Below are 57341 nucleotides of genomic sequence, written 5' to 3'. Positions count from 1 at the left end.
AGGGCTTGCTCCGCTTCTTCATTTAATGGGAAGTGATACAGCTTGGCCTGCTTTAGGGTTCGTAAGCGGTAATCGACGCCGCCATCGACATTTAATACTTTAGTGTGCTTATTGACTAAGTCGATCGCCGGCAAGAAACGCGCGCGCTGTAGGCCGTTCTTATACAAACCATCTGGCTCGATGTTAGACGTCGCCACCAATACCGTACCGTTCAAGAACAATTGCTCAAGGAGACCTGCCAAAATCATAGCATCGGTGATATCAGTAACAAAAAACTCATCAAAACACAGCACGCGCGCTTGGCTAGAGATTTTTTGACCAACAATCTCTAGAGGATTTTTGGTGTGCTCTAGCTGACGCAGCTCTTTGTGCACCATCTGCATAAAACGGTGAAAGTGTAGACGCAGCTTACGCTCAAACGGCAAACACTCGAAAAAGTTATCCATCAGGTAGGTTTTACCCCGACCGACACCACCCCAGAAGTACAGCCCCTGTTCGACCACAATTTCCGGTTTCTTCTTGCTTAAGAAACCTAAAAGTGGTTTTTTGGGCTTAGGCGGCTCTTCGCCTTGCGCAACGACACGATCATAAAGATCCTGCAAAGCCTTCACAGCTTCCTCTTGCGCTGGGTCATAGTTAAAATCTGGACGATCAAGGTCTTCTTGGTACTTTGATAACGGAGTCATTGTCTGCGTATACACCATTGCATGTAGAGAGGTCGCTATCTTACCAAAATGATACGAAAACCTCACTATTCGCTATATTTACAGCCATCCATTTCCGTTATAATGGCTATAGCTGTTTTTGGGAGTAAAACCATGGAACTAGAAGTATTCGATATTATCGTTTTTGTTACAGGCATCATCGTAGGCTTTGCTGGCGCACTGGTATTCCGTGCGGTGAGCAAGAAAAGTGCCTCCGATAAACATCAATCAGCTGGCGCCACGATCGACGCTCTGCAACACGAAATGGAACGTCGCCAAGTTTTGGCAGACGATCACTTTTTACAGTTGCACGGTCATTTAGCCGCAGCAGAGAAGAAGTTAGCCGATGCTCGTAAAGCTGTGTACGAAGGCGCCGCAAGCCTAAGTACCGTCGAGTTAGAAAAAGGTGAACAGGAAGCAGGCTCAGCAAACAGCGAGTCAGACCTAACAGCACCACCACGTGACTACGCCGACAAGCTAGGCAATGGTGAAGGCACCTTGAGCGAAAACTACGGCTTCAACAAGCCAACGGTAGAAGAGCCGCAACGGGTCATCTAACCAAACGCCATAAAAAAAGCCTGCTCGATGCAGGCTTTTTTGTGTCGATCGCTCGCCCTTAAGCGGGATTAGGGATATCAATAAACTCGCACTCGATGTCCCAGTTTTTGGCGATATACTCCGCCAAGGCACGCGGCCCAAAACATTCGGTCGCGTGATGACCTGCCGCACAAAAGCCAATCCCCTCTTCACGAGCCGTATGAATGGTCTGCTCAGATACCTCACCGGTGATGAAGATATCCGCACCCGCAGCAAGCGCTTTACCAATGTAGCCTTGGGCACCGCCCGTACACAGCGCTACCTCAGCAACCTGCTTATCATCAGGGCACTCAAATAACACCTCACGCCCGACGACTGCAGAGATCTTTTCACGCAGCTCACCAGCAGGCATCGGATCTTCTAATGTCCCCACCAAACCAATGCTTTCTTCCAGTGGCTTGCCACGCTCCAATGGACGTAAGGAATGCAGATTCAACGCCCGCGCTAGGTTGGTGTTATTGCCCACCACCAAATGCGCGTCCATCGGTAGATGATAACCAAATAAGTTGATGTCATTTTTAATCAAAGCCGCCACGCGACGATACTTCATACCAACGATTTCTGGTGCCTCGCCTTTCCAGAAGTAACCGTGATGCACGATAATGGCATCCGCTTGTTTTTCTAGCGCGGCATCGATCAGTGCTTGAGAAGCGGTGACGCCGGTGACAATTTTGTTGATCGTTTGCGTGCCTTCCACTTGGAGGCCATTCGGCGCATAATCTTTAAATAGGTGCGGCTGAAATAACGCCGTCAATTTCGTTTCTAGCTCTGAGATATGCATGGGTACTCCTACAACAATGAATTTTGTACGCAATCGCCACAGTCTTATTTGGGCATTACTCGGGCTATGGTTCGGTACAGTGTTTTTATTTTGGCAATATTACCAGCTGCAAGACGGCAAAGGCTTTGCTTCCGCCGCCGCCAAAACGGCCAATTCAGTAGTCAATATCTACACCCTGTCTAATCAATCCTCGCCCTTTGCTAATAATACCCAGTCGACGATTACCAATTTAGGCTCGGGCGTCATTATATCCAAAGATGGCTACCTACTGACAAACCATCATGTGATTCAAGGCGCTAGCGAAGTCATTGTCTCGTTAAACGATCAACGCCAAACTCAAGCTAAGTTCATCGGTACTGATCCCGCAACCGATTTAGCGGTATTAAAGATATCACTTGAAGGCTTAACGCCGATTAAACTGGGGAACAGTGAACAACTGAATGTTGGCGATCAAATTCTCGCCATCGGCAATCCATTTGGTATCGGCCAGACGGTTACCGCCGGCATCATCAGCGCTAAAGGCCGTGACAGTATCGGCCTGAACACCTACGAAAACTTTTTACAAACCGATGCGGCCATCAACCCGGGCAACTCAGGGGGCGCATTGGTCGACTTATCTGGACGCTTAGTCGGGATCAGCTCGGCCATCTACTCAAGCTCTGGCGGCTCGCAAGGCATAGGCTTTGCCACGCCAGTGAACGACGCCATGGAGATCATGCGCGCCATCATTAAAGACGGCAGCGTGACCCGTGGCTATTTGGGGATTCAAGTGCAGGAGAATAACGCCCAAGTGGCGAAAGCACTTGGCTTGACCACAGACGAAGGGTTACTGGTCACAGCGGTAACGCCTCATGGGCCTGCGGCCGAAGCGGATATTCGCGCGGGCGACATTCTTACCAGCATTGAGAAACAGACTAACTTGAGTGCTCATAGTGCACAACGCCTAGTATCGAACCTGACACCAGGCGAGCGTGTCACCATCACTGGCATTCGCGGTACGCAAAGCTACATCACCAAAGCCAAAGTGGAACGACTGCCGGCGATGCAGGCAGTCAGATAATCACTTGGTAAGCTTGCTAAGACTGGCTTCAATGTTGCTACCGGCAATGCGGTTAGCGACTAAAGCTAAGTAAGGGCTTAAAAAGCCCGCATCAAGCTCACCTTCAATCACCCACTGAATGGTTAAGCCTTGCGCCGAAGACAACAATTCAATCTGATTCGGTACTGGCAACGTGGTTTGACTTGGTGTCACGACAAAATTCACGCGCTCATTAGACACTTGAGTTAACTCTAGCGTACCTAACTTTTCCGTATCACCTTCATAACGAATCGTATAAGTCGTGGCATCGCTTAACGCTGGCGTTGCTTGCTGTGTTAGCTGCAACGAACCACCTTCGATGTGCATCCAATTTTGCCACTCGGATGCAGTAAATAACTGCTGCTCTACTTGCTCTCGTGCTGCATTTGGCACCGTCACCGAACGCTCAATACGGTAATCTGCAGGCAAGAAAAAACCCACAGCCACTGCGATCAAAATGATCACAGCAGCAATGCGGGTTATGTAGCGCAGCGTCAAAAGTGCTTTAGTAGGTTGCACTCTGTTAGCCTCTTAACTATTTGTCGATAATACGAAACTCAGCAGACATGGCGTGTGCTTCAAGCGACTCACCACGCGCCAAAGGCGAGGCAATTTTCGCAAGTTCACTGGCACCTTCATGAGAGCAGTAAATGATCGAGCTACGTTTTTGGAAATCATACACACCTAGAGGTGATGAGAAACGCGCGGTACCAGACGTCGGTAATACGTGGTTCGGTCCGGCACAGTAATCACCCAATGCTTCAGGCGTGTAGCGCCCCATAAAGATAGCGCCTGCATGACGAATGTCATCCACCCACTCTTCTGGGTTTTCGACTGACAACTCTAAGTGCTCAGCCGCGACGATGTTCGCCACTTCGATCGCTTCTTCTTTAGAGGATACATGGATAAACGCACCGCGACCTTCTAGCGATGTTTTGATGATCTCTTGACGGCTTTGCGTTTCGATCAAGCGCTCCATAGAGGCTTTTACTTGCGCGATAAAGTCCGCATCAGTACTGATCAAAATCGATTGCGCGTCTTCGTCGTGCTCGGCTTGCGAGAACAAATCCATGGCAATCCAGTCCGGATTTGATTGCGCATCAGCGATCACCAAAATCTCAGATGGGCCAGCAATCATGTCGATACCCACGGCACCAAATACCATGCGTTTAGCTGTCGCTACATAAATGTTACCTGGGCCAACGATCTTATCGACTTTTGGTACCGTCTCGGTACCGTAAGCTAAGGCCGCCACGGCTTGCGCACCACCCACTGTCACAACACGGTCAACACCTGCCACATAAGCAGCAGCAAGAACAATATCGTTAACATAGCTGTCTGGTGTTGGCACAACCATCACGATTTCACTGACACCCGCTACACGCGCTGGCATCACATTCATCAATACAGATGATGGGTAAGCTGCTTTACCGCCTGGCACATATACGCCGACACGATCCAGCGGAGTGATCTTTTGACCTAGCACCGTGCCATCCGCTTCTTGGTACTGCCAAGACTCTTGCTTTTGGTGTTCGTGGTAACGACGCACACGCTCTGCCGCTTGCTTAAGGGCATCAACGATGTTGGCATCCACACGCTCAACCGCTTGCGCCAACGCATCACCTTCGATAACCAGCTCAGCCGCCGATTGCACATTGCGACGGTCGAACTTATTAGTCAGTTCAACTAAGGCGGCATCACCTTCCGTGCGCACACGGTTGACGATTTCTTCAACGCTGCGCTGAACGCCCGCATCAGAAACACTTTCCCAAGATAGCAACTGATTCAATTCAGAACGGAAATTGGCATCGTTGCTGGAATATTGACGAATATTTAATTCCATACCTTACTCAACCTCTTCTGATACCGCGCCATTCAACATATCTAGGATCGGCTGAATGTGCTCGTATTTGGTTTTGTACGCCGCTTTGTTCACGACCAATCGAGTACTGATGTCGGCAATCAAGTCACGCGCCTCAAGACCATTGGCACGCAACGTATTACCAGTATCAACGATATCGACGATCAGATCGGCAAGCCCCATGATAGGAGCCAGCTCCATCGCGCCATAAAGCTTGATCACATCCGCTTGGATACCTTGCTCAGCAAAGTACGCTTTAGCGGTTTTAGTGAACTTCGATGCGACTTTAAGACGACGATTTGGCAGTTCTTGGCCTTCGATACCCGCCGTCATTAGACGACATTTCGAAATCTTCAGATCCAGCAACTCGTACAAGTTAGAAGTATCTGCTTCCATCAATACGTCTTTACCAGCCACACCAAAGTCGGCCACACCATGCTCAACGTACGTCGGTACGTCGGTCGCACGCAGAATGACCAATTTGATATTTTCATGATTGGTATCAAAAATCAGTTTACGGCTTTTACTGATGTCTTCTAATGGAAAAATATTGGCTTTTTCCAATAGCGGCAATGTCTCTTTTAAAATACGGCCTTTCGACAACGCAATCGTTAAGGTTTCACTCATGTTAATTTAGAACCCTTGAAATCTTTGCACCTAATGCACCAAGCTTCTCCTCGATGCACTCGTAACCACGGTCAATGTGGTAAATACGATCAATCCTAGTTTCACCTTCTGCCACTAACGCTGACAACACTAACGACGCTGAAGCACGCAAGTCAGTAGCCATTACCGGCGCACCGGTTAGCTGCTCACGGCCACGCACGATTGCCGTATTGCCAGACACTTCAATGTCGGCGCCCATACGCATCATTTCGTTAACGTGCATGAAGCGGTTTTCAAAGATGTTTTCAACCACTTGGCCAACACCCTCAGCAACCGCATTCAGCGCCATAAACTGCGCCTGCATATCGGTTGGGAAGGCAGGGTAAGGTGCCGTCGAGATGCTCACTGCTTTCGGACGCTGGCCTTTCATATCCAGCTCAATCCAGTCGTCACCACAGGTGATTTCAGCACCCGCTTCTTCGAGCTTAGCCAACACGGCTTCTAGACTACCTACATCGGTATCAACCACGCGCACTTTACCGCCAGTAATCGCACCAGCCACTAAGAAAGTACCGGTTTCGATACGGTCAGGCATCACTGAGTAGGTTGTGCCTTGTAGTGCTTCAACCCCTTCAATGGTGATGGTATCAGTACCATGACCTGTGATTTTAGCGCCCATCGAGATAAGGCATTCTGCCAAGTCAACGATCTCTGGCTCACGCGCTGCATTCTCCAGTACCGTGGTACCGTCCGCCAGTGTCGCGGCCATCAATAGGTTTTCAGTGCCCGTTACCGTCACTTTATCGAAGAAGATACGCGCGCCTTTTAGTCGGCCATCGACTTTGGCGATGATATCACCGTTGTCCACTTCGATCTCAGCACCCATGGCTTCAAGGCCACGCAGGTGAAGATCAACAGGACGGCTACCAATGGCACAGCCACCAGGAAGTGAAACTTTAGCTTGGCCAAAGTGCGCCATTAGCGGACCTAGCACCAAGATCGAAGCACGCATAGTTTTCACCAACTCATACGGCGCTTCACAATTATCTAGTGAGGAGACATCCAGTTCTACATTCATTCGCTCATCAACGACCACACCACAGCCCATGGAGCCAAGTAGCTCTAACATGGTGGTAATATCATGAAGGTGTGGCAGGTTACGAATTGTAATCAGCTCTTTGGTTAGCAAAGTCGCCGCAAGAATAGGCAATGCAGCATTCTTTGCCCCTGACGCACGCACAACACCATTTAAGGATGCGCCACCAGTAATAAGCAATTTATCCATTTACATCTCTCTTATAATTATAGATTTTCGAACTGGGCGGGGGTGTAGGTTTTCATGGTCACAGCATGAATCGCACCAGAAGCGATGGCGTCCTGCAGATGAGAGTAGACAAGTTGTTGTCTTTTAACAGTATTCAGACCTTCGAAGGCGTCTGCCACGATGGTGATCTGGAAGCTGCAGTCAGCACCTTGAGTCGACACTTGGCTGCCTTCAATTTTTGATTCTAATAAAGCTTTAACTTCGGAGGCGTTCACAAAAACTCCAATATTTGTTCAATGTTCTATGCGGCTATTGTACCTTACCCAGCAGACTTTTTGTCAGCTTTATAACGCAAAAACAGGAGTTTCCTCCTGTTTACGATTTCTAGGCAAAGTCAAACATGTTTTCTAAGCCATATAATTGCAGCATTTCCCTGTAATCGTCACGACAACGCGCCAGCGTTAGCGAACGACTGTGTCGCCGCAACTCCAGCAATAGCGCGATCACTGGCGCATTAATCGTCTCCAGATCCGCCACATCCAAGATCAAATCCCCTTGCTGTTTGAGACCCGTCAACTTTTGCTGAATCTTTAACAAGCTATCTTGATCGTAGCGCCCTTCTAGGCGCCACGTTGGATCAGTTCCTGTATTGTGCAGCTGCATAATTACTCTTCCTTAGCAGCTAGGGATTTCTGCCACGCTTGAATCGCTTGATCCAAGTCATTTTGGTTTTGCTGCATCATCACACCAAACTGCTTGCGGAACGTCAGACCAAAGTTGATGTTGTTGATCACTACGTTATTCAAGCGCCAGCCTTCTTCTACATCTTTAGGCACCATGTAAAACGCGATATCGATTGGGCTGCCATCGTTTAGATTAAACTTGGCGTCCACACGCACTTCATCGCCTGGCTTTTGACGTGCCAGTGGCAACACTTCAAGACGACTTGGATCAAAATCGATCACAGCCGCGCTGTAGGTATTGATCAAGGTGCCCTCGGTCACATTAACAAAGGCATCTACCTGCTCATCTGAGGCTCGACGGTAGTATTTGCCCATCACTTTTTTGGCCAAATCATCAAAGTCGACCACTGGCGCTAAGATCTCACGCATCGCTTGCTGCAATTGCGCAGGATTGCCTTGCAATTGATCGCGCTGCTCAACGATATTGGTTTTAAAGTCTTCTACCACTTGCAACACAGTGTCGCGAGCACCTTCAGGATTCACAGCTGCTTGGGCTTGGCCAAACAACACAGCACATGTAGCGAATAAGCCGATTAATACCTTACGCATTATTCTTCTCCTTGACTAAATAAGAACTGACCAATCAGATTTTCTAGCACCAATGCCGATTGCGTATCGAAGATCTCATCACCTTCTTGCAATACCTCTTCTTCGGCACCGATCGAAATACCCAAGTATTTCTCACCGATTAGGCCACTGGTTAAGATAGCGATGGAGCTATCCGTTGGAATATTGTCAACGTCGGCATAGATGGTCATATCGACCTTGGCCATGTAGTACTCTTGATCGTATTCGATACTATCTACTTGGCCGACCGTCACACCTGCAATGGTGACTTTGGCACGGTCCGTTAAACCACCGATGTCGTCAAAACGTGCGGTAATGGTGTAACCATCGCTTTTATCATCGAAGGCTAAGCCACTTACTTGCATCGCTAGGTAAACAAAGGCGGCAATGCCGAACAGCATAAAAGCGCCCACTAATAAACTCGAACGTTTATCCTTCATCTTAAAAATCTCCAAACATGGCGGCAGTTAATAGAAAATCCAGCGCCAAAATCGCCAGTGAACTCAATACAACGGTACGGGTAGTCGCGCGGCCGATGCCCTCGGATGTCGGCTGACACTCGTAACCTTGATAAACTGCGATCCATACAACCGCAACTGCAAACACCAGTGCTTTGATCAGGCCATTAATGACATCACGATCAAACTGCACAGCCTGCTGCATACTTCCCCAAAACGAACCACTGTAAACGCCAAGCCACTCGACCGACACCAACATACCCGCCCAAATACCGACGGCGGCAAAGATGATGCTCAAGATTGGCATACAGGTAATACCCGCCAATAGGCGCGGCGCAATCACACGTCGCAACGGATCAATGCCCATCATTTCATAGCTTGAAAGCTGCTCAGTGGTTTTCATTAGACCAATCTCAGCCGTCAAAGCCGAGCCCGCACGACCGGCAAATAGTAAGCCTGTTACCACGGGCGCCAATTCACGCAACAGCGTCAAGGCCAGCAATTGCCCCACAGCGGTTTCTGAACCATAGCTGGTTAAAATGCTAAAGCCCTGTAAGGCCAAGACCATGCCGATAAAAGCGCCTGAGACTACAATAATGATTAACGACATCACGCCGACGGAGTACACCTGGCGCACGTACAGACGCATCGCTTCTTTAGGTCGTACCGGCAAGCGGAACAAAGACTGAAACAGGAAGATGCCTGAATTACCCAAGCCTTTAATAAAACCCAAAAGACTGGTCACAATATAATTAATCAGTGTCATTACTCACGCTCCAGCAGTTGTTCTTGATAGCTCATAGCGGGGTAATGGAACGGCACTGGCCCATCTGATTGCCCTTGCAAAAATTGCACTACACGCTCGTCGGTTGATGCGCGGACTTCTTCTGGCGTACCCGCCAAAATCACCTTCCCCCCAGACAACAAGCACACGTGATCAGCAATGCTGAGCGATTCTTCTACATCGTGAGACACTAACACACTGGTAATGTTCGCGGCGCTGTTAAGCTGCTTAATCAAGTCCACCAGCACGCCTTTTGAAATTGGGTCTTGCCCTGCAAAAGGCTCATCGTACATTACTAAGTCTGGATCCAGTGCAATGGCACGCGCTAGCGCAGCACGGCGCGCCATCCCCCCGGACAACTCCGATGGCATCAAATCAGCGGCACCACGAAGACCGACACTTTGCAGCTTCATTAAGACAATGTCGCGAATCATAGTGGCGTCAAACGGTGTGAATTCACGTAACGGTAGCGCGACGTTTTCAAACACACTCATATCGCTAAACAAGGCCCCGCTTTGAAACAACATGCCCATTTTACGGCGTGCTTCAAATAACTGACGGCGCGATGCCTCACCAATATTGACCCCATCCACAATGACCGTGCCGGCATCTGGCAACACCTGGCCTCCGATCAAACGCAATAAGGTTGTTTTGCCCACGCCACTGGGCCCCATAACGGCGGTTATTTTACCTTTTGGTATCTGTAGTGTGACATCTTCATAGATAGCCCGCTCACCTCGGTAAAATGAAAGGTTATTCACCTCAATATACACTTCCACAGACGGCTCCCTGCTTATAAATCGATTGGATACTAGCATCCGGATTTCTTAAAAGATACGCAAAGGCGCTAACTTGGCGGGGTGAAACTCTTGAAATCCTTGAATAAACCACATTAAATGGGGCGTTTTACAGAACACTCCCAAACTTACTTAGGTACCAAGCCAATGCTCTTGTATTCCGCAGCACTCATCGCTGGTCTCATTTTACTTGTTTTAAGCTCAGACAAATTCATTGAACACGCAGCACTGGTAGCAGAGAAGCTTAACGTAAGCCCTATTATCATTGGTGTGACCTTGGTCGCTCTAGGCACCTCAGCGCCAGAAATGGTGGTCTCAGCGATCGCTGCCCTAGACAACGCACCAGGCATCGCCATAGGTAACGTGTTGGGCTCTAACATCGCCAACATCGGCCTTGTCTTTGGCGCCACCTTAGTTCTTGCAGCGGTACCAATCAGTGGTTCACTGATCAAGCGTGAAATCCCACTCGTATTAGGCATTACTGTCTTGGCCGGTGTCTTGATGGCCGACCAAGCCTTGTCTATTTTAGATGGCATACTACTGATCGCAGGCTTCTTAGTGGTTTTATTCGTACTGCTACGCAACAGCAAAAATATGGCCAGCGAACTGACTGAAGACTTACCCGAAGACGACGGCGGCTCAGTAACCCGCTCCATTATCATCGCAGTGCTTGGTTTGGCGGTACTGATCGGCAGCTCAAAACTATTGGTTTGGGGCGCAGTGGGCATTGCTTCCGCTCTAGGCGTATCCGACTTAGTCATCGGCTTAACCATTGTCGCGATCGGCACCAGCCTGCCGGAACTTGCTGCCTCGATTACCAGTGTGCGCAAAGGTCATCATGACATTGCCATTGGTAACGTACTAGGCTCCAACATCTTTAACTTAGCCACGGTTCTACCACTGCCTGCTTTGTTGGCACCAAGCGCCATCGAAGCGACCATTATGGGCCGTGACTTCTGGTGGATGTTTGGCTTCACTGCGCTGTTTGCGCTGGCGGTCGTTGGCTTCGCCAAAACCCGCAAAGCGAGCATCCCGCGTTGGTTTGCCGTGCCATTATTAGGGCTTTATACAGGCTACCTATACCTATTGGCCATGTAAGTAGGAGACATCATGAGCATTATGCGCACGTTTTTAGGACGCAAACGCCTCACCGGCCTAGCCGCTGGCGTGGTGGTCATTGCTGGCGTCTTTTGGCTGGGCAGCCAGCCCTCTCTACTGAATATTTTGGATGAACAAAAGCTCGAGCAAGTGCCTGACTTCTTTTTAGAAGGGGTTGAGTCGCGCACTTACGGCGTTGAAGGCAACTTACAAGAAATCGTCACCGCTGACACAACTACGCACTACGCTGAGCAACGCACGGAGCTAATAAATCCAAACATTGAGCGACGCAATGGTGCTATCATTACTGTCGCCGTAGGCAATGAGGGAACCTTAGTGGACGCCTCAGAGAGCTTTTCGCTGATTGAGGATGCCAGCGTGACCCGCTATCAAGACGGTAACGAAACCGCTCGTATCAACGCCCATAGCATTACCTATGATGATGCCAATCAAAATATCTTTGGCGAAGGTGACAGTGAACTGATCACCAAACAAGGCACCACACTGTCAGACAACATTAGTTTTGATCTTATCAAAGACACCGCAACCTTAAATGGAGGCGTAACAGGCCATTATGACGTTTCTCAACCTTAAACTTTCCATCGCTTCAGCGGCCTTGCTGGCATCTTTTGCCGCGCTAGCTTTGCCTAGTGACCAACGCCAACCGATCAACATTGAAGCCGATCGCGCGCAGTTTGACCAACAAAAAGGCGAAGCCAATTACAACGGCAATGTCATCGTTAAGCAGGGTACGATTACCATCGAAGCGCAAGACCTGTGGATTTACACCGACCCAGCGACCGGCGACTTCAAGTCCTTACACGCGACTGGCTCACCATCTCGCTTTTCCCAGCAAATTGACCAAACTGGGCGCATGATGAACGCCAATGGCAATACCCTTGACTACGATGTCACCTTAGGTGAGTTGGAAATCCATGATAATGGCTATCTAAAGCGCGGCGAAGACGAAATTTCCGCCGACTTCATCCATTACTTTTTGGACGACTCCACCTTTCAAGCAGAAAACCGTGGCTCTGGCCGTGTTAACATGACACTACAACCCTCGACCAGCGAATCTACAGACTAACGATATGGCTATTCTTGAAGCAAAACACTTAGCAAAGAGCTATAAAAAACGACAAGTTGTCAAAGACGTTTCGATTGAAGTGAGCTCCGGCGAAGCCGTAGGCTTACTTGGCCCTAATGGTGCCGGCAAGACCACCTGCTTTTACATGATCGTTGGCATGGTCAGCAGCGATCAAGGCGGAGTCTACATTGATGGCGAAGATGTGACCAAAGATGCCATGCACGACCGCGCCCAAAAAGGCATTGGCTACCTTCCGCAAGAAGCGTCCATCTTTCGCAAGATGTCTGTCGAAGACAACATCATGGCCATCTTAGAAACGCGCAAAGATCTTACTAAACAAGAACGTGTGGCTAAAATGGAAAGCTTGCTTGAAGAATTCCATGTCACCCACATCCGTGAAAACTTGGGCATGGCCCTTTCTGGTGGTGAGCGACGTCGCGTTGAGATCGCACGCGCGCTGGCCATGAACCCTAAATTCGTACTGTTAGACGAACCTTTTGCAGGCGTCGATCCGATCTCAGTGGGTGACATCAAAGAAATTATTAAACACCTACAAAACAGTGGCATCGGAGTGTTAATCACCGACCACAACGTACGTGAAACATTAGACATTTGTGATAAAGCCTTTATTGTAGGCAATGGCCACATCATAGCCTCTGGTGATGCCGATACTGTTATCAACAATGAGCAGGTTAAAAAAATCTACCTGGGCGACAACTTCCGACTATGAGCCCCCTTATCTTTCCAGCTAAAAGGGAGTAATATGCATAAGTCATTCCAAATTCATCAGAATATAAGAGTTGCGCCATGAAGCAGTCTTTGCAACTTAAAATTGGTCAACAACTAACGATGACCCCTCAGCTGCAGCAGGCGATTAAACTGCTTCAGCTGTCGACACTCGACCTGCAACAGGAGATCCACGATTTCCTAGAGTCGAACCCCCTACTCGAGCTGGACGAAGAAGAAAACTACACTCAAGATAACGACGCACGTCTGGCCGAAGCCGCTTCAACCACCGAAGCGCTTAGCAACGATGCCCAAGCGGCAACGACAGCCGACACACCACAAGTCGAATCTGAGTGGACCGAGAGCATTCCTAATGAGCTCTCTATCGATAGCAATTGGGATGACACTTACCAGAATTCTGCCGCAGCGGCTGACACTCCAAGCTTTGATGGCGACAGCGACCTTGATAGCCGCAATGCGCTGTCTGAGGACATGCAAGATCACTTGATCTGGCAGCTTAACCTGACGCATATTTCGGATCGTGATATTGAAATCGCTTACGCCATCATCGATAGCGTACAGCCCGATGGCTACCTATCAGCGAGCCTCGAAGAAATTCATCAAGCCCTTGCTCTAGAGCTTGAAGAGCTAGAACTGGATGAAGTCGCCGCAGTACAACATCGCCTGCAGCGCTTTGACCCTGTTGGCGTGTGCTCGCAAGATTTGCGCGAATGCTTATTGGTTCAGCTTGAAGCCTATAAAGAACACCCTTTGTATCGCAGCACCTACAATGTCGTCGACCAATACTTAGGGCTCCTAGGCAACCGTGACTACACGCAACTGAGCCGCAAAACGAAGCTGAAAGAAGAAGCCCTGAAAGACGTTATCACGCTAATTCAGCAGCTAAACCCGCGCCCAGGCTCAGCCATCGACAACAGTGAAACGGACTATGTCATTCCTGATGTGACGGTGAAAAAGCGCAATGATATTTGGCAGGTAGAGCTAAACAACGACGCCCTACCGCCAGTGAAAATTAATGAAACCTACTCGGCGATGCTTAACACCACCAAGTCGACCGACGATGTTTCTTACATTAAGAATTCCTTACAAGAAGCGAAGTGGTTTCTCAAAAGCCTACAAAGTCGCAACGAAACCCTACTCAAAGTCGCTAGCTGTATCGTCTCTCGCCAAGTAGACTTTTTTGATATTGGTGAAGAAGCCATGAAACCCATGGTGCTGCATGATGTAGCAGAAGAAGTGGGCATGCACGAATCCACTATTTCACGCGTGACCACGCAAAAATACATGCATACACCACGGGGTATTTTTGAGCTGAAATATTTCTTCTCAAGCCACGTAAATACCGCTTCCGGTGGTGAATGCTCATCGACAGCGATTCGCGCCATGATCAAAAAATTGGTCGCCGAAGAACCTGCGAAAAAACCGTTAAGTGATAATAAATTAGCGAGCATTCTGGCAGAGCAAGGCATTCAAGTAGCACGACGCACCGTCGCCAAATACCGTGAAGCCATGCATATTCCACCGTCAAATGAACGCAAACGACTGATATAAGGCTTTTGATATGTCTGTAAAAAATTTAATGAAGCCCGAGCTGGTTTTTGCAAAACAGCAAATCACTAGCAAAAAGCGCGTGTTAGAACATCTAGCCGAAGCCATTGGCAACTGCCTGCACTGCAACTCAGACGAAGTCTACGATGCTTTACTGGGGCGCGAAAAACTGGGCAGTACCGGTATCGGTAATGGCATAGCGATCCCACACTGCCGCTTGGATGATGTGAACCAAGCCAGCCTGGTACTGATGTCGTTAGAGACACCGATTGATTACGATGCCGTGGATCGTCGCCCGATTGATTTGATTTTTGCCTTGGTCGTGCCACCGCATCAATGCGATGAACACCTGGCTACCTTGGCACAAATTGCCGAACTCGCGCAGTCAGAAGATAAACTCGCCAAGTTACGCGAGCAGCAAGACAGCAGTAAGCTGCAAGAGGCTTTCGAGTCGCTAATGTAAGGACATAGCTATGCAAGAGCAATCTGTTGAAATCATAAACAAACTAGGACTGCACGCTCGAGCGGCTGGCAAATTGGTCGAAACCACCAGCCGCTTCAACAGTGACGTCACCATCGAAAAAGACGGTCGCAACGTCGATGGCAAAAGCATTATGGCTATGATGATGCTGGCCGCTGCCAAAGGCACCACTATTACCGTCAAGGTCAATGGTGACGACGAGCAAGAAGCGATGGACGCGATTATCGCCTTAATTAACGATCGTTTTGGTGAGGGCGAGTAGCCTGTATGAGTGAGCAAACCACATTAGAGCATTTGCAAACGGTTTCCGAGTCACTAGAGACCGGTGCCACTATGCAAATTCGCTACTTGCTTAATGGTGCTTTGCCTGCGCAGGACGTCGCACGTCTATTAGAATCCTCTCCCCCAAAAGAACGTAAGTTACTGTGGGAGCTGATCGATCACGACAATCAAGGTGACGTGCTGCAGTACGTTAGTGAGGAAATCTCTGTTCAGTTCATGAAATCCATGGACACCGAACGTCTTTTAGCGGTTTCTGAACACTTTGACAACGATGACTTAGCCGACATCCTACAACAACTTCCTGAAACCTTAGTGAAGGAAGTACTGGCCTCGATGACCGCACAAAACCGTGCGCGCATGGAGTCCCTATTAAGCTACTCGGAAGATTCCGCCGGTGGCTTGATGAACACGGATACCATTACTATCCGTCCCAACATTACCATAGATATCGTATTTCGCTTTTTGCGCCGTCACACTGAGCTACCCGAAATGACGGACAGCTTGTTGGTAGTAAGCCGCTCTGACCGCTTCTTAGGCATCTTGCCGCTACGCAAGCTACTGGTGGCAGACACTGACACCACGGTGCGCGATATCATGGAAACGGAATGCCATATTATTTATGCCGACCAAAGCGCCACTGATGTAGCCCAACTGTTTGAAAAAATGGACTTGGTCTCAGCGCCCGTCATTGACGCCGAGAGCAAAAAGCTACTCGGGCGTATCACCATCGATGACGTGGTCGATGTCATCCGTGACGAAGCCGAGCACTCCATGCTGTCCATGGCAGGTCTTGATGAAGACGAAGATACCTTCGCGCCGATTATGCAGACCACCCGCCGCCGCGCTGTTTGGCTGGGCATTAACCTAATCACCGCGTTTATCGCCTCTTACGTGATTGGTTTGTTTCAAAACACACTCGATAAAGTGGTCGCACTAGCGATCTTGATGCCGATTGTCGCCAGCATGGGCGGCATTGCTGGCTCACAAGTACTCACCCTTGTCATACGGGGGATCGCGCTGAACCAAATCGGCTCATCCAACGCCAAGTGGCTACTTAATCGAGAAGTGATTGTTGGCCTCATAAATGGCGTGCTGTGGGCCGCGGTGATCGCCGCACTAACCGTGGTGTGGTTTGGCGATATGCAGATTGCCTACGTCATTGCAGGCGCGATCATTATTAACTTATTGTTTGCCGCCCTCACTGGCACCCTATTACCGATGCTGCTGAAAAAGCTCGGCATCGACCCAGCATTGGCCGGAAGTGTTATACTCACGACTGTGACCGATGTGGTGGGCTTTTTGTCCTTCTTAGGACTAGCCACTCTCTTTTTACTATAGATGAATAGATTATGACCGATTTTGAACACTACGATGACAACGAAGAAGAACTGAAGAGTAAGACCCAAGTAAAAAGAGAAATGGAAGCTCTTCAGGATCTTGGCGCCAAGCTAACTAAGCTAAGCCCTGCTCAGCGCAAAAAAGTGCCAATGTCTGACACTCTACGTGAAGCCCTAGAAGAAGCCGATCGTATCAAGCACTGGGGCGCGCAACGCCGCCATTTGCAGTACATCGGCAAAGTGATGCGCACCGAAGATGCCGAAGCCATCGAAGCACGTATCGAGCTATTTGACAGTGCATCAGCGGCTAACAACAAGCGCTTTCACCAACTTGAAGCCACTCGTGATGGCCTAATCGGTGACAACAGCAAAACCATTCTGGACCAATACATTGAGTCTAATCCAGAGGTGGATATTCAGCAGCTTCGCTCATTGGTGCGTATGGCACAAAAAGAAGCCGCTCAAGACAAAGCGACCACTCATCGCAAAAAATTGTTCCGTTTCTTACGCGAAACTCAAGACGCTAAACTAGGCCTACTCTAAGTTAGCGTCCGACGCGGCGATGCTGTAAACACGGCATCGCTTGGCGTACCACCTCAAGCTCTGCGCTGTCTACCGTAAAGCTCAAATGCCCTGTTTGCTCATCATCTAACTTGCCTAAGCACTTACCCCACGGCGAGTATGCGACCGTATTACCATAGGTTTGTCGTGTCGACGTATGCCAACCAACCTGATTCACACCCGCCATATAGAGCTGATTTTCAATCGCTCGCGCCTGCAACAAACAATGCCAGTGCGCCTCGCCAGTGCGGTGGGTAAAAGCGGATGGCACAAAGCACACCTGCGCACCCTGGTCCGCCAATAGGCGGTAGAATTCTGGAAAGCGTAAATCGTAACAAATACTCAACCCTACTCGCACATCATCAATATCCACGGTCACCGCTTGCACTTCACCTGGTTCAATAAAGCGCGACTCTTGATACACCGACGCCTTGTCATCTACCGTCACATCGAAAAGGTGAACCTTATCGTAACGGGCAACGACCTCGCCCTGATCATCGATCATTAAGCTAGTTTGACGCACACGCCCCGCACTCACTGGCTCGCCATCAGGACGCGTTGCCAGTGGGTGCGAGCCAATCAATACATACACCTGATGCGCTTTGGCAAACGCCTGCATAGCGGCCATGATGTCTTGTGTGGCTTGACCTTCCGCTACCTCACGCAACTGCTTCGCATCAAATAAAAAGGCATTTTCGGGTAATACAATTAAACGCGGTGAGTCACTCAGGCAAGCCTTCATATGCTCGAGTATTTGCTTTAAATTGCGCTGCCAATCCGCTTGGCTAGTCAGTTGCAGACAGGCGATCGTTAACTTAGACATAATTAATTCCTCGAACCTGGACGGATTGGCTTAACTTGCGGATCACGAAACGGCCCAGTGATCTTGTATTGAATACTGGTGACTTTGGAGATCTGATCACCAATCAGCTTGTCGGTAATGTACAAAAGCCCAGCAATTTGCGGCGTCGCTAACAACAATCCTGCAACCGGTAAACTACTGGTGATAGGCACGGTAGCCGTTAAACGCTCGTCTAGCGTTTCTTCGATCAAATTCGCCGTACCTTCGATGGTCACTTCCGCCGTCGGCGATACCACACGCACCGGTTGCTTGGTCTTTAATATACCGTCCACTATCTCCAGCTGACTGCTAAAACGATCGAACGGCATACCAGATTCATACAAATCAGAGAAATCAAAGGTCAAACGCTTCGCTAAAGAGTCCACGTTAAAAATACCTAACACCCGCAAAAACGGCGGTATTTTATCGATCTGATTAAAGTTGCCATCTTGCATGCTAAAGCGAATGCGCCCATCCAAGGTTTCTCGAGAAAACGCCAACAGTGAATCATGCCAGCTTAACGCCACATCCATTTCGTAGCGGTTAGAGCTAATAAAAGGCACCGACGAGAATTTACGCGTCAACTGCTGGGCCTGCTCACCGGTGGCTTTGACCGTCATAACAACATTGGGATTGCTCCCTCCCTGCCAAAAGATCTCACCATCGAAGTTACCGTTGGGTAGCGCTGTGGTGATGTTATCAATACGTAAGTTGGTGCCTAAATTGATCAGATCGGCGCGCCAATCGCCATACGGACGGTCATCTACATAGACCTCATCGACCCGTAGCTTCATTGAAGGAATGATGGCTGGCTGAATGCCCTCACCTTTAGCGTCGGTTGACTCACCCGACTGATCGGTTTTCCAGTTAAGGTAGGCAATATGCAGCTCAGGCTCACCTGCTGCAGTGGTGCGCAGAATCGCGTTAAGCTCATCCGATGTCAGCGTCAACGGATGACCATCTTGGGTACGGTTGTACTGGAGTTTGACATTACTCAGCTGGTTGCTGTCATTGATAGGCAGCCGGTCGACCAAGAAATTCGCCGAACGCATCCAGCTAGGCAACTCAGTGGTTAATACAGTTGGCGGTGCAGCTGGCTGCTCTTCCGCACTGTCAGAGCGGAACACTGGCGCCCAATCATGCCAATCAAACTCGGCAAACTGGCCTCGGATCGCTATCCCCTGCTGCATTTCATTGTTGGCTTTTAGCGGCTCAAACAGTGACACATTACCACCTTCAATCGCCCCATCTTCAAACAGCAACTTAGCATAAGCAAGCTGTTGAGCAGACACATCAATCAACAGCTCATTATTGATGGCCTTGAATTTAAGGTTGACTCGCTGGGCATCTTCGGCAGCTTTGTTCAGTGGCTCAGGGAACCTACTCGTCACCCCTTTAAGACCCGAGTTAATATCAACATCCACTTGTCCGGCCTGAGAGCGGTTGATGGCCATTCTTGCTTGATAGACTAAGCGCCCTGAAACATTGTCAGACAATATCTCGGGCCATTGACGCCACGCCAACAACTGCTGGCTATCTAGGGCACCATTAATATCCCCTTCGACCACAAGACGGCCATCGTCAGCCGTGCTTGAGCGCAGATCAAGCTGACTCTCTCCACCCAAGGCAGCTAAGGTAAATTGCGAGCCCTGTAACCCAGTCTTGGGCTGGTAGTTTAACTGCCCTTGGCGTACGGTGCCTTCAAGGCTTAGTGGTGCAATATAGACCGAATTATTAGCAAACTTAACATTTAGGCCGACCTTAGGCTCAGCGTCTTGGCCAGCAATGGGCACCGACAAATCTACTGCTCCCGATACTTTACCTCCAAGACGCCAATCCACAAAAGGCGACAAAACGGACTCGGTCAAAGGCGTTTGGCGCAAGGCGTTCATAATCTTGCTCGACTCATTGGCAAAGTCAGTTTTTACGTTGACCCACTCGGCCTGATTGTTGTTAAGCGGTACGTTGACGGCAACATTTTTGAGCGGCAAACCCGCAAACTGAGCACTGGCAACGTCCACCGACACACCTTCACCATCCAACAACACCTTGGCTTTGACCTGCTCACCATTCGGCCATGCATCATCAAAATTAAAGCGATCCACTTCGGCATCAATGCCTAAGCGCACCACTGGCTGAGCACCACTACTGAGCCCAGTGCGTAACAGAAGATCAATATTAGAGGCTTCACCTTGGCCGATGGCTTTGTCTAGCCATGTTTGCAGTGACTCGGGCAACGCATTCGGCGGCACGAAGGTAAATTTATCCGCCGTCGACACATGCTGGGCGTTAAGATCCAAGCCAAGCCAAGACTCACCCACACCATTGGTCAGGGTATTTTCTAAGCGAAATTGACCTTGTACTGTGGCGCCATTACGCTCAACTTTAAGCTGCTCGCCCTCGACAACAAAGGCACGATCGCCTAACTGGCGCCAGCTAACTTCTCCGGATGCATGATCAATAGACCAAGCTTCCTCGTACACTGTAGGGAACATAACTTGCGTTTGATCGGTGGCGAACTCGATGCTGCCTTGGGTGTTATTAATCGCAAACACGCCTTGTACATCACTCACAGCAGGGATGCCGTTGAAGCCATCGACCTGAGCATTCACCATATTGCTCAAGTACTGATAACGCAGTTCCCCGTCTCTACGCCACAAACGTAGCGACGCATTACGGGCTTCACCCTGAGCATTGAGTGAGGTTAACAAGCGTGCCAAGTACCAATCACTGGGCACAAACTCCAGTGCAACCTGACTGGCGATGGCGGCATTCATCCGATCAAGCACAAAGAAACCGCGTCCAGAACGCTGCTCCCACTCCCCCTTTATATTGACTGGGGCAATGGATTGCTCGTCGCTCTCAAGCTGCAGATTGCTAAGCGCAAACACAGTACCATTGTCGTTATTGTGTTTAACACGCCAATCTCCGACCATGCGCACCGTCTTCTGATCGTTAAATTGCGCGCTCAACTCACTGCGCTGGCCTTGAGCCGTAAACCCTTTACCTGGCTGATAGGTCAACCAATACTCACCCGCTATAGTTAAACCGGCAAGCGGCTCAAGCAAAGGCCCCGAAGTCCAATCAAGCGGTACCTCAAGCTCCGGCACTTGTACATAAGCCGTCAGTTTTTGTTCAAAGAAACTGGTCAGATCGTTGTTGATGCGGCTGCGTATCTGAACTGGCTGCGCCATCTCATTAATAAACACATCGGTGCGCAGCATGGTTTGCTCACGCTGTTTGATAAGGTAGGTGGCAGGTATGAATAAATTAACGGTTTCAAAGCGTGGGCTTTCGAGCGCCACTGAAACGTTGGTCAGCAAAAATTGCTGTTGGTCCGAAAGGTAATTAAGTACTCGGGACATGGCGGTATCGCCATCTGAGGAGCGATTAGGACGTGTCGACATCCCTTTTAGGGCGACTTGGCCGTTGCCATCCTCGGCCAACAGCACATTCACATCAGACACTACTACATCTTTGAATTGCAGCGATAAGCTTAAAACACTGGCCACCAAATCCAACTCAAAGTCCAAGCGACCGATTTGTACGGCGTCGACTTGATTGGCAGTGGTCACCGCCATATCCTCGGCTTGCAATTCGACATTGACGCCATTTAGCTCAGCACGCACCGCCCCCACCGTGACCTCCATACCAGTCAACTGGCTAAGGTTACGTTCGATTTGCGGGCGATACTCAGCCACTAAGGGTAAGCCGAGTTTTGATATCAGCACAGTGCTGACCAAGAGTACACTGATCGCTACGGCCACCCACAAGGCGAGATCCAGTACTCCTTTCAAAACTCGCATAGTGAGCGCCCCTTATTAGCGTAAAACCACGTCGTATTGGTCTTGAGTGTAAACAGGATCTGTTTGAAAACGAATCGTTTTACCGATAAAGGCTTCTAATTCCGCAACTGCTGCACTTTCTTCGTCTAAAAAGCGCTCTACAACCGCACTATTTGCTAATACGGTATAAGTTTGCGAGTTGTAAGCCCGATCAGCACGCATGATTTCACGCAGCACTTCATAGCATACCGTCTCCGGCGTTTTTACTACGCCACTACCACGACAAGCACGACATGGCTCGCACAACACCTGGCCCAAACTTTCGCGGGTACGCTTGCGCGTCATTTCTACTAAGCCTAGCTCAGAGACGCCGGTAATCTTGGTTTTCGAGTGGTCTGTTTCCAGTACTTTTTCGAGCATACGCAACACTTGACGCTTATGCTCTTCATCTTCCATATCGATAAAGTCGATGATGATAATGCCACCTAGATTACGCAGACGCAGTTGACGACCGATGGCGGTGGCCGCTTCTAGATTGGTTTTATAGATGGTTTCTTCAAGGTTTCGACTGCCGACGAACGCACCGGTATTCACGTCAATAGTCGTCATCGACTCGGTTTGCTCGATCAGCAAATAGCCACCAGACTTTAATTGCACCTTGCGATCTAACGCGCGCTGTATCTCATCTTCAACACTGTAAAGATCAAAGATCGGACGCTCACCTGGGTAGTACTCGATGCGCGGTAATAAATCTGGAATAAAGTCTTCAGCAAAGTTACGCAACTTAGTGAAGTTTTCGCGCGAATCAATGCGGATTTTTTCGGTCGACAGGCTGACCAGATCACGCATGGTACGCAAATGCAGCGGCAGGTCTTCATAAATAACGGCTGGCGCTTTAGCACTGTTAATGCGCTTTTTAACGGATTGCCACAGACGGGTTAAGAAGTTGATGTCGGCTAAGATCTCTTCTTCACCTGCACGCTCAGCGGCGGTGCGTAGAATGTAACCACTGCTCTCATCGCGGTCTTCCAGCGCCTTAGACACCAGTGATTTTAGACGGTCACGTTCTTCTTCGTTCTCAATGCGCTGACTCACCCCAACATGGGATTGATCTGGCATGTAAACCAAGTAACGCGAAGGAATGGATAAATGCGTGGTCAGACGCGCGCCCTTAGTACTGATAGGATCTTTGGTAACTTGCACCACCAAGGACTGGCCTTCACGTAGGTAATCACCGATCTGATCGCTGGCGTTGACCGCATCGCGATCCGCGACTTCCGATACATGGATGAACGCTGCGCGCTCAAGACCGATATCGACAAACGCAGCCTGCATACCTGGCAGCACGCGCACTACTTTGCCTTGATAAATGTTGCCAACAATCCCCTTGCGGCTCGATCGTTCGATATACACTTCTTGCAACACACCATTTTCGACCAACGCAACGCGTATCTCCATCGGTGTGACATTGATTAACACATCTTCACTCACGACTTTTCTCCTTTAGGGGACTGACACCAAATTCGTTTAGAAGTTGCGTTACCTCATACACAGGCAACCCTACTACTGCCGAAAATGAACCCGCTATATGCTTCACAAACATACCGCCTAGCCCTTGTATGGCATAGGCACCAGCTTTATCAGCAGGCTCCCCTGTCGCCCAATACTGAGCGATCTCTACGTCTGATAATTCTCTAAAATCAACCTGTGAAATAACATTGGCTGTCGCTACTCGGTTTAAACCACCATTACAGACACAGATCGAGGTCATAACCTCGTGGCTGCGCCCCGACAAAGCGCGCAGCATTTCTTGAGCGTGGGCAAAATCTTCAGGTTTACCCAAAATACGTTCGCCAAGCACCACACTGGTATCGGAAGCAATGACAATATCGCGATGGGACAGCTGATGCTTTGCGATAGCGGCCTCGGCTTTTTCGCGTGCCATGCGTACCACATATTCTTGCGGCTGCTCTAAAGCGTATGGCGTCTCATCGATATCGGCCGGTTTGATCTCAAATTCGTTAACTAAGTTGCTTAACAACTCTTTTCGCCGCGGCGAAGCTGACGCTAATACAATCATGTTAAAAGCCTATCATTGAATGGAGTATAGACGACGCACACTACGCAATAGAATAAAGCACCAAGGCCATAGTAAAGCCGAGATCACCGCCGGCATAAAAATCATCAACGTTGGTTCGGCATCCCCCGTGTAGTGGTCGATCCAAAAGCCGATTAGCTGATTAATACTCACTAAAAGAAAAATAAAGAAACTTTGCTGCCAACGACGATACATACGCAGGCGTTTGTATAACATGATGCAGATAAAGGTAATCAGCACATACGTTAAAGAGTGCTGACCGATCACACCGCCCTGTAATAAGTCGATTAACAATCCGACAAACCAAGCAACCCCAACCCCCACCTTAAAGGGCAAGGCAAGCACCCAGTACAAAATCACCAACAATGCCCACTCAGGTTTAAACCAAACGAGATCGGCTGGAAACACCAAGCCCTCAAGCATCAAGGCAACAACAAAGGTAAACACAAAAATCACGGAGGATTTCATGAATCAGCTCCTTCTGGCTGCGCTTCTGCAGGCGTTTCGTTGCTATCTCGCTGATCTTCCGAGCGCTCAATCAACATCACATGACGACTGCGGTTTAACTGCGCCATCGGCACCACTTCGACATCCGCATATGGCTTACCTGAAACATGACGCACGTTACGTACGATGCCCACTGGATAACCAATCGGGAAACGATTTGCTAAACCACTGGTGCTCAAAATATCGCCTTTTTTGATGTCCGCCGTGTGCGGCACGCTCATCAGCTCCATATGATTCATATCGCCAGTGCCACGCAAAATACTGCGAAACCCGGTGCGCGGCAGCTGTACGGGCACAAAATGACTGGCATCAGCGATCAACAGCACGCGGCTAGTGTAGGCTGAGGTTTCGACCACCTGCCCTAACACACCGGTAGCATCCAATACTGGCTGACCTATGTAGGCACCATTGGAAAAGCCTTTATCAATCAACACCTTGTGACTGTAAGCATTTTGGTCAAAGCCAATCACTTCGGCCATTACCACACGCTCTTCGACTCGCTGTGACGCATCCAAAAGCTCGCGCAAGCGCACGTTTTCCGCACGCAAGGAGGTAAGGCGCTGCAGCTGGCCGCGCAACATCAAAAGCTCGGAGTTTAACTGTTGATTTTGCTCCACCAACGCTTCGCGGGTGTCGAGACGTACATCGGCCCAACTGATCAGCTTTTGCGGCGCACTGACAACCACCTGAATAGGTGTTACCAACCAAGTAAGATAAGGGCGAATCGGATTGAAGACACGAAACTGCAGGTCGCCAATCACCATCGCTAAAGACAAAAGCACCAGTACAAGAAAACTTGCACTGGACGCTTTGTTTGACGAGAACACGGAATTGCTAATGGGAGTAACCTCTAACGTCAGTCACTCTCAGCAGAGAACAATTCGGATGTGTGCTTATCCATCATTTCTAGGGCCATACCGCCACCACGCGCCACACATGTCAGTGGGTCGTCAGCAACGATCACAGGCAGACCTGTTTCTTCGCTGATCAAACGATCCATTTCACGTAGCAAAGCGCCGCCACCGGTTAATACCAAACCGCTTTCAGCGATGTCCGCCGCCAGCTCTGGTGGTGATTGCTCGAGCACACCTTTCACCGCTTGTACGATTTGTGACAATGGCTCTTGCATTGCTTCTAGGATTTCTGAACTGGTCAGCGTAAACGAACGTGGCACACCTTCAGCAAGGTTACGACCGCGCACGTCGATCTGTAGCTCTTCGCCAGTGTGGTACGCCATACCGATCTCAGTTTTGATGCGTTCTGCTGTCGCATCACCGATCAAGCTACCGTATTGGCGACGTACATAAGTTGTGATCGCTTCATCAAAACGGTCACCACCGATGCGAATCGATTCAGACGTTACAATACCATTTAGGGAAATGATCGCGATTTCAGTGGTACCACCACCGATGTCGATCACCATCGAACCAGACGCCTCTGCGACCGGAAGACCGGCACCGATACCTGCTGCCATTGGCTCTTCGATGATGTAAACCTCGCGCGCACCCGCACCGAGTGCAGATTCTTTGATCGCACGACGCTCTACTTGCGTTGATTTACACGGCACACAAACCAAAACACGTGGGCTTGGTTTTAAGACACTGTTTTCATGCACTTTTGAGATAAAGTATTGCAGCATTTTCTCAGTGACATGGAAGTCGGCAATGACGCCGTCTTTCATAGGACGGATTGCCGTGATGTTTCCAGGAGTACGGCCAAGCATACGCTTAGCGTCTGCGCCCACCGAAGCAACCGTTTTTTGATTCCCATTGTGACGAATCGCTACAACAGAAGGCTCATCCAAAACGATCCCTTGATCGCGCACATAAATAAGGGTATTGGCTGTCCCTAAATCGATGGATAAGTCGCTAGAGAACATTCCCCTAATTTTTTTAAACATGAATTTCTACACCCTGAAAAGATCCATTACGAATAGCCCGAAAATGTAACAACCGCTCGCCCAATGAGCAAGCCGAATGCGCATAATTATGTCATTTCTTTACGCATATATCTTTGTTTGTTGGCGTTTTTTCGTCTAGCGCCCGAATAACGGAGTTTTTTTACACGGTGACTTTCTCCCCTTTGGCAATAGCGCTACAATGTCCGCATTTTTTGAAAACCGATAAACTATTAGGTGAAACATGTCTCTAGAAAAGCAAGACGTGATCAAAATCGCTCATCTTGCTCGCCTATCGCTGGATGACAGCGATGCCGAGCAATATCAGCAGTCTCTATCAAGCGTGTTGGACTTGGTGGAACAAATGCAATCTGTCGATACGGATGGTGTCGAGCCCCTTTCCAATCCTTTAGAAGCCAAACAGCGCTTACGTGAAGACATCGTCACTGAGGAAAATCGTCGCGAAGCCTTCCTTGCTAACGCACCGCAAACCGAAGCGGGTCTGTTCTTAGTTCCTAAAGTTATCGATTAAGAGATCACCACATGATTGATCAAAGCATTGCATCGCTCGCGAAAAAACTGCGCGACAAAGAGATTTCTAGTGTCGAGCTGACTCAAGACTACCTAGCTCGCATCAAACAGTACGACGGCCAACTAAACAGCTATATCACGATCACTGAAGAGATCGCCTTGGCCCAAGCTGAAGCCGCTGACAAACAATTAGCACAAGGTGCTGCTAGCCCACTTACGGGTCTGCCGATCGCGCACAAAGACTTGTTCTGTACCGATGGTATTCTGACGACTTGTGCCTCTAAAATGCTGCACAACTTCGTACCACCGTACGAATCAACTGTAACGGGTCGCATGTTGGCATCTGGCACCGTGACGTTGGGTAAAACCAACATGGATGAGTTCGCCATGGGCTCATCAAACGAAAAAAGCTACTACGGCGCAGTGAAAAACCCTTGGAACCTAGACAAGGTACCGGGCGGTTCTTCAGGTGGTTCCGCTGCAGCGGTTGCCGCTGGCCTTTGTGTCGCAGCGACCGGCACCGATACCGGTGGTTCAATCCGTCAACCTGCTTCTTTTTGTGGCATCACGGGCCTTAAGCCAACTTACGGTCGCGTGTCACGCTTTGGCATGATCGCCTACGCTTCAAGTCTTGACCAAGCTGGCCCGATGGCACGCTCGGCAGAAGACTGTGCACACATCCTACAATCGATCGCAGGCTTTGATGCCAACGACTCGACATCAGCGGAAGTAGACACCGAAGACTACACCGCTAACTTGGATGCGCCACTGACAGGTCTAACTATCGGTCTACCAAAAGAGTACTTTGGTGACGGCCTTAACAACGATGTGGCAAGCGCTATCCAAGAGGCCGTCAAAGAGTTTGAAAAGCTTGGTGCAACCGTCAAAGACATCTCGTTGCCAAACCTAAATTTAAGCATTCCATCTTACTACGTGATCGCGCCATCTGAAGCATCGTCTAACCTGTCGCGCTTTGACGGTGTGCGTTACGGCTACCGCTGTGAAGAACCAAAAGATCTAATGGACATGTACAAACGCTCGCGTGGCGAAGCGTTCGGCAAAGAAGTCCAAAAACGTATTATGGTGGGCACTTACGCGCTTTCAGAAGGCTACTACGATGCTTACTACCTGAAAGCACAGCGTATTCGTCGTCTGATCAAAGAAGACTTCGTTAAAGCCTTCGAAGAAGTCGATGTCATCATGGGCCCTGTGGCACCAACAACTGCCTTTGGCATCGGCGCCAAAACAGACGATCCAATCGCCATGTACCTAGAAGATATTTACACCCTATCGGTTAACCTAGCTGGCATCCCTGCGATGTCTGTCCCAGCGGGCTTTGCTGATGGCATGCCAGTTGGCCTGCAAATCATGGGTAACTACTTCTCTGAAGCTAAGCTTTTGAACGTTGCGCACAAATTCCAGCAAGCAACGGACTGGCACACCAAAAACCCTAGCTTGGTAGAAGGAGCATAACTATGAATTGGGAAGTTGTTATTGGTCTTGAGATTCACGCTCAGCTATCAACGCAATCTAAATTGTTCTCCGGCGCTGCACGCAGCTTTGGTGCCGAGCCGAACACCAACACCACCCTTGTGGACCTAGGCATGCCTGGTGCATTGCCAGTGTTCAACAAAGAAGCCCTGCGCATGGCGGTTATGTTTGGTCACGCTGTGAACGCTGAAATCGGCATGACTTCTGTATTTGCCCGTAAAAACTACTTCTACCCTGACCTACCAAAAGGCTACCAAACCAGCCAAATGGATCACCCGATTGTGGGCAAAGGTCACCTAGATATTACGCTTGAAGATGGCACTGTAAAACGCGTTGGCATCACCCGTGCGCACCTTGAAGAAGATGCAGGCAAGTCTTTGCACGAAGACTTCCACGGCATGACGGGCATCGACTTGAACCGCTCCAGCACACCGCTGCTGGAAATCGTCTCTGAACCGGACATGCGCTCAGCCAAAGAAGCGGTTGCTTATGTAAAAATGATCCACTCGATCATCACTTACTTGGGCATTTCCGATGGCAACATGGCCGAAGGCAACATGCGCTGTGACATCAACATCTCGTTGCGCCCGAAAGGCCAAACAGAGTACGGCACTCGTACCGAGATCAAAAACGTAAACTCGTTCCGCTTTATCGAGCGCGCAATCTACACTGAGATCGAGCGTCAAGCCGATATCCTTGAAGATGGCGGCAAGATCGTTCAAGAAACACGTTTGTACGATCCAGACAAAGATGAAACCCGTAGCATGCGCTCGAAAGAAGACGCCAATGACTACCGTTACTTCCCATGTCCAGATCTACTGCCGATCGAGCTGACACAAGAATACGTAGATCAGATCGCGTCTAACCTACCGGAGCTGCCGACACAAAAAGCCGAGCGCTTTATGTCTGAGTACAAGCTAAGCGAATACGACGCAGGTGTTCTATCTGCTTCACGCGCGATGGCCGACTACTTCGAAGAAGTCGCAAAAGTTGCTGGCAACGCTAAACTTGCGGCCAACTGGGTAATGGGTGAGCTGAGTAAATACCTAAACACCGAAGGTAAAGACATCACCGAGTCGCCAGTTTCTGCAACGGCTTTGGGTGAGCTGCTAGTTCGCATCGAAGACAACACGATCAACGGCAAAACGGCCAAATCAGTGTTCCAAGCGATGTGGGAAGGCGAAGGTTCAGCAGATCAAATCATCGACGCCAAAGGCCTGAAACAGGTAACGGACACAGGCGCCATCGAATCTATGATTCAAGGCGTACTCGATGCCAACCCTGATCAAGTCGAGCAATTCCGCGCTTCCGATGAAGATAAGCAGAAGAAAATGATTGGCTTCTTTATGGGCCAAGTGATGAAAGCGTCACAAGGCAAAGCTAATCCAGGTGTGGTAACACCAATCTTGAATAAGCTACTTAAAGGCTAGACTTTCCAAACTTGGTAAGCTTACTAAGCAAAAGCCCACTCTTGAGTGGGCTTTTTACATTCTAAACACCGTACTCGATGCGATCACGACCACTGACTTTGGCCTTGTAAAGGTTCCTATCGGCCACTTCAATCATTTTTGACAACGTATCATCTACCGCTAAGCACACGCCAGCACTACAGGTCACGGTTAAATCCTGATCAGTAAACAAACGTTTACTCATACGGTCACGCAACAACTCCATATCGTTGCTAAAGGTTTGCTCATCGCGTAAGGAAATGATGACAAACTCCTCACCGCCATAACGACCGATCAAATCCTCCGGAAACTGTTTTTGCAGCAGCGCGGCAAATTGCTGGATCAACTGATCACCAATTTGGTGCCCATAAGTATCATTGACCGATTTAAACTTATCCAAATCCAGCATGGTGACTGAAAACGGCTGGCCAACTACGCGCTCTTGGAACAGCAGTTCGCCGTGAGCAAACAAATAACGACGATTATAAAGTCCCGTCAACGGGTCTACATTGGCCGCCTCACGAATCGTTTCCAGCATTTCACGAGCCTCAAGGTTATGAAAAATACGCCAGTAAAACTCTTCGTGATAAAACGGCTTTTTCAAAAAGTCATTGGCGCCGCTTTTAATGAAGCGCGCCGACAGCAAGCCATCCCCTTCTGACGACAAGCCAATAAACACGAGATCTTGAAAAAGCTTATCTTGGCGTAAGTGCTTAACCAAAGCACAGCCATCCATATTAGGCATGTGATAATCAGAAATGACGAGTCGCACATCCGGGTGCTGATACAAAAAGTCGAGGGCTTCTTTACCATCACTGGCCGCATGCACTTGGAATTTAAATTTCTTCAACATGGAGCATACAATGGCCGAGCAGGTGGCACTGTCGTCGACCACTAACGCTTTGGTATCTAAATTAAGGCGTAAGCGCTCAAGCAGTTTGGCCACTTGAGTATAAGCAAAGCGAGTTTCTTTGGTGATGTAGTCGAGCACACCTTTATTGAGCAAGCTTGCCCGCAAGTCGTCATCAAAGTTACCGGTCAGCACCAGTGTCGGAATATCGGCATTGAGCACATGCTCAACCACTTCGCCATTGGGAGCATCCGGCAAATTAAGATCGACCACCGCGGCAAAAAAGCGCTCTGCATCTAATGCCAGCTGTGCCTGCGCTTCAGCCAGATCTTGGCACAAAACACAGTTAAAATAAGGGTTATCGCCGATCAGCTTGTTGAGAATTTTTCTGACGACAATGCTATCCTCAACTATTAGTATGTTATACATTCCGGCCACTCGCTTTTAATGTCTTCTAATAGCATAGCAAGCTTGGCTTAAAGCAACGCGTACAGAGATGTACGAATACCGTGAAAAATTGTAAAGCACTTTATGAATTGTCGACCCCAATGTGGAGCTTGTTGTATCGCTCCCTCGATTTCTAGCCCTATTCCTGGCATGCCGGACGGCAAACCAGCGGGCACGCCCTGCATCCATTTAGCAGACGACTTACGTTGCAATCTATTTGGTCTGCCAGAGCGGCCACAGGTGTGCGCGGACTTCGATGCCGTCGAGTACGTGTGCGGCGATAATCGACAACAAGCTTTAACAACCCTTCAAGAGATGGAAAGCGCTACCCAACCACTTATTAGCATTAAGGACCTTACATGAAACAGGCAGTTAAAACGTTTGGTGCCGCAGCCGTCGCCTGCAGTTTATTAGCAGGGTGTTCGTCTACGCCGCCCACCAACAGTCAATCGCTAGTGGTCAATACACCACCCTCTGGTAGCCAAATTGAGCAAAGCGTCAAAGCTCAAGTGGCAATGATGCTCGAGGCCTTCACACCGATCGCTGGCCAAGCATTGCCCAATCAAAGCGTGCTTGAGGCCTACGAATTCCGCGGCTATGAGCCGCTGTGGGTCAACAAGGACTCGGTGGACATGTCGATCTACAAGTTTGTCGATATGCTGGAGCAATCCGCCAGCCATGGTCTGAATCCGGTGCACTATCATGTCAGCACCATCAAACAATACCTTGATCTGCGTGCCCCCAGCTCGCAGCAATTAGCCGAGCTTGACGTCATTGCCACCATTGCTCTATCAAGCTACGCTCATGACCTGTCGATCGGCCGCTATGAGCCACAATTGATTGATCCAAACTGGCGCCTAGATGCGCCTAACAAAGACTGGAAAAATCTTCTATTTCTAGATACCCCAAGCGATATGGTCAACACCCTACCCAATATCGCGCCGCGCCAACCTGAGTATCAAGTACTCCAAAACTGGCTGGTGTACTACCAAGAGCTAGCGCAAAAAGAAGGGGATATTCGTGTCAGTGCCGGCGTACCTTTGCGCTTAGGCGATGAAGGTGAGCGTGTGGCACAGCTGCGTGCCCGCCTGGTACAGCTGGGCGATATTCGCTTTTCTACGCGCAAGGTCAACGAAGACTACTTTGATAATGATTTAAAAGCGGCCTTAGTGCGCTTCCAAAAACGCCACGACCTCTATGCCGACGGCGCTGCCGGCGCTAACACCATCCGTGCTCTCAATGTTTCATTAGAGACCCGCGCTAAGCAGATCGCCTACAACCTAGAGCGTTGGCGCTGGCTGCCAGCACAGCTGGAAGATGACCGTGTATGGGTGGATTTGACCGACTACACCGCGCACATCCATTTAAACGATCAAACCGAAAGCATGAAAGTGGTGATCGGTAAGCCAGAACGCAAAACCAATGTGTTCTACGGCAGAATGACTTACATGGTGACTAATCCAACGTGGCGCGTACCGATGCGCATCGCCCGGGAAAACTTGCTACCTAAGCTGCAACGTAACCCGAACTACTTAGCGCAACACGGCTACAAGGTTTACGACAGCTGGAGCATTGGCGCCAAAGCGCTCGATCCTTCGAGTATCGACTGGAACGCCATCGAACCAGAAGAATTGAGCTACCGCTTTGAACAAGCGGCGGATGATGACAACGCCTTGGGTGCCTATAAGTTTATGTTCCCAAATAAGTTCGACATCTACTTACATGACACACCAGCCAAGCATCTGTTCCGTGAGCACCGCCGTGCCTACAGCTCAGGCTGCATTCGTTTAGAGCGCCCTGCGCACTTTGCTGACTTACTGGTCGCCAATGACAACAAGCGCCGCGCTGAGCTCAATAAAGCGCGCCAGTCGCAAGCGACCAAAGTGGTGTCCCTGTCTCAGTCGTTACCAGTGTATTTGGTTTACTTCACGGTAGTACCAAATGCCAACGGCATGCCAGAGTTTCGTGAAGACATCTATGAGCGCGATCCATTAATGGCTGAGGCCATGGATTACCTGCGCTTCAAGCCTTCAGAAAGCATTTAAGCTTTGCTTAACACCAAAAAAGCCCGCTAATAAGCGGGCTTTTTCATAACTAAGACTAAATAAATTATTTAACCATGACACACACCGTGATCTCTTCACGGTCGTGGTACAGGTGTTTGTATTGCATCTCGTAGCGCAGGCCATGCTGCTTTAGCTGGCTAGCGATCAACTCCAGACACTGCACCACCTCTTGGTAACGTTTTTTCATCGGTAGCTTCAAGTTAAAGATGGCACGCTCAGTCCAGCCTTCACACAGCCACTTCGCCATCAGCTCTGCCACCAAGATTGGGCGTTCCACCATGTCACACACCATCCAGTCCACACGCACTGGCGGCTCAAATTTAAAGCCATCTTCGGTCATATGCGACACTAACCCAGTGTCCATAAGCTCTTTTTGCATGGGACCATTATCGACCGCATAGGTATGAATACCACGCACCACAAACTGATACGTCCAACCGCCTGGGCAAGCACCCAAATCAACCGCATTCATACCCTCATACAAATCGCGCTGACGACGCTCTTCTGGGACAAACTGCAACAGCGCTTCTTCTAGCTTCAAGGTCGAGCGACTCGGGCCTTTGGCTGGGAAACGTAAACGACGAATGCCCAACGGGAACTCAGAACGACACGCCGCATAACTCACCCCCAAATACGCCTGATCACCTTCCATAAAGAACACGTGATGGCGCACGCCTACCGCCTTAGTACGTAGCAAACCGGCCTTTTTCCAGCCAGTTTTTAGTGGCTTCTCAATTTTCTTGATCAGACCAGACAGGGCTTTTGCTTCGTTGGTATCGGCTGTTTCTAGCCAAATATCTTGCGCCAAAGGCAGTTCACGAGCCGCTTCTAGTAACGCTTGTACGCGTCCACCCTTTTCAAATTCGATGACATCGTTGACCGCGATGATCTGACGGGCAAAAATCAAATGGTTAAATGACAATTGCTGAATTAAGCTCTCAGCACCATCGTCCACATTGGTGTTGTACACCACGAACCCCTGATTTTCCTTAGGCACGCCGTAGCCATAGAAACCATGCTCTGCAGCAATGTCTGTAATTTCAGCTAAGGCATCTTTTTCGAAGCCCGCGCGGCAGTAGATCAGTATATTTTTCATAGTTTCTAGGTGTTTCTGTTTGGAAGAGTGAATTTCGGCCAGGTTAGTGAGCCGTCAAAAAATAAGGTTTGATATTGTGCTTGGGCCGCTGCGCTAAAGCCATCGCCTTCCTCAGGCCAAGCCTTAAAGGCAAACGTTTCGTTATGCCATTCGAATTCTAACGAATAGGCATGCAAATAACCACGATCCGCAGCATGAGCGCCATAGCGCTCATCGCCTAAAATCGGCGCACCGAAGCTTTTTAAGGCCACCCGAATTTGATGGGTTTTGCCCGTCAGTGGGCGTATGTAAAAGTAGCGCTTGCCATCTAGAGCAAAGCTAAAAAACTGCGTTACCGCCAAGGCCTCGCCCTGCTGTGTTAGACGCCATTGGCCTCGTCGACTTGGGGTCATGGCGCCAGAAATCGTACCCTGTTTCTTTTTCGGCTTCTGGTCAGATACCGCCAGATAACGTTTCTCTAGGCGATGCTCACTAAAGAGTCGCCCAAACTCTGCCGCCGCCGTTTTGTGAGTCGCAAACAACAGCAAGCCTGAGGTCAACTTATCTAAGCGATGTACCGGAAAAAACGTCTGTTCAGGGTACTCTGCTTGTAGGCGCTGAGCAAAGCCGACACCTTGCTCGGAGTGAAAGCTTTCACCAGCAGGCTTATAGACTAACCAAAAGTCAGCGTGTTGATACAAAACATGGATGGGGGTCATAAACAGGTCAACGCAAATAAAGCTCGGCATTCTACACTAGGTCACAAATCGATCCTACGCCTAAAGCTTGACCGAACGGTTAAATTTTAGCACCACTTTAGCGCATAATAACCACTTATCTCAGCAATTATGCCCAATATTTAACAAATAATTGGCAGATAAAAAGCTGACCATACAGACAAACAAGTTAAAATTGCGTATTCTACGCGCCTTAATCACGATCTCCTCAACCATCATGATTGGCATGATAATTGTTTGCCCTAATGAAACAATACGGACGTCAGCGCAACGGACTTACACAGCACTGCTGCATCACAGCAAACCGGCAAAGCTTTGGGTCGAGACGTAATATCTATGCTGCCACAAGCAGCTTTTACTCAAATACATAGAGAATGAACGGTGTCGGAAACATTGAAATCACAGAACTCTAGCCCACGCTTAGAGTTACTGAATATCACTAAACAGTACCCCGGATGTCTAGCTAATGACCAAATTTGCATGACGTTAATGCCCGGCGAAATTCACGCTTTATTAGGTGAAAATGGCGCCGGTAAAAGTACCTTGGTCAAAACTATTTACGGTGTCGTCGCCCCTGACTCAGGCAACATTGTTTGGGACGGTGCTGATGTACAAATCAAATCCCCTGCGATCGCTCGAGACTTGGGCATCGGCATGGTGTTTCAACACTTTTCGTTGTTTGAAACACTCACCGTGGCGCAAAACATCGAGCTGTGCCTCAGCCCATCACAACTGGCTGAGATCGGCGACCTTGATGCACGCATTCGTGAGCTATCGTCACGCTATGGCCTCAATGTCGACCCAACGCGCTACGTGCACTCATTATCGATCGGTGAGCGTCAGCGTGTCGAAATCATGCGCTGCTTGGTGCAATCGGTCAAACTGCTGATCTTAGATGAGCCGACGTCAGTACTGACGCCACAAGAAGTGGCTGGTCTATTTGACGTACTGCGCCAGTTATCCGCCGAAGGTTGCAGCATTTTATTTATCTCGCACAAACTGCATGAAGTGACCGAGATCTGTGACAACGCAACTATTTTGCGTAGCGGCCAGTTGGTAGCGGACTGTGTCCCTAAAAATGAAACCCCAGCCACTATTGCGAAGCTGATGGTCGGTGATCTGGCCGAGCAAGACGCCGGCTACGAAAAAGCCCACGGCGAAGAAGTCGTGTTCAACGCACAGAAACTCACCTTAGCGGCTAAGCAGCCGTTTGGCACTTCTCTAAAAGACGTTAATTTCAGCCTGCGTAAAGGCGAAATCCTTGGCATTGCCGGCGTTGCTGGTAATGGTCAAGAAGAGCTGATGTCGATCATCAGCGGCGAAGACAAGCGCAATCTAAAAGACACCTTATTTTTGTCTGGTAAAGACATTGGCACCTTAAGCGCTGGCGCGCGCCGCAAACAAGGCTTGGCTTATGTGCCTGAAGAACGCTTAGGTCGTGGTGCGGTGCCGGACATGAGCTTGTCTGAAAACACCCTGCTGACGCACAGCGCAGGCTTTGTTAAAGCAGGCTTGGTTAACTGGAATGCTGTGAAACAGTACGCCAAATCCCTAATTAACCAATACAGCGTAAAATGCCACGGCGAATCAGCCGAGGCCAAAAGCCTGAGTGGCGGTAACCTACAAAAATTCATTATGGGTCGTGAAATTGGTCAACAACCCAAAGTACTGATTTGCGCGCACCCAACTTGGGGCGTTGATGTCGGTGCGGCGTTGGCGATTCACCAAGCATTATTAACTTTGCGAGATCAAGGCGCGTCTATTTTGCTTATTTCTGAAGACATCGATGAGCTGTTTTTATTAGCCGACCGTATGGCGGCGGTGTGTAATGGCCACCTTTCACCTGTGGTACGTGTTGAAGAAACTTCCATTGACCAGATTGGTCAATGGATGGCCGGTACCTTTATTGAAACAGACACCACTTCGGAGGCGCACGCATGATACGTGTACAAGCTCGTACTGAGCAAAGCCGCTTGATGACGTTTGCCTCGCCGCTGCTGGCGATCGTACTGACGCTGATTTTTGGTTCTATCTTGTTTACCGCGCTGGGTAAAGACCCACTGCAAGCGTTGCATGTACTTCTCATCATGCCGCTGTCTGACGCCTACAACGTCAGTGAGATGTTGGTCAAAATGGGGCCGTTGCTACTCTGTGCTGTGGGATTGTCACTGTGTTATCGCGCCAACCTTTGGAACATAGGTGCTGAGGGCCAATTGCTAGCAGGCGCTTTGGGCGGCAGTGCCGTGGCTTTGGCATTTGGTGACTCCGAATCTATGTGGGTATTACCCGTGACACTTTTAGGTGGCATTGCATCAGGTATGGCATGGTCGGCGATTCCGACCTATTTGAAGCTAAAGTTCAACTCCAATCTGATCTTAACCACCATCATGCTCAACTACATTGCTCTGTATCTACTGATCTGGGCCGTGCATGGGCCGCTGCGTGATCCGATGGGCTTTGGCTTCCCTGAGTCAGCCTTGTTTTCCGATGCCGCACTATTACCTGTACTGTCGGACTCTGGTCGCGTGCATCTAGGTGTGGTGTTTGCCGTGCTCGCGGCGCTGGTGGCCTGGTTTATTTTAAGCAAGTCACACCTAGGCTTCAAAATTCGTGTCTACGGCGCCGACGAACCCGCTGCCACCTACGCTGGTTTTAACGCCAATGGCATCAGCTGGTTTGTGATGTTGTTTGCTGGTGCTTTGGCTGGCCTTGCGGGGGTAGCAGAGGTTGCCGGCCCAATCGGCCAGCTGACACCAAATGTGTCGCCTGGCTACGGCTACTCGGCCATTATTGTTGCCTACTTAGGTCGCTTGCATCCGGCTGGCGCCATTGTTTCAGCGGTATTCCTAGCGATTCTCTACATGGGCGGCGATTTAGCACAAATCGAAATGGGCATTCCGATCGCTGTCGTCGGCATGTTCCAAGGTGTGTTGCTGTTCTTCTTATTGGCGTGTGACTTCTTCATCCGTTACCGCCTTGTGTCCTCTCGTGAAACCGTCGCTTAGGAGCCCATGATGGATATCGATTTAATCACTCAGGTACTGTTTGCGGCGATCAAGACCGGTACCCCACTGTTGTTTGTTGCCCTAGGCGAAGCCATCTGTGAAAAAACTGGCGTGCTGAACTTAGGTCAAGAAGGCATGATGCTAATGGGCGCCGTGGTTGGCTTCATGGTGGCCTACGGCACCGGTAATGCAGGGCTTGGCCTTGTCGGTGCGATGTTAATTGGCTGTGTTATGAGTTTAATTTTTGGTGTGCTGGTGTTACATCTGGGTGCCAACCAAGTCGCCACCGGTCTTGCCTTGACCATCTTTGGTACTGGCTTAAGCGCGTTTATTGGTACCAGTGTGGTCGGTAAGACACTGACTGGCTTTGAGCCGATTGCGATCCCATTGTTATCGGATTTACCAGTGATTGGCAAAGTCTTGTTTAGCCATGACCCACTGGTGTACTTAGCCATCGCGCTAGCGCTGGTGATTGCTTACGTGGCCAACAAAACACGCATCGGCCTAACCATCAAAGCCGTGGGCGAAAACCCTCACGCGGCCAATGCCATTGGTATCAAGGTGCTGCACGTGCGTTATCTAGCCGTGATGTTTGGTGGTGCTATGGCGGGTCTAGGCGGCGCCTACATGTCGCTGGTGTACACGCCGATGTGGGTGGAAAACATGACCGCAGGTCGTGGCTGGATCGCCCTAGCACTGGTGGTCTTTGCTTCATGGCGTATTGGCAACATCATGTTGGGTGCTTACCTATTTGGTTTGGCGAGCATCATGCACTTGGTACTGCAAGGCATGGGCTGGTCGATTTCACCAAACTTACTGGCCATGCTACCTTACGTAGCGACGATTGTGGTGATGGTGCTGATCAGTGCCGACAAATACAAAGAAAAGTTATTGGCTCCGCGTTCATTGGGGAAACCTTTTGATCCGCGCCAAATGGCTTAATAAGAATTTGCTTGTTTACATTATTGTTTGAAACACGCCTTCGGGCACATAAGGAGCGCTACATGAAAATGAAAAGCTTACTAGTGGGCTTAGGCCTGATTGCGGGGATGAGCGCTGCACACGCAGCAGAAGACCCGTTTAAGGTTGGTTTTGTCTACGTTGGCCCTGTGGGCGATCTTGGCTGGAGCTACGAGCACGATCGTGGGCGTCAAGAGCTTGAAGAATACTTCGGTGACAAAGTCGAAACGACGTTTGTCGAAAACGTACCAGAAGGTGCCGACGCCCAGCGTGTCATCACTCAGCTGGCAAAATCCGGCAATGACCTGATCTTCTCAACCTCGTTTGGTTTTATGAACCCAACATTGAAAGTCGCCAAGCGCTTCCCAGATGTAACTTTTGAGCATGCGACAGGCTACAAGCGTGCGAAAAACATGGGCACTTATGCCCTACGCACCTACGAAGGTCGTTATGTGTCTGGCGTGGCCGCGGGCATGCTGACTGAGAGCAACACCATCGGTTACATCGGCTCTTTCCCTATTCCAGAAGTTATTCGTGACATCAACTCAGCGTTTATGGCGGCTAAAAGCGTCAACCCTGACGTGACTATGAAAATCGTCTGGGTGAACTCTTGGTATGATCCAGGTAAAGAAACGGACGCAGCAAACGCATTAATGGACCAAGGTGTCGACGTGCTACTACAGCACACGGATAGCCCAGCACCATTGATCGCAGCTGAGAAGCGCGGTGTGCGTGCCATCGGCCAAGCATCCGACCAAAGCAGCTTTGCCCCTGAAGCACATGTCTTCTCTGTGCGTGATGACTGGGCACCTTACTACATCAAGGTCGCGCAAGCGGTCATGGACGGCACTTATCAGCCACAAGATTTCTGGGGCGGTTTCCAAGATGACATGCTTAGCCTAGCGTCGATCAACGACAACTTACCAGAAGATGTGCGCGCCAAAATCGATGCTACGTACGACAAATTGGCATCCGGTGAATTCCACCCATTCACTGGGCCAATCACTGACAATAAGGGTAACGTCGTGGTACCTGAAGGCCACACCCTAACTGACCAAGAGCTGGCACAAGTGAATTGGTACGTGGAAGGCATCAACGACCAAATTCCACGCTAATTTACAAAAGACAGATAAGTCGAGTAGTATCAAAAAGTGGTTGCCAGATGATTGGCAGCCACTTTTTTTATGGCTATCAGATTCAGCTTGATATGCTATCATCACAGCTAAACCCTTGAGTGAATACTATTTATGTCTATTGATACTTCTACGTTTTTTCGTCAAACCAGCCAAGCTCGCTATGACGCATTTGTGAAGCATATTAAATCGGGCGGTACTTGTTATACTCTTGCGGACACGGAAGGCTGCTTAACCCTTTCAGTAGCGGATCAGCAAGTGCTTCCTGTATGGCCCACTGCTGAAATGGCGAACGAATGGGCACAAACAGAACATGAAGGTTTCAGTGCGCTGGATATTACCAACGATGCCTTCTGCAATACTTGGTTGCCAGGTATGGGAGAAGACGGCGTGAGCGTCGGCGTCGCACCGAACATGGCCGGAGAAGGCATTGTGGTGCACGCGCAAGAATTGCACAACGAGATCCAAGGATAATCCAACAAAATCAGGAGAGGTTTATGTCTTCATCGCTTTTACGCCATTTGGCAATCGGCCTTGTCAGCGTGTCCTTGGTGGCATGTAGCACATCGCCCACAGGGCGCAGCCAGCTGACGTTGCTACCAGACAGTCAACTTAATGAAATGGGCGTCGCATCGTTTACTGAGATGAAGTCAAACCTGCCGACTACCAGCAGCACTAATGTTACGCAAAACGTGCAATGTGTTGCGGATCGCATTATCTCAGTGTTACCGGATCAATACCGCGATCAAGCATGGGAAGTGGTGGTGTTTGATGACGAGCAGGTCAACGCCTTTGCTCTACCGGGCAACAAAATTGGGGTTTACACGGGCTTATTAGAGGTAGCCGAAAACCAATCCCAGCTAGCGGCTGTGGTCGGCCACGAAGTGGGCCACGTCATGGCGCGTCATGGTAATGAGCGTGTTTCTACTCAGTTAGCCACAAGCCAAGCTCTAGCACTTGGTTATCAGCTCTCTGGCGAGGACTCAGCCACCAAAGCGGCTATTTTCCAAGGCCTTGGCATTGGCGCGCAGGTGGGCATTATCTTACCGTTTAGCCGTACCCACGAGTCCGAAGCCGACCAAATCGGCTTGGAGTTGATGGCCAAAGCGGGCTTCAACCCAGAAGAAAGCGTCACCCTATGGCAGAATATGAGCAAAGTGGGCTCAAGCGATACACCAGAGTTTTTATCGACGCACCCGTCGCACAATTCTCGTATCGCAGGTTTGAAAGAGCACATGGCTGAGCCGAAGCAGATTTACGCATCGCTAAAAGCTCGCAACCAGACAGCTAACTGCTACTAATCTGCGCGATACCACACATTAGACACAAAAAAGGCGCTTAAACCTTCCACAGTTTAAGCGCCTTTTTTTGAACCAAAGCTTACGCTTTTTTCACCCACGCCTGACACCAACCTTCTGGCTCTACGGCATGACCACCAAACAGCGGACAAGCGCCTGTAGACGCATTAAATAGCTGGCAATTGGCACAATTGCTACCAGCTTTAAAAGCAGCATGAGATGCAGCGGTCGATGCATCTGGCGTATACGCCAAGGCTTTAGCATTAGGCGCCGAAGGATCTAGCATCGGCAGCGCGGCAAAGGCCGACTGTGTCAATGCGCCCATACCAAATGGCAATACCGCCAACCCGAACATTCCTTTTTTCAACATACTGCGACGTGTTGTATCAATCATTGCTCTCTCCTAGCCTTTGATGTCTGTGCCCTGCCACCTAAGAGCGGCCTTATACGTGCTTAAAGACTAAGGGTGGAACCATTCTCAGGGCCTGACTTATATCACATAAAAATAATATTAGTGTTTAGCGAGGCTTGAGATTGCCTGGATACACTCTGTTAAACGCATGCCATCTAGTCCGAAAGTGGCCCAATCGGTTAAATCAGCCATTTTTTGCTATATTTTCATTAAAAAAGGAAGCATTATGGATGATCTGTATAAAACTCAACCACTCTAGGACGGACCGTGGACATTCAGTTACCTAACTTGCGCCATCTGCGTATTTTTTTAGCTGTGTGCTATCTCAAAAGCACAGTGCGCGCGGCCGAGCACACGCAAGTATCCCAGCCAGCCATCACCCAAGCCATTGCCAAACTGGAAAAGCAACTGGGCATTGCCTTATTTGAACGTCACGCCGAGGGCATGAATCTATCGACCTTGGGCGTGCGCTTTCAACGTCGTATCGAGCGCACCTTAGCTTGGCTGGATGACACCCTGATTAAACTGTCGCCACAGCTCGCTCAAGCCCCTGAACAACTGCGCAAGATCAGCACCACCCAACTGATCGCTTTGATCGCGGTACACGATTGGCAGAGCTTCAGCGCCGCCAGCCGCGCCCTAAATGTCGCGCAATCATCGATTTATCGCTCGGCCAAAGAGCTTGAAAAGCTGCTGCAAGTGAGTCTTTTTTGTAAGCAAGTCAGCAATACTTCCCTGACCAGCCACGGCCAAGCTCTGACTCAGAGTGCTAAGTTGGCCTTTAACGAAGTGCGCCAAGGTATGCTCGACGTAGGCGCTGTACCAAGCCTACATATCCCAGAAATCCGCATCGGCTGCGACACCGTTTTGCAGGATGCGCTGTTAAGTCATGCGATCCTCGATTTTGAGGCCCAGCACGCACCTGCCAAACTGAGTTTTGAGGAACAAGCACCACATCATTTATGGCAAAAACTGGCCTCTGGCCAACTCGACATCGTCCTCGATGATAGTTATCAAAACGTGCCGGAAGATACGTTTGCCATTGAACATGTCACCTTACCGGCGCTCACGTTTGCCTGCCAAACAGACCACCCATTACTATCGCGCCCCACCCTTGAGCTAGACGATCTTAACCACTTCGAATGGGTCGTTCCGAGCCATCTTGAACGTTTTCATCAAACGCTTTCGGAGCTTCAGAGCAACGGCCTGATTGCACCACGGCATATTCTGCACGCCCAGTCTGCGTATTTGACGCGCACCTTAGTGCTTAACAGTGACCGTGTGACCTGCTTATATACTTCACAATTAGCTCAAGACCCTGCCCTACAACCTTTATTAAATGTGCCAACATCAATGCGCTCTCAACCCACCAGCGCTCGCTTGTTGACACGAAAGGCTTGGCTTCCGACTGATACTCAGTCACACTTCCTCGATACGCTAAGAGCGACTGCTGCACTGCACGCCCCGGTGTAACGCACCATTTGAGTCGCGATGTTTCACTTTTGTTCGAGGTAACTTGATGTCCCGTCACGAACACCTACTGACGCCCAAGATAGGCTTGGGCTGTATGAACCTGTCACATGCTTATGGCGCCCCAGTCGCTGAAGCCGATGCCGTACGTGCGCTACAAAAAGCGTTTGAAATGGGCTATCGCCATTTTGATACTGCGACTTTATATGGCGCCGGCGCCAATGAACGCCTCGTCGGCCAAGCCCTGCGTGGCATTCGTGAAGAAGTCATGCTGGCGAGCAAGTGTGGCATGGCCAATATTCATGGCAACAAACAGATTAATGGCCGCCCTGAAACACTGAGACGCCAATGTGAAGAAAGCTTAAAGCGCCTGCAAACCGAGCATATTGACCTGTATTACCTGCACCGCAAAGACCCTGATGTGCCGATCGAAGAAAGTGTCGGCGCCCTGCAAGACTTAGTACAGGAAGGTAAGATCGGCGCGATAGGCTTATCTGAAGTGAGTGCCGAGACACTTCACAAAGCTCATAAAGAAGCGCCGATCACCGCATTGCAATCCGAATACTCGCTTTGGACACGTAACCCTGAGATCGCCACACTGGAAGCGACCAAAGCGCTTGGTGTTACCTTTGTTGCCTTTAGTCCTCTAGGACGCGGCTTTCTAAGTAATACCGTGAGTGACCCCGAAGCTCTTGAAGACGGCGATATCCGTATCAGTATGCCACGCTTCACAGAGGCCCATTGGCCACAAAACCAACGCCTATTGCAAGATTACTTAGCCACCGCCAAACGCCTCAACGCCACACCAGCGCAATTGGCCCTGAGTTGGCTAGCACATCAAAGTGAACATATCGTCACCATCCCAGGCACACGCTCTGTGGCGCACATGCAGGAGAACTTTGAAGCCCAGCACTTAGTACTGAGCCATGACGATCTGAGCGAACTTAGCGAGCTGTTTGCGCCGACGCGCATCAGTGGTCCGCGCTATGGCGAAGCTCTACAACAGGAAATCGATACCGAAACCTTCGACTTCGAATAAGCCATACGGCTAGGCTCAAAAACGCAAAAGCCCCAAGACACCTATCAGTGCCTTGGGGCTTTTTAAACTGCTTCAGCTATTTGCTAACTCGATAACGACTAGCGTAAGTTAAATAACTCACTGCGGATATCGTACTGCTCACAAAAGGCCGACCAGACCGGTGTCACATCGTCGACTTTCACTGAGGTAAAAATCTCAAACGCATCCAAACCTTGGTAAAAGAACAAATCAAAGCCTGATACCAGCTTAAGCCCCGCACCATGAGCGCATTGTAAAAACTCTGTATCAAGCGGCGTGTAGACCGCATCAAAGGCCCATTGCTGACCACCAAAAGCAGACGTAGCCAAGGGATTACCCGGCGTTTTGTAATGGCCAACTGGCGTGCAGTTGACCAAACCATCCATCGTTAACGCGACCTCGGCCACGTCAGATGTGGGCACCCAATTGGCGGCGTAACCGGCGTCGACTAACGCCTGCACGAGCGCGCGTCCGCCCGCTTCATTAAGGTCAGTGATAAAAAGCTCGGTTGCTCCCACCTCAAATAAGCCAAACGCTACCGCGCGCCCAACACCGCCTGCGCCAAGCATCAGCACCTTGCCCGCTGGCATCTCGCCTAATCGAGTACGATAGCCGCGGATAAAGCCCGAATAATCGGTATTGTAGGCCTGCACTTTGCCATGCTTGAGCACCAAGGTATTGGTCGAGCCCACTTTGCTCACCGATTCATCCACCTCGTCGGCACTTGCCACGGCAACTTGCTTAAATGGGAACGTTACATTGGTGCCGATAAAATTCTGCTCACGCAGCCAAGCCAAGCGCTCTGTAAAGGCCTCATCTGTGCTGCGGTCTAGCTCTTGTAACTGGTAATGAACGGGTAAGTCTTTGAGCTCACCCAGCTTATTGTGAAGTGCGGGCGCACGCGAAGCGGAAATATTCTGACCGATCAAACCAATGGATTGCATAGGGGGTGCCTTTAAAAACGAACTGCGGAGTAAATATTGCAAGCCAGCATTCTAGCATGGTCAAGCAACGCCACCTAGCGCTAGCGCTGAGTTCCTTTCGCGCATCAACAACATACACTTACTAAATGCTTACATTCTGTACAAAAAAGCTCTAGAGAACTATGTTTGTAATAAGTAAGATATGCACAATTGCTATTTTAGTAGCATCTCATATTTATGGACATGTCATTATGCCAGCTCAAAATTTAACTCGCTTTATGGCGCTTGCATTATGTACGGCCACCTTTGCCGGCACAAACAGTAGCTTTGCGGCGTCTTTGGAAGACAGCGTCAGCGTGTCCGGCTTTGGCCGTGTTGTGGGTGGCTATCTTAATACAGACCAAGCTGAATTTCGCGGCTACTCTGATCACATTAATCTAGACCCTAAATCGCTTATTGGCTTACAAGTCCATGCTCAAGCAAATGACTATCTTAGCGTGACGGCTCAAGGCGTGTTGCGCGCCAATGACACCCAGGATTCCGAGCTTGATTGGCTCTATGCCACCATCCAACCAGAAGACAACTTATCAATAAAAGTCGGTAAACTGCGTACACCCTTTTTTATGCTCAGCGACGTGATTGACGTAGGCTATGCTTACCATTGGATTTCCCCGCCAGAGCAAATGTACAGCGCCTACCTGTTCCCGACCTTTGAAGGGATTGACGCAACGTGGGGCTATTTTAGCAACGGCTTTGATACCAGCTTTGAAGCCTATATCGGCCAGCACGAAGGCGACATCACCCTTAATAACCGTACTACCGACTACGATGTCGATACCCTCGGCGGCCTGATTGCCAGTACTCGCTACGGCAATGTGCAATTACGCGCCTCGTTTCACCAAGGCGATGTCGACATTGCGTTATCAGAACTTGATCTACTGGCTGGTTCAGTCAGTCGCTTCAACAGCTTCCCTAAGACCGTAGATGCACTGTCTACGCAAAGTGTGATCAATGTTACCCAGCTTGGCATCCGCTACGATGATCTCAATTATTTTGCGGCGGCTGAATGGGTCAATATCAATCCAGACGTGCAGACGTTTATCCCCGAAATCGATACTTACTACCTGACCGGTGGTTATATTTTTGATGACATAACCCTGCACCTTACCTACGCCGAAAGTGATCTAAGCTATGACGATTTTCCCAATGAAGTCGCCAGCGCTTTGGCCAATATGAATCCGTTAGACCCACGCTATCAAGGCTTAGCAGGCATTAATTACGGCCTCAACCAGATCGAATCATCACGTAGCTCTGATAGCCTCAAATCGTGGACGCTGGGAGTACGCTGGGATGTACAACCCAAGCTTGCCGTAAAAGGCGAAGTCACCTGGTTACGTGGCGATCGTAATGAATCCGCCATGTTTAACTCCATCGATGATGACTTTGATCGGACGACAGAGTTGTACCAAGTAGGTGTGGAGTGGATTTTCTAATGAAAGGATTCAATCGCAACTTCATCAAACACATCACTGCGGCAAGCTTAGTCAGTGTCGCTTGCTTCGTCAGCGCCGATAGCCATGCCGATTTATGGATTATCGCCAATGCTGAAGCCAAAGTTGACGACTTGTCACGCAGCGAAGTGCGCCAAATTTTTATGGGCGGCACCCTTAGCCGTAAATTTACCGCCATCGCCTTACCCGCTGGCAGCGACGTACGCAATCAGTTTAACGTCGATATTATTGGCCTTACGGAGAGCCGTATTCAGGCCTACTGGTCACAATTATTATTCACTGGACGAAGTACGCCACCAATGGAAATGGCTTCTGTAAACGATGCGGTCCGTCACGTCAGTGAACACGACAATACCATTGCCTATGTGCCAGAGCAGACTCAACTGCCAGACAATGTTGTCGTCGTTTACGAGCGCTAACGCCCAGCACTAGCCAAACGAGACGTCTAGATGCGCCTGAGTATTAGAGCGAAAATTATTGCTGTAGCTCTGATTTCGATTTTGAGCTCAGCGCTAAGCGTGTTCATTATATCGTTGAAAGAGCATCAGTCGATCTATTCGGATTCGGTGGCGGACACTCTAATGGCACTGACGGCCAATACCGCCGATGATCTGCTGTTGGTATTAGCCGAACAGGATCCGTTTCTGATGCGTAGCGCTTTGCTACGCTTCGAGCGCTACAGCCATCTAAAATACGCCTTAGTACTCGACAAAAAGTGGCGCACTCAAGAAGCCTATATCCATCCGAATTATTTCGACCGCTTCAATGAGCGCAACGAGACTTTACCGCAGATCAGCGTACGCACCTTACCCTTTGCTATCACCCAAATGCAGGACTCTTTGTATGCGCTAAGCCCGATTGGTGAACCGAGCAATGCCGAGGGCTACCTGTTAGTGGTACACGATTACAATGGCCCGTTACAGCAAAGCCGCAAAGTATTAGTACAACAATCGATCCCCATCATTATCTTTATCTTGATCATCGCCTTGCTCGCCATGTGGCTGATTATTCGTCAACAATTACACCCACTGATTAATCTATCGGCGTTTACCCGCCGCATCAGTGCCTCGAAGCATTATCACGAGCGCTTTCCGATCAAAGGGAATGACGAGGTCTACACGTTGGCGCAAGATATCAACAGCCTGCTGGAAGAAATCAATGCCGAAACACAGGATAATATCCAAAAAAACCGCCAACTGACTGAGCAGCGCGAGTCAATGTTTCATCTTGCCAACTATGATCAGCTGACTGGACTACCTAATCGACGCCATATTATTACTTGGCTGACGGCGTTTCTTAAACAAGCGGAAGCCCGTACCAGTAAAACTGCACTACTGTATTTTGATATCGATGGCTTCAAAGGGGTGAATGACCGCTTAGGCCATGAGACAGGAGATAAACTATTGGTCGAGATTGGCCAATTGATCTCCACACTGCTAAAACCTGGACAAGTATTGGCACGCCTAGCCGGAGATGAATTTTTAATTGTCTTACCAGAGCTCAAGCATCGCAGTGACGCAATGGAGGTCGCGCGTTCGATTACCGAGCTGTTTCATACGCCTTTGTACATTGATCGCTGGAATATTCATACCGGCGTCAGTATTGGCATCGCTTACGCGGACGAAGCCGACTACGAACTGGAACGTTTGATCAGTTACGCCGATGTGGCCATGTATCATTCCAAGCACCACAGTAAAGGCCAAGCGACCTTGTTTGAGCCCAAAATGTTGCTTGAGAGCCGTCGTCGCGCCTTAATCGTCAGCTCGATTGAAGAAGCGCTACTGACCAACCAGTTTAAGCTTTACTACCAGCCAAAAGTATCTGACCAAGGTGAAGTCAATGGCTTAGAAGCACTCCTACGCTGGGTCCACCCGTCACTCGGCAACATCAGCCCAAGTGAATTTATCAGCATCGCCGAGTCCTGCGCGAAAATCAGCGACATTACCCGCTGGGTCATTCGTCAGACCTTAAAGGACTTGCCGCAGCTTAAACAGGACTGCTCTGAGGATGTGATTGTGTCCTTTAATGTGTCGTCTTCAGACCTAAGTGGTAACTGGCTGGAATCGTTTATTCGAGACAAGGCAGAAAGCGCTCAGCTCATGCATCACTTACAATTTGAAGTCACCGAATCAAGCTATTTAAACGACTTTCAAAATGCCAACAAGTTCTTTGAGTATGTCCATAATGCGGGCGCATCGATCGCCCTAGATGACTTTGGCACGGGCTTTTCGTCATTAAGCTATCTCACACGCATCAATATCGACAGCATCAAGATCGATCGCGAATTTGTAGTGAACTCCAGTAAAGATCACCGTGACCAAGTCATCCTGAAAACCATCCTAGACTTGTCTAAAGAGATTGGTCTCGACACCTGTGCCGAAGGCATAGAGTCCGCCAGCCAAGCCAAATATTTGATCCTCAATGGCTGTCATCACCTACAAGGGTTCTATTTCTCGGAGCCAGTCCCCATTTCACAGCTGGCCAATGCCGTCAAACGCTGTCGTCGACAGTATCAGTCGATCGATTTATAAACCTGCGCAACCGGTACAAATACAGGGCGCTGATTCACTTCTGTCACCGCCAACGACTGGCGATATAAAGGCTCTAAATACTCCTGGGTTAACAAGGTTTCAGCACGCCCCCAAATAGGCGCACGATCAGGATAGAGTAACAACACATGCGAGCACCATTGGGCCGCCAGATTGACATCATGAAGGCTCATGATCACGGTTTTTTGACGCAGCGCCTGCTCTTTAAGCAGCGCCATCACCGCTACCTGATGATGCAAGTCCAAATGATTGGTGGGCTCATCCACTAGCCAAATTTCTGGCTGTTGCGTCAGCAAAGTCGCCAACGCCGCCCGCTGACGCTCGCCACCGGATAAGGTGCTTAACGAGCGCTGTACCAACGAAGTGAGATCTAATTGTGCCAAGGCCTGCTCAGCCAGTGCCAAATCTTGCTCAGACTCCATATCCCAAGGCGACAAGTGCGGAAAGCGCCCTAATAAAGCCGTTTCAAATACCGTCGCCGGAAAACCGTCTTGATGCGCCTGAAACATCACCCCGACTTGCTGCGCAATGTGGGTTCGATGCAAATCTTTAAGTGGCGTGTCATCTAGCATTACCTGCCCCATGGCGGGTGTCGTAAGAGACGCCAAGGTATGCAACAAGGTCGTCTTGCCAACGCCATTAGGGCCGAGCACGCCCCACACCTCGCCAGGTTTAAAATCAATGGTCAGCGCATGCTCTGAACACGGCGTCTGTCCAGGGATCGCCACCACCAGCTGATCGGCTCTAAGCCATGTCATACTCGACCTCGTTGCAGTAAGTACAAAAATGTCGGCACGCCGAGTAACGCGGTGATCACACCGACCGGTAGCTGTTCCGGCGCGATCACGGTACGCGCTAAAGTATCCGCCAAGGTCACTAAGCAACCGCCGGCCAACGCACTAGCGGGCAAAATAAGACGCTGATCATTGCCCAATACTAGGCGCAACATATGCGGCACCACCAAGCCAACAAAGCCGACACTGCCCGCCGTGGTCACCGCCACCGCGGTCAGCAAACTGGCGACGATAAACACCAAACGCTCTAGCCCTTTGACATTCACGCCCAAAGCGGCTGCTTGCATCGGCCCACGGGCTAACAAGTTCAAGCTGCGCCCTAGAGGCACTAATAGCACGGTCACTGGCACCAATACGAGCCAAGCCAGCCAAGGTGTATGAGCATAGGCAAGATCGCCCATCAACCAATACAACATCCCCGGCAACTTGTCGGGTGGTGCCAACGCCAAGATCAGTGTGATCAGTGCACCCCAGCCAGCGGCAATCACCACACCGGTGAGCAGCAAACGCAGCGTTGAGTTATGCGACAGTTGACCCGCCAAACCAAACACCAGCAAGGTCGACAAGGCAGCACCGATAAATGCCATACCGGACATCAATAGCCCGGTTAAGCCCAACAAAATCGCAGCCAAAGCCGCCACAGAAGCGCCCCCCGAAATACCGAGCACATACGGATCGGCCAACGGGTTGCGCAATAAAATCTGCATCAAGGCGCCCGCGAGTGCCAATAATCCGCCCGTAGCAAACGCCGATAACACCCGCGGCAAACGCAGCTCCATCACTACGGTCTGATTGAGTATACTGCCCTGACCCTGCAACGCCTGCCATACGGCGCTTGGGCTAAGCGCCACACTGCCTTGCGTCACCGACAGCACCATGCTGAGCACAGCGAGTAACACCAGCAGCGCAATGGGCAGGAATATGGCTCGGCGCGTAACGCGAGCCTTAGAACGGACGTCGAGCACGGGCTTGATCCAGCTTCTCACACAGAATGGCCGCGCCGTCTAATAAGCGCGGCGTCGGTCGTTGAATCAGCGATGGCGGCACAAAAAACAAATTATCGCGCTGCGTCGCTAATAACTCCGGAAAGGCACGCCACGCTTCAAGCCAATGAGCGTTGCGCTCGCCCATACCACCGGCCACGATCACCTCAGGGTTGCGCAGCAAAACCACCTCTTGGCTTAAGCGCGGAATCAAGCGATCGGCATCGGCGAAAACGTTTTCACCACCGCACAAGCTCACCACTTTACTGATGTAATGCTCGCCGTTCGTCGACATCAAAGGGCTATCCCACACTTGATAAAACGTAGGCACTGGCGCCGCCCCTTGATAACGCTGCTGCAACGCCGCAATGCCGCGACGAAAACGCTGTGCTTCTGCGCGTCCTTCGGGCTCAGTGCCCGCCAAGACAGCCATGTTGACAATATTATCCGCAATATCGCCAAACTCATGGGGCTCGACATAATAAACAGGCAGCCCCAAGCGCTTTAGGGTATCGATTTGCTCACTGGGATTGCCCGTGCCCCAAGCCAAGACCAAGTCCGGTTGCAGCGCAATCAAGCGCTCCAAATCCAAGCGAGTGTGACTGCCAACGGACGTGATTTGCTGTGCGGCGGGCGGATAATCACTGTAAGACACTACCGCCACCACTTGCGCGCCGGCACCGGCGGCGAAGATCAACTCCGTCGCCCCCGGCGAGAGCGCCGCAATGCGCTGGGCAGGTTTATCCAAACACACTTCGCGCGCTTTATCATCGATCACACAACGCTGCTCAGCGTGGGCACCTAACGGCACCCACGACAACAACAGACCTATCAATATACGAGCAAAAGCAGTGATTTTTATCATCATTAAAAGGCGGCGTAGTTCAAACTTAAGAAGATCCCTCGACCCGCATTACGATAGCCTTTGGCGTTTTCGTAATCTTTATCAAGGGCATTTTTAAGGCTCAGTTTGGTCGTCAGGGCTGGCGTCACATCATAGCTGGCGCGCAGATTCAGCACCCCATAGCCTGGCAACATCTCTGTGTTTTCAGGGTCGTTATAACGCTCACCATAGCCTACTAACGTTGCGCCCACTGAGCCTTGGGCAAACAGGCGATCCACATCAATGCGCGCACTCTTGTGTGCACGACGAGCAAGTCGATTGCCTCGGTTGTCATTGGCGCTGCGGTTTTCGGTGTCCATCACTGTCGCTGCCAAGGCCACGCGCCATTGCTCTAGAGAGAGACCGGTCTCAAGCTCCAAACCTTGCACGCGAGCTTTATCAATATTGCCAATGGTGCGATTGCTGTAGTTCCACGCAATCATATCGTCATAGTCCGCTTGGTAAAGCGCCGCATCCCAATAGCTGATTTGGTAATCGCCACGCATGCCAACTTCGATGCTGTCAGAGGTTTCCGGGCGAATGTCGTTAACCGGTGTATACCCCCAGTTGACCGCGGTCATCGAGTTAAACGTCGGCGCGGTAAACGAGCTGCGACTGCTAAGGCGCACACTGTGCTGTGGATCTATTTGATAGCCCAACGCCACGCCGCCCGTAGTTTGTGTATCGTATTCATCATAGTGATCGGCACGGATATTAAGCTGCACGCTAATATCGCCAAACTCTGAGATCGATTGAGCAAACACACTTCTGTTGTCGCGCTCATTGTCGTAGGAGCCTTCAAAGTTGTCTTCACTGTATTCGCTGCCCACTACAAATTCATGATTGTCATACCACAGGGTGTTGTTCCAACGTACGGCACGACTGCGACTGTCAAAGTAGGAGCCAGTTGGCTCGCCTTGGGCATCGAGCACGTCATCTTCATCACGGGCTTCACGCACCTGAAGCTCCGTTTGCCAATATTCATTGACGTCCACACCACCGGTTAGGGCTAACACTTGATTGACATAATCGTGATGCTGCAAGTCATCACCAGATTCATAATCTGACTCGCCCTGAGCACGCATAATCAAGGCTTTACCGTAGATGCCATGAGCAAAATCTTGCTGCACACGGGCCAGCAAATGATCATTGTCGTAGCCCATATCTGGGCGACCTTCTTTGACTTGCGTGCCGTCGGTCTGAAATGTCCCCAATGAGAGCGCATAGCGCGTATCTTCATCGCCGCCAGAGACACTGACATCAGCGTGTTTGGTATTATGCGAACCGCCGCCGACAGAGATATCGGCCGCTTGTCCTTGCTCACCGTCTGGTAAAAACACTTGCACCACACCGCCTGCGGCGCTGGAACCATACAAAGACGATTTTGGCCCACGTACGATTTCGACACGTTTAATTTGCGCCATCGGCAAGTACTGCCAAGAAGCTTGACCGGTCGACAGGGATTGGATCGGCACGCCATCGATCAATAGTTTGGTGCCAGTGGCCGCTGAGCCGCGAGTGTAAATACTGGTGCTTTTGCCATAGCCACCATTGGTCACCATATCGATGCCAGGCTGAGCCGCTAATAACTCGGTCAACTCTTGAGGCTGCTGGCGTTCGATGCTGGCTTGATCCAGCACCGTCACCGACGTTAGGGAGTCTTTGCTGGCCATCGGCGTGGTCGTTGCTGTGACAACCAAGGGTGATAATGGCGTCGCGTCTGCCAAAACGGCGCTACTGGCCAATAAGATGCTGGTCGCAACCAAGGATTTAGGAAATACTGGAATAAAAGATTGAGTGGTCATAATAAGTACTTTTGCTGCACTGAGCACGCCCGCACAGTGGTCAGATTCAATTTCAACGATCACGTCGAAATCCCCAGCTACAGGCAGGTCTCCGGACTCAAAAGTTGCTAAGGCAAGCTTTGTCACCTTCCCATGGAAAACCACAGTGGCATCAGACAAAGATTCACTTTTTTACCGTTGCGGGGGCAGTGTCAGGATTTCACTGACTTCCCTATTAATGCTTGGCTTATACATGACAGTACGAGCCAGCAACCTATAACGGCGCGTACTCTAACACAGCTCACTGGTGAGACTAAGTGAATGACACTCAAAATGAGATTAAATTGTCGCTATTTGCGGAGAAAGATCGCCTATCCGTCATTAGATAGGCGTTTTCTAATGTGCCATTAAGGCACTTTAGCTGGCACTTTTACCAATTTTTGGCGGCGCTTTACTGAGGGATTTAGGACGCTTTTCCCAGCGCACCTTGATATCAAATTGTTGGCGATCGTCTTCGTCACTGACACTGAGCTTAAGATGCAATAAGCCTTTTGGATTAAGCTCAATCTCACCTTCTTTTTCTTCACCAAACTCAAGTTTGCCCTTGCCTAATCCTTTGGCAATTGCTTTGAGTACGTCTTGTACATCGCCTGCTTCAAGCAGTGCTTCGTGTTTAAATTCAGCCTTCGATTTCATAAATGTTCGCCTGTTATTGTTCGGCGTATAAGTGTTTTAGCTCTTTAGGCGGTAACAGTTTCACAGTGGGATAGTCGCCACTGATACCGGCGATGCCAATTTTTTTACTGATCAGAGTCGCACCGACACCTGGCCCTGCTAGGCCTTCATTGATGCGTGAGTTAGCATCCAAGGTGACGTCCGCTTCCACATGCACCAAGCCCTTTTTGATGGCGATACGCTGGCCTTGGGCGCGGTTGACATGACCTTGTACCACGACTTTGACCCCAGCTTTATGGATCGCTTTGACGCCATGATCAGTCAGCGGCAAATCCGCATCACGATATTTGGTACGAAAGGTGTTGGCCAAAGAGCTGTAGTAAAAGCCAAATAGATCCCGACGCTGCAAATTGCGATGAAAGGCTTTATTGGCGTAGCTGGTGCCTTTTTTAAGCAACATTTGGCACATGACATCATCAAGGCCTGCGTGCAAAAACAAAAACGAACCACGCTTCTCGACCAACTTCATACGGCGGAAAAACCAGCCAAACTCGCCTTTTTTATCAAGAAACATTTTTTGGCACTGCAACGACACCGCATACACTTGGCGCATGCTAAGCCCCGCATCACGACAGTGCTGCTCAAACTTCTCCACCTTGGAGTGCATTTTACGCACCTCACGGTCGATACCTTCAGCAGTCAAAAAGCCCGCCGCGTAAAACGGAAACTCTTGGAACCAATCTTCGTCTGGAAACAGCTTCTTGCGGCACGCTTCTTCGTCTGGGATTTTCTTATCCCACTTGGTATCCGCCAAGTACTGGTCAAATACCTCACGAAACAGCGGTACGATCTTTTTACCCATACGCACAAATAGGTGCTGATTACCGGCGTCTTTTTGGCTGGAAATTGCTAATAGCCCCATACGTAAGCGCAAATCGTGATTGCCTGCTAGCAAGGTGACATTGGCTTTGAGTTTGTAGAGCTGTTTGACGCTGCGCAGTAAGTCGAGGTTACTAGGACCTTTATCCAGACAATCGCCACCGATAATGATCTCCGCTGACTTACCGAATTTGGTCAGTTTCAGATGGCCTAAACCGGGCTTTTTACGCTCTGCGGCGCCAGCGGCGATAAGCGAATCTTCGAACGCTTGCGCGTCCGCATGCGGATCAGAAATAAACACCACCGGGCGCTTTGGCCACTGCATCTTCTTGCCCCAGTATTTGCTCGGCTCGTCCTTTGCTTCGCGCGCTTTGGCGTTAAACGAGGCATTGTCGCGGGGCCAAGGAGCAAGCTCACGAGGCACGTGCGCTAAGATGTCTTGATGCAGTTTTTTCTTGGTGATTTTGGGGAGCGAGATCGCCATGGGGTATTCCTTGCTTAATCAGACGTGTTAATCGGGCACATCATGTTTTTGACGCTGTTTCCAATCACCGAAAAGCGGAGCAAAGACACTCTCATCAGCAAAATCCAACACCACTGGATGGCCATAGTACATACTTAATTTTTTAATATCGCACAGTTTTATGACATTCATATGAAACGCCGCATGGCGAATCGACGCCCCATGCCCGACAAACAGCTTAATGGTCTTAGCGTTGCAATCATGGGTGGCATCGCGCCAAGCACTGATATGCTTTGCAACGCGCGCGCCAGCTTGCATCAGGGACTCGGCGCCATCAAACGGCAAGCAATAATCACTGTCTGACTTCCAGCCAGCGGGCGGCACCTCAAAGCGTGGATCAAGCGCTAACAAGCGCTCGATCTCAGCCAAGGGCAAGTTGGCTACCGCGCCAACACTGCGCTCACACAAGTCTGAATAAGTGCGAATGCGCGGTGTTTCAGCGAAATAGTCTGCCAACTCTTGGGCGTAAATATCCGCCGTTTGCCAAGCACGCAGTAGCGTCGACGCATGAATCACTGGGTCCAATTGGTAGCCTTGTACTTGAAGCCATGCACCAAACTGTTGCGCCTGCTGGCGTACCTCTTGGGCGCCCTCTTCTGTCAGAGGAAATGGCTGTAATGCACTCGGCGTATCAGCGAGTTGCTGATACGCTCCATGTCGAATCAGTGCCGCAATGGCCATTAAAACGCCTCCAACAATTGATACGCACGCTCAAAATCAATACGACCGGTTAAGCGATAAACCTTCACCGGCGCCAGCGTATGAGCGTAGTTGGCCAAACTGTCGATATCACTAAGATCTTGGCAAAATGCGCCTTCTGCATCTTGGTAAAAAGGCCCAGGGCGTTTGCGTAAACCATCGATTTTGTCCGCTTCGCTCGCCAGATCCACCGGCACCAGCTGCGTTGGCGCAGCGCTATCAAGAGACCAATCCAACATAACCAGATTGGCTAGTTGGCCTTTTAACTGCACGCGATCTGGGCCGTATTCGTCTTCGATCTGCACATCGTATTTTTCTTCTAAGCGCCACAGCTCAGCGGTACTCAGCGCGCGCAATGCCTGCTGACGCTCAGGCGTCAAAATATGCAATAAGCGCTCAGAGTGCAGCAAGGTGCCTGGATTGACACGTGGCAGCTTCGCTAAGCCCACCGCCGTGACCGCATCGCCGTCACGTTTAAACAGCAAGCGATCATTGGTTAAAAAGTCACGCTCAGGATGCTCCAAGCAATGCAACATGGTGGTCGATTTACCACCACCAGAACCTGCCGCGATCGCGGTCACCGTGCCACCACGACTAAATGCCGCCGCATGGCCCAGCATAAAGTCCTGGCCTAGGTAGTGGTTCAAAA

General features: G+C 50.0%; 59 protein-coding genes and 1 riboswitch (2 of these 60 cut by a window edge). Of the genes, 27 read left to right on the top strand and 32 right to left on the bottom strand.

The window, feature by feature from the left end; translation table 11 throughout:
• A protein-coding gene (gene zapE / locus JQX58_RS02130) for a cell division protein ZapE (protein WP_204145167.1) crosses the window boundary here: on the bottom strand, positions 1–686 show its 5' portion. It extends 424 nt beyond the left edge of the window; only the first 686 of its 1110 coding nucleotides appear in the window; its start codon is at positions 684–686; the stop codon falls past the left edge of the window.
• A gap of 132 nt (positions 687–818) precedes the next feature.
• Here zapE and JQX58_RS02125 point away from each other — a divergent pair, with 132 nt between their 5' ends.
• On the top strand, positions 819–1262 hold the full coding sequence (locus tag JQX58_RS02125; protein ID WP_204145166.1) for a Z-ring associated ZapG family protein: 444 nt from the start codon (positions 819–821) through the stop codon (positions 1260–1262).
• A gap of 58 nt (positions 1263–1320) precedes the next feature.
• Here the strand turns inward: JQX58_RS02125 and JQX58_RS02120 are convergent, their stop codons facing one another.
• Complete coding sequence (locus JQX58_RS02120) at positions 1321–2082, bottom strand: Nif3-like dinuclear metal center hexameric protein (RefSeq protein ID WP_204145165.1); 762 nt, start codon at positions 2080–2082, stop codon at positions 1321–1323.
• A 16-nt stretch (positions 2083–2098) separates the two neighbouring features.
• Between JQX58_RS02120 and JQX58_RS02115 the strand changes: the two genes are divergently transcribed.
• Positions 2099–3142: a S1C family serine protease gene (locus JQX58_RS02115; protein WP_204145164.1), complete on the top strand. Its 1044-nt coding sequence runs from the start codon at positions 2099–2101 to the stop codon at positions 3140–3142.
• Here the strand turns inward: JQX58_RS02115 and JQX58_RS02110 are convergent, their stop codons facing one another.
• The 10 genes from JQX58_RS02110 to JQX58_RS02065 all read right to left on the bottom strand — a co-directional run bounded on the left by JQX58_RS02110 (position 3143) and on the right by JQX58_RS02065 (position 10261).
• Positions 3143–3679, bottom strand: a complete 537-nt coding sequence (locus JQX58_RS02110) for an SRPBCC family protein (protein WP_204145163.1) — start codon at positions 3677–3679, stop codon at positions 3143–3145. It abuts the gene before it with no gap.
• 16 nt (positions 3680–3695) lie between these two features.
• The gene (gene hisD / locus JQX58_RS02105; RefSeq protein WP_204145162.1) at positions 3696–5003 is read right to left on the bottom strand and encodes a histidinol dehydrogenase; all 1308 of its coding nucleotides are present in this window, start codon (positions 5001–5003) and stop codon (positions 3696–3698) included.
• A 3-nt stretch (positions 5004–5006) separates the two neighbouring features.
• Complete coding sequence (hisG, locus tag JQX58_RS02100; RefSeq protein WP_204145161.1) at positions 5007–5648, bottom strand: ATP phosphoribosyltransferase; 642 nt, start codon at positions 5646–5648, stop codon at positions 5007–5009.
• 1 nt (position 5649) lies between these two features.
• On the bottom strand, positions 5650–6912 hold the full coding sequence (gene murA / locus JQX58_RS02095) for a UDP-N-acetylglucosamine 1-carboxyvinyltransferase (RefSeq protein WP_204145160.1): 1263 nt from the start codon (positions 6910–6912) through the stop codon (positions 5650–5652).
• A 17-nt stretch (positions 6913–6929) separates the two neighbouring features.
• Positions 6930–7166, bottom strand: a complete 237-nt coding sequence (locus JQX58_RS02090) for a BolA/IbaG family iron-sulfur metabolism protein (protein ID WP_204145159.1) — start codon at positions 7164–7166, stop codon at positions 6930–6932.
• Between the two features lie 109 nt (positions 7167–7275).
• Positions 7276–7554 (bottom strand): STAS domain-containing protein, encoded by a 279-nt coding sequence (locus JQX58_RS02085; protein ID WP_204145158.1) that lies wholly within the window; start codon positions 7552–7554, stop codon positions 7276–7278.
• 2 nt (positions 7555–7556) lie between these two features.
• Positions 7557–8183 carry an MlaC/ttg2D family ABC transporter substrate-binding protein gene (locus JQX58_RS02080; RefSeq protein WP_204145157.1) on the bottom strand — a complete coding sequence of 209 codons (627 nt, stop codon included), beginning with the start codon at positions 8181–8183 and terminating at the stop codon, positions 7557–7559.
• Positions 8183–8641 (bottom strand): outer membrane lipid asymmetry maintenance protein MlaD, encoded by a 459-nt coding sequence (gene mlaD / locus JQX58_RS02075; protein WP_204145156.1) that lies wholly within the window; start codon positions 8639–8641, stop codon positions 8183–8185. The genes JQX58_RS02080 and mlaD overlap by 1 nt, the downstream gene beginning before the upstream one ends.
• A gap of 1 nt (position 8642) precedes the next feature.
• Positions 8643–9425: a lipid asymmetry maintenance ABC transporter permease subunit MlaE gene (mlaE, locus tag JQX58_RS02070; protein ID WP_204145155.1), complete on the bottom strand. Its 783-nt coding sequence runs from the start codon at positions 9423–9425 to the stop codon at positions 8643–8645.
• Positions 9425–10261 carry an ATP-binding cassette domain-containing protein gene (locus tag JQX58_RS02065; RefSeq protein ID WP_204145154.1) on the bottom strand — a complete coding sequence of 279 codons (837 nt, stop codon included), beginning with the start codon at positions 10259–10261 and terminating at the stop codon, positions 9425–9427. Before JQX58_RS02065 ends, mlaE begins: the two co-directional genes overlap by 1 nt.
• A 126-nt stretch (positions 10262–10387) precedes the next feature.
• Between JQX58_RS02065 and JQX58_RS02060 the strand changes: the two genes are divergently transcribed.
• From JQX58_RS02060 to yjgA, 9 genes are all read left to right on the top strand, one after another.
• Complete coding sequence (locus tag JQX58_RS02060; RefSeq protein ID WP_204145153.1) at positions 10388–11338, top strand: calcium/sodium antiporter; 951 nt, start codon at positions 10388–10390, stop codon at positions 11336–11338.
• 12 nt (positions 11339–11350) lie between these two features.
• A complete protein-coding gene (lptC, locus tag JQX58_RS02055) occupies positions 11351–11932 on the top strand; it encodes an LPS export ABC transporter periplasmic protein LptC (RefSeq protein ID WP_204145152.1) in 582 nt (193 codons plus the stop codon).
• The gene (gene lptA, locus JQX58_RS02050) at positions 11913–12425 is read left to right on the top strand and encodes a lipopolysaccharide transport periplasmic protein LptA (protein ID WP_204145151.1); all 513 of its coding nucleotides are present in this window, start codon (positions 11913–11915) and stop codon (positions 12423–12425) included. Before lptC ends, lptA begins: the two co-directional genes overlap by 20 nt.
• A 4-nt stretch (positions 12426–12429) precedes the next feature.
• Entirely contained in the window at positions 12430–13155 is a 726-nt protein-coding gene (gene lptB, locus JQX58_RS02045) for an LPS export ABC transporter ATP-binding protein (protein ID WP_204145150.1), read from the top strand.
• Positions 13156–13232: 77 nt separating this feature from the next.
• A complete protein-coding gene (locus tag JQX58_RS02040; protein WP_204145149.1) occupies positions 13233–14723 on the top strand; it encodes an RNA polymerase factor sigma-54 in 1491 nt (496 codons plus the stop codon).
• Positions 14724–14733: 10 nt separating this feature from the next.
• Positions 14734–15183 (top strand): PTS sugar transporter subunit IIA, encoded by a 450-nt coding sequence (locus JQX58_RS02035; RefSeq protein WP_204145148.1) that lies wholly within the window; start codon positions 14734–14736, stop codon positions 15181–15183.
• Positions 15184–15193: 10 nt separating this feature from the next.
• Positions 15194–15463 carry an HPr family phosphocarrier protein gene (locus JQX58_RS02030; RefSeq protein WP_204145147.1) on the top strand — a complete coding sequence of 90 codons (270 nt, stop codon included), beginning with the start codon at positions 15194–15196 and terminating at the stop codon, positions 15461–15463.
• Between the two features lie 5 nt (positions 15464–15468).
• A complete protein-coding gene (gene mgtE / locus JQX58_RS02025) occupies positions 15469–16821 on the top strand; it encodes a magnesium transporter (protein ID WP_204145146.1) in 1353 nt (450 codons plus the stop codon).
• 11 nt (positions 16822–16832) lie between these two features.
• Positions 16833–17363 carry a ribosome biogenesis factor YjgA gene (gene yjgA / locus JQX58_RS02020; RefSeq protein WP_204145145.1) on the top strand — a complete coding sequence of 177 codons (531 nt, stop codon included), beginning with the start codon at positions 16833–16835 and terminating at the stop codon, positions 17361–17363.
• A gap of 1 nt (position 17364) precedes the next feature.
• On the opposite strand, the gene JQX58_RS02015 is transcribed toward yjgA, so the two are convergent.
• Genes JQX58_RS02015 through JQX58_RS01985 form a run of 7 tightly spaced genes read right to left on the bottom strand, consistent with a single transcriptional unit; the run spans position 17365 to position 26512 of the window.
• Entirely contained in the window at positions 17365–18204 is an 840-nt protein-coding gene (locus JQX58_RS02015; RefSeq protein WP_204145144.1) for a carbon-nitrogen hydrolase family protein, read from the bottom strand.
• Positions 18205–18206: 2 nt separating this feature from the next.
• Complete coding sequence (locus JQX58_RS02010; RefSeq protein WP_204145143.1) at positions 18207–22028, bottom strand: YhdP family protein; 3822 nt, start codon at positions 22026–22028, stop codon at positions 18207–18209.
• A gap of 15 nt (positions 22029–22043) precedes the next feature.
• Positions 22044–23498: a ribonuclease G gene (gene rng, locus JQX58_RS02005; protein WP_204145142.1), complete on the bottom strand. Its 1455-nt coding sequence runs from the start codon at positions 23496–23498 to the stop codon at positions 22044–22046.
• Positions 23491–24087 carry a Maf family protein gene (locus tag JQX58_RS02000; protein WP_204145141.1) on the bottom strand — a complete coding sequence of 199 codons (597 nt, stop codon included), beginning with the start codon at positions 24085–24087 and terminating at the stop codon, positions 23491–23493. Before JQX58_RS02000 ends, rng begins: the two co-directional genes overlap by 8 nt.
• Positions 24088–24099: 12 nt before the next feature.
• Positions 24100–24573, bottom strand: coding sequence for a rod shape-determining protein MreD (mreD, locus tag JQX58_RS01995; RefSeq protein ID WP_204145140.1), 474 nt, complete (start codon positions 24571–24573; stop codon positions 24100–24102).
• Entirely contained in the window at positions 24570–25439 is an 870-nt protein-coding gene (mreC, locus tag JQX58_RS01990) for a rod shape-determining protein MreC (protein WP_204145139.1), read from the bottom strand. Before mreC ends, mreD begins: the two co-directional genes overlap by 4 nt.
• Positions 25440–25468: 29 nt before the next feature.
• Entirely contained in the window at positions 25469–26512 is a 1044-nt protein-coding gene (locus JQX58_RS01985) for a rod shape-determining protein (RefSeq protein WP_204145138.1), read from the bottom strand.
• A 241-nt stretch (positions 26513–26753) separates the two neighbouring features.
• On the opposite strand from JQX58_RS01985, the gene gatC reads away from it, so the two are divergent.
• The 3 genes from gatC to gatB are packed head-to-tail and all read left to right on the top strand — an operon-like array spanning position 26754 to position 29961.
• The gene (gatC, locus tag JQX58_RS01980; RefSeq protein WP_204145137.1) at positions 26754–27041 is read left to right on the top strand and encodes an Asp-tRNA(Asn)/Glu-tRNA(Gln) amidotransferase subunit GatC; all 288 of its coding nucleotides are present in this window, start codon (positions 26754–26756) and stop codon (positions 27039–27041) included.
• 11 nt (positions 27042–27052) lie between these two features.
• Positions 27053–28513 carry an Asp-tRNA(Asn)/Glu-tRNA(Gln) amidotransferase subunit GatA gene (gene gatA, locus JQX58_RS01975; protein WP_204145136.1) on the top strand — a complete coding sequence of 487 codons (1461 nt, stop codon included), beginning with the start codon at positions 27053–27055 and terminating at the stop codon, positions 28511–28513.
• Positions 28514–28515: 2 nt separating this feature from the next.
• Entirely contained in the window at positions 28516–29961 is a 1446-nt protein-coding gene (gene gatB, locus JQX58_RS01970) for an Asp-tRNA(Asn)/Glu-tRNA(Gln) amidotransferase subunit GatB (RefSeq protein ID WP_204145135.1), read from the top strand.
• A gap of 61 nt (positions 29962–30022) precedes the next feature.
• On the opposite strand, the gene JQX58_RS01965 is transcribed toward gatB, so the two are convergent.
• Complete coding sequence (locus tag JQX58_RS01965; protein WP_204145134.1) at positions 30023–31258, bottom strand: diguanylate cyclase; 1236 nt, start codon at positions 31256–31258, stop codon at positions 30023–30025.
• Between the two features lie 102 nt (positions 31259–31360).
• Here JQX58_RS01965 and JQX58_RS01960 point away from each other — a divergent pair, with 102 nt between their 5' ends.
• Positions 31361–31639, top strand: coding sequence for a YkgJ family cysteine cluster protein (locus JQX58_RS01960; protein WP_204145133.1), 279 nt, complete (start codon positions 31361–31363; stop codon positions 31637–31639).
• Positions 31636–33321 carry a L,D-transpeptidase family protein gene (locus JQX58_RS01955; RefSeq protein WP_204145132.1) on the top strand — a complete coding sequence of 562 codons (1686 nt, stop codon included), beginning with the start codon at positions 31636–31638 and terminating at the stop codon, positions 33319–33321. The genes JQX58_RS01960 and JQX58_RS01955 overlap by 4 nt, the downstream gene beginning before the upstream one ends.
• 64 nt (positions 33322–33385) lie before the next feature.
• Here the strand turns inward: JQX58_RS01955 and rlmM are convergent, their stop codons facing one another.
• Positions 33386–34438: a 23S rRNA (cytidine(2498)-2'-O)-methyltransferase RlmM gene (gene rlmM, locus JQX58_RS01950; protein ID WP_204145131.1), complete on the bottom strand. Its 1053-nt coding sequence runs from the start codon at positions 34436–34438 to the stop codon at positions 33386–33388.
• A 5-nt stretch (positions 34439–34443) separates the two neighbouring features.
• Complete coding sequence (locus tag JQX58_RS01945) at positions 34444–35136, bottom strand: pseudouridine synthase (RefSeq protein WP_204145130.1); 693 nt, start codon at positions 35134–35136, stop codon at positions 34444–34446.
• Positions 35137–35634: 498 nt separating this feature from the next.
• Between JQX58_RS01945 and JQX58_RS01940 the strand changes: the two genes are divergently transcribed.
• The 6 genes from JQX58_RS01940 (at position 35635) to JQX58_RS01915 (ending at position 41553) form a co-directional block, all read left to right on the top strand.
• A complete protein-coding gene (locus JQX58_RS01940) occupies positions 35635–37095 on the top strand; it encodes an ABC transporter ATP-binding protein (RefSeq protein WP_338040638.1) in 1461 nt (486 codons plus the stop codon).
• Positions 37092–38159, top strand: a complete 1068-nt coding sequence (locus JQX58_RS01935) for an ABC transporter permease (protein ID WP_204145129.1) — start codon at positions 37092–37094, stop codon at positions 38157–38159. Before JQX58_RS01940 ends, JQX58_RS01935 begins: the two co-directional genes overlap by 4 nt.
• Before the next feature lie 9 nt (positions 38160–38168).
• Positions 38169–39101 carry an ABC transporter permease gene (locus JQX58_RS01930; protein WP_204145128.1) on the top strand — a complete coding sequence of 311 codons (933 nt, stop codon included), beginning with the start codon at positions 38169–38171 and terminating at the stop codon, positions 39099–39101.
• 62 nt (positions 39102–39163) lie between these two features.
• A complete protein-coding gene (locus tag JQX58_RS01925) occupies positions 39164–40234 on the top strand; it encodes a BMP family ABC transporter substrate-binding protein (RefSeq protein WP_204145127.1) in 1071 nt (356 codons plus the stop codon).
• 132 nt (positions 40235–40366) lie between these two features.
• Positions 40367–40726: a DUF2750 domain-containing protein gene (locus JQX58_RS01920; protein WP_204145126.1), complete on the top strand. Its 360-nt coding sequence runs from the start codon at positions 40367–40369 to the stop codon at positions 40724–40726.
• Positions 40727–40749: 23 nt separating this feature from the next.
• Positions 40750–41553, top strand: coding sequence for a M48 family metallopeptidase (locus tag JQX58_RS01915; protein ID WP_204145125.1), 804 nt, complete (start codon positions 40750–40752; stop codon positions 41551–41553).
• Positions 41554–41632: 79 nt separating this feature from the next.
• Here JQX58_RS01915 and JQX58_RS01910 read toward each other — a convergent pair whose 3' ends face one another.
• Complete coding sequence (locus JQX58_RS01910; RefSeq protein ID WP_204145124.1) at positions 41633–41944, bottom strand: high-potential iron-sulfur protein; 312 nt, start codon at positions 41942–41944, stop codon at positions 41633–41635.
• 285 nt (positions 41945–42229) lie between these two features.
• Here JQX58_RS01910 and JQX58_RS01905 point away from each other — a divergent pair, with 285 nt between their 5' ends.
• Positions 42230–43435 carry a LysR family transcriptional regulator gene (locus JQX58_RS01905; RefSeq protein WP_204145123.1) on the top strand — a complete coding sequence of 402 codons (1206 nt, stop codon included), beginning with the start codon at positions 42230–42232 and terminating at the stop codon, positions 43433–43435.
• A 46-nt stretch (positions 43436–43481) separates the two neighbouring features.
• Entirely contained in the window at positions 43482–44471 is a 990-nt protein-coding gene (locus JQX58_RS01900; RefSeq protein WP_204145122.1) for an aldo/keto reductase, read from the top strand.
• A 98-nt stretch (positions 44472–44569) separates the two neighbouring features.
• On the opposite strand, the gene JQX58_RS01895 is transcribed toward JQX58_RS01900, so the two are convergent.
• Positions 44570–45433 (bottom strand): shikimate dehydrogenase family protein, encoded by an 864-nt coding sequence (locus JQX58_RS01895; protein ID WP_204145121.1) that lies wholly within the window; start codon positions 45431–45433, stop codon positions 44570–44572.
• A 230-nt stretch (positions 45434–45663) separates the two neighbouring features.
• On the opposite strand from JQX58_RS01895, the gene JQX58_RS01890 reads away from it, so the two are divergent.
• Genes JQX58_RS01890 through JQX58_RS01880 form a run of 3 tightly spaced genes read left to right on the top strand, consistent with a single transcriptional unit; the run spans position 45664 to position 49454 of the window.
• A complete protein-coding gene (locus tag JQX58_RS01890) occupies positions 45664–46905 on the top strand; it encodes a porin (protein WP_204145120.1) in 1242 nt (413 codons plus the stop codon).
• Positions 46905–47342, top strand: a complete 438-nt coding sequence (locus JQX58_RS01885) for a hypothetical protein (protein WP_204145119.1) — start codon at positions 46905–46907, stop codon at positions 47340–47342. The genes JQX58_RS01890 and JQX58_RS01885 overlap by 1 nt, the downstream gene beginning before the upstream one ends.
• Positions 47343–47372: 30 nt before the next feature.
• A complete protein-coding gene (locus tag JQX58_RS01880) occupies positions 47373–49454 on the top strand; it encodes a putative bifunctional diguanylate cyclase/phosphodiesterase (protein WP_204145118.1) in 2082 nt (693 codons plus the stop codon).
• Here the strand turns inward: JQX58_RS01880 and JQX58_RS01875 are convergent.
• The 8 genes from JQX58_RS01875 to JQX58_RS01840 form a co-directional block, all read right to left on the bottom strand.
• Entirely contained in the window at positions 49436–50230 is a 795-nt protein-coding gene (locus JQX58_RS01875; RefSeq protein WP_204145117.1) for an ABC transporter ATP-binding protein, read from the bottom strand. The two genes, JQX58_RS01880 and JQX58_RS01875, sit on opposite strands and share 19 nt — an antisense overlap.
• Positions 50227–51144, bottom strand: coding sequence for a FecCD family ABC transporter permease (locus JQX58_RS01870; RefSeq protein ID WP_204145810.1), 918 nt, complete (start codon positions 51142–51144; stop codon positions 50227–50229). The genes JQX58_RS01875 and JQX58_RS01870 overlap by 4 nt, the downstream gene beginning before the upstream one ends.
• A gap of 67 nt (positions 51145–51211) precedes the next feature.
• A complete protein-coding gene (locus JQX58_RS01865) occupies positions 51212–52117 on the bottom strand; it encodes a cobalamin-binding protein (RefSeq protein WP_204145116.1) in 906 nt (301 codons plus the stop codon).
• Entirely contained in the window at positions 52117–54000 is a 1884-nt protein-coding gene (locus JQX58_RS01860; protein WP_204145115.1) for a TonB-dependent receptor domain-containing protein, read from the bottom strand. The genes JQX58_RS01865 and JQX58_RS01860 overlap by 1 nt, the downstream gene beginning before the upstream one ends.
• Positions 54001–54002: 2 nt before the next feature.
• A riboswitch (cobalamin riboswitch) is annotated at positions 54003–54209 on the bottom strand.
• A 124-nt stretch (positions 54210–54333) separates the two neighbouring features.
• Entirely contained in the window at positions 54334–54612 is a 279-nt protein-coding gene (locus JQX58_RS01855) for an amphi-Trp domain-containing protein (protein ID WP_204145114.1), read from the bottom strand.
• Positions 54613–54625: 13 nt separating this feature from the next.
• Positions 54626–55954, bottom strand: a complete 1329-nt coding sequence (locus tag JQX58_RS01850; RefSeq protein WP_204145113.1) for a metallophosphoesterase family protein — start codon at positions 55952–55954, stop codon at positions 54626–54628.
• 27 nt (positions 55955–55981) lie between these two features.
• A complete protein-coding gene (locus tag JQX58_RS01845; protein WP_204145112.1) occupies positions 55982–56674 on the bottom strand; it encodes a histidine phosphatase family protein in 693 nt (230 codons plus the stop codon).
• A protein-coding gene (locus JQX58_RS01840; RefSeq protein ID WP_239090119.1) for an HprK-related kinase B crosses the window boundary here: on the bottom strand, positions 56674–57341 show its 3' portion. Its footprint extends 424 nt past the window's final position; only the last 668 of its 1092 coding nucleotides appear in the window; the start codon falls outside the window, past its right edge — the gene reads right to left on this strand; its stop codon occupies positions 56674–56676. The genes JQX58_RS01845 and JQX58_RS01840 overlap by 1 nt, the downstream gene beginning before the upstream one ends.

It is taken from the genome of Marinomonas ostreistagni (genome assembly GCF_016888445.1).
Taxonomy (GTDB): domain Bacteria; phylum Pseudomonadota; class Gammaproteobacteria; order Pseudomonadales; family Marinomonadaceae; genus Marinomonas; species Marinomonas ostreistagni.
This window is presented reverse-complemented; position numbering and strand designations above follow the sequence as displayed.

Coding starts and splice junctions, on each gene's coding strand:
- JQX58_RS02030 (WP_204145147.1), top strand. CDS start 15,194: ATGCAAGAGCAATCTGTTGAAATCATAAACAAACTAGGACTGCACGCT.
- JQX58_RS02015 (WP_204145144.1), bottom strand. CDS start 18,204: ATGTCTAAGTTAACGATCGCCTGTCTGCAACTGACTAGCCAAGCGGAT.
- yjgA (WP_204145145.1), top strand. CDS start 16,833: ATGACCGATTTTGAACACTACGATGACAACGAAGAAGAACTGAAGAGT.
- JQX58_RS01855 (WP_204145114.1), bottom strand. CDS start 54,612: ATGAAATCGAAGGCTGAATTTAAACACGAAGCACTGCTTGAAGCAGGC.
- mgtE (WP_204145146.1), top strand. CDS start 15,469: ATGAGTGAGCAAACCACATTAGAGCATTTGCAAACGGTTTCCGAGTCA.
- JQX58_RS01930 (WP_204145128.1), top strand. CDS start 38,169: ATGGATATCGATTTAATCACTCAGGTACTGTTTGCGGCGATCAAGACC.
- JQX58_RS02010 (WP_204145143.1), bottom strand. CDS start 22,028: ATGCGAGTTTTGAAAGGAGTACTGGATCTCGCCTTGTGGGTGGCCGTA.
- JQX58_RS01895 (WP_204145121.1), bottom strand. CDS start 45,433: ATGCAATCCATTGGTTTGATCGGTCAGAATATTTCCGCTTCGCGTGCG.
- mlaD (WP_204145156.1), bottom strand. CDS start 8,641: ATGAAGGATAAACGTTCGAGTTTATTAGTGGGCGCTTTTATGCTGTTC.
- JQX58_RS02060 (WP_204145153.1), top strand. CDS start 10,388: ATGCTCTTGTATTCCGCAGCACTCATCGCTGGTCTCATTTTACTTGTT.
- JQX58_RS01875 (WP_204145117.1), bottom strand. CDS start 50,230: ATGACATGGCTTAGAGCCGATCAGCTGGTGGTGGCGATCCCTGGACAG.
- JQX58_RS01910 (WP_204145124.1), bottom strand. CDS start 41,944: ATGATTGATACAACACGTCGCAGTATGTTGAAAAAAGGAATGTTCGGG.
- hisD (WP_204145162.1), bottom strand. CDS start 5,003: ATGGAATTAAATATTCGTCAATATTCCAGCAACGATGCCAATTTCCGT.
- mlaE (WP_204145155.1), bottom strand. CDS start 9,425: ATGACACTGATTAATTATATTGTGACCAGTCTTTTGGGTTTTATTAAA.
- JQX58_RS02125 (WP_204145166.1), top strand. CDS start 819: ATGGAACTAGAAGTATTCGATATTATCGTTTTTGTTACAGGCATCATC.
- gatB (WP_204145135.1), top strand. CDS start 28,516: ATGAATTGGGAAGTTGTTATTGGTCTTGAGATTCACGCTCAGCTATCA.
- JQX58_RS01850 (WP_204145113.1), bottom strand. CDS start 55,954: ATGGCGATCTCGCTCCCCAAAATCACCAAGAAAAAACTGCATCAAGAC.
- rlmM (WP_204145131.1), bottom strand. CDS start 34,438: ATGAAAAATATACTGATCTACTGCCGCGCGGGCTTCGAAAAAGATGCC.
- JQX58_RS02065 (WP_204145154.1), bottom strand. CDS start 10,261: ATGCTAGTATCCAATCGATTTATAAGCAGGGAGCCGTCTGTGGAAGTG.
- JQX58_RS01915 (WP_204145125.1), top strand. CDS start 40,750: ATGTCTTCATCGCTTTTACGCCATTTGGCAATCGGCCTTGTCAGCGTG.
- gatA (WP_204145136.1), top strand. CDS start 27,053: ATGATTGATCAAAGCATTGCATCGCTCGCGAAAAAACTGCGCGACAAA.
- JQX58_RS01865 (WP_204145116.1), bottom strand. CDS start 52,117: ATGATGATAAAAATCACTGCTTTTGCTCGTATATTGATAGGTCTGTTG.
- gatC (WP_204145137.1), top strand. CDS start 26,754: ATGTCTCTAGAAAAGCAAGACGTGATCAAAATCGCTCATCTTGCTCGC.
- JQX58_RS01845 (WP_204145112.1), bottom strand. CDS start 56,674: ATGGCCATTGCGGCACTGATTCGACATGGAGCGTATCAGCAACTCGCT.
- JQX58_RS01870 (WP_204145810.1), bottom strand. CDS start 51,144: ATGGTGCTGTCGGTGACGCAAGGCAGTGTGGCGCTTAGCCCAAGCGCC.
- JQX58_RS01960 (WP_204145133.1), top strand. CDS start 31,361: ATGAATTGTCGACCCCAATGTGGAGCTTGTTGTATCGCTCCCTCGATT.
- JQX58_RS01890 (WP_204145120.1), top strand. CDS start 45,664: ATGCCAGCTCAAAATTTAACTCGCTTTATGGCGCTTGCATTATGTACG.
- JQX58_RS02000 (WP_204145141.1), bottom strand. CDS start 24,087: ATGATTGTATTAGCGTCAGCTTCGCCGCGGCGAAAAGAGTTGTTAAGC.
- JQX58_RS01925 (WP_204145127.1), top strand. CDS start 39,164: ATGAAAATGAAAAGCTTACTAGTGGGCTTAGGCCTGATTGCGGGGATG.
- JQX58_RS02115 (WP_204145164.1), top strand. CDS start 2,099: ATGAATTTTGTACGCAATCGCCACAGTCTTATTTGGGCATTACTCGGG.
- JQX58_RS01965 (WP_204145134.1), bottom strand. CDS start 31,258: ATGTATAACATACTAATAGTTGAGGATAGCATTGTCGTCAGAAAAATT.
- JQX58_RS02080 (WP_204145157.1), bottom strand. CDS start 8,183: ATGCGTAAGGTATTAATCGGCTTATTCGCTACATGTGCTGTGTTGTTT.
- JQX58_RS01880 (WP_204145118.1), top strand. CDS start 47,373: ATGCGCCTGAGTATTAGAGCGAAAATTATTGCTGTAGCTCTGATTTCG.
- JQX58_RS01935 (WP_204145129.1), top strand. CDS start 37,092: ATGATACGTGTACAAGCTCGTACTGAGCAAAGCCGCTTGATGACGTTT.
- JQX58_RS01945 (WP_204145130.1), bottom strand. CDS start 35,136: ATGACCCCCATCCATGTTTTGTATCAACACGCTGACTTTTGGTTAGTC.
- mreD (WP_204145140.1), bottom strand. CDS start 24,573: ATGAAATCCTCCGTGATTTTTGTGTTTACCTTTGTTGTTGCCTTGATG.
- murA (WP_204145160.1), bottom strand. CDS start 6,912: ATGGATAAATTGCTTATTACTGGTGGCGCATCCTTAAATGGTGTTGTG.
- JQX58_RS02035 (WP_204145148.1), top strand. CDS start 14,734: ATGTCTGTAAAAAATTTAATGAAGCCCGAGCTGGTTTTTGCAAAACAG.
- lptA (WP_204145151.1), top strand. CDS start 11,913: ATGACGTTTCTCAACCTTAAACTTTCCATCGCTTCAGCGGCCTTGCTG.
- JQX58_RS02085 (WP_204145158.1), bottom strand. CDS start 7,554: ATGCAGCTGCACAATACAGGAACTGATCCAACGTGGCGCCTAGAAGGG.
- lptB (WP_204145150.1), top strand. CDS start 12,430: ATGGCTATTCTTGAAGCAAAACACTTAGCAAAGAGCTATAAAAAACGA.
- JQX58_RS01920 (WP_204145126.1), top strand. CDS start 40,367: ATGTCTATTGATACTTCTACGTTTTTTCGTCAAACCAGCCAAGCTCGC.
- JQX58_RS01940 (WP_338040638.1), top strand. CDS start 35,635: ATGACGTTAATGCCCGGCGAAATTCACGCTTTATTAGGTGAAAATGGC.
- JQX58_RS01985 (WP_204145138.1), bottom strand. CDS start 26,512: ATGTTTAAAAAAATTAGGGGAATGTTCTCTAGCGACTTATCCATCGAT.
- JQX58_RS02040 (WP_204145149.1), top strand. CDS start 13,233: ATGAAGCAGTCTTTGCAACTTAAAATTGGTCAACAACTAACGATGACC.
- lptC (WP_204145152.1), top strand. CDS start 11,351: ATGAGCATTATGCGCACGTTTTTAGGACGCAAACGCCTCACCGGCCTA.
- JQX58_RS02120 (WP_204145165.1), bottom strand. CDS start 2,082: ATGCATATCTCAGAGCTAGAAACGAAATTGACGGCGTTATTTCAGCCG.
- JQX58_RS01900 (WP_204145122.1), top strand. CDS start 43,482: ATGTCCCGTCACGAACACCTACTGACGCCCAAGATAGGCTTGGGCTGT.
- JQX58_RS01885 (WP_204145119.1), top strand. CDS start 46,905: ATGAAAGGATTCAATCGCAACTTCATCAAACACATCACTGCGGCAAGC.
- hisG (WP_204145161.1), bottom strand. CDS start 5,648: ATGAGTGAAACCTTAACGATTGCGTTGTCGAAAGGCCGTATTTTAAAA.
- JQX58_RS01955 (WP_204145132.1), top strand. CDS start 31,636: ATGAAACAGGCAGTTAAAACGTTTGGTGCCGCAGCCGTCGCCTGCAGT.